The organism is Mesorhizobium sp. PL10 (genome assembly GCF_053714315.1).
In genome coordinates, this window is record NZ_JBSKBR010000014.1 from 1 (window position 1) to 54210 (window position 54210).

General features: G+C 61.4%; 59 protein-coding genes and 1 pseudogene (1 of these 60 only partly in view). 25 read left to right on the plus strand and 35 right to left on the minus strand.

The window, feature by feature from the left end:
- Nucleotides 1-223: 223 nt before the first annotated feature.
- The 5 genes from ACWGTO_RS21725 to ACWGTO_RS21745 all read left to right on the plus strand — a co-directional run bounded on the left by ACWGTO_RS21725 (nt 224) and on the right by ACWGTO_RS21745 (nt 4555).
- On the plus strand, nt 224-1228 hold the full coding sequence (locus tag ACWGTO_RS21725) for a LacI family DNA-binding transcriptional regulator (RefSeq protein WP_454577013.1): 1005 nt from the start codon (nt 224-226) through the stop codon (nt 1226-1228).
- Nucleotides 1229-1303: 75 nt separating this feature from the next.
- Nucleotides 1304-2095, plus strand: a complete 792-nt coding sequence (locus ACWGTO_RS21730) for a 3-methyl-2-oxobutanoate hydroxymethyltransferase (protein ID WP_454576861.1) — start codon at nt 1304-1306, stop codon at nt 2093-2095.
- An 8-nt stretch (nt 2096-2103) separates the two neighbouring features.
- A complete protein-coding gene (locus tag ACWGTO_RS21735) occupies nt 2104-3108 on the plus strand; it encodes a sterol desaturase family protein (RefSeq protein WP_454576862.1) in 1005 nt (334 codons plus the stop codon).
- Between the two features lie 109 nt (nt 3109-3217).
- Nucleotides 3218-4165 carry a substrate-binding domain-containing protein gene (locus ACWGTO_RS21740; RefSeq protein ID WP_454576863.1) on the plus strand — a complete coding sequence of 316 codons (948 nt, stop codon included), beginning with the start codon at nt 3218-3220 and terminating at the stop codon, nt 4163-4165.
- Nucleotides 4166-4237: 72 nt separating this feature from the next.
- Entirely contained in the window at nt 4238-4555 is a 318-nt protein-coding gene (locus tag ACWGTO_RS21745) for a MocE family 2Fe-2S type ferredoxin (protein ID WP_454576864.1), read from the plus strand.
- 32 nt (nt 4556-4587) lie between these two features.
- Here ACWGTO_RS21745 and ACWGTO_RS21750 read toward each other — a convergent pair whose 3' ends face one another.
- Complete coding sequence (locus ACWGTO_RS21750; RefSeq protein ID WP_454577014.1) at nt 4588-5016, minus strand: MarR family winged helix-turn-helix transcriptional regulator; 429 nt, start codon at nt 5014-5016, stop codon at nt 4588-4590.
- Between the two features lie 151 nt (nt 5017-5167).
- Here ACWGTO_RS21750 and ACWGTO_RS21755 point away from each other — a divergent pair, with 151 nt between their 5' ends.
- On the plus strand, nt 5168-6010 hold the full coding sequence (locus ACWGTO_RS21755) for an alpha/beta fold hydrolase (protein ID WP_454576865.1): 843 nt from the start codon (nt 5168-5170) through the stop codon (nt 6008-6010).
- Between the two features lie 83 nt (nt 6011-6093).
- On the opposite strand, the gene ACWGTO_RS21760 is transcribed toward ACWGTO_RS21755, so the two are convergent.
- Together ACWGTO_RS21760 and ACWGTO_RS21765 are read right to left on the minus strand one after the other, a co-directional pair.
- Complete coding sequence (locus ACWGTO_RS21760; protein ID WP_454576866.1) at nt 6094-7008, minus strand: alpha/beta fold hydrolase; 915 nt, start codon at nt 7006-7008, stop codon at nt 6094-6096.
- A 144-nt stretch (nt 7009-7152) separates the two neighbouring features.
- Nucleotides 7153-8394, minus strand: coding sequence for an MFS transporter (locus ACWGTO_RS21765; protein WP_454576867.1), 1242 nt, complete (start codon nt 8392-8394; stop codon nt 7153-7155).
- Nucleotides 8395-8572: 178 nt separating this feature from the next.
- Here ACWGTO_RS21765 and ACWGTO_RS21770 point away from each other — a divergent pair, with 178 nt between their 5' ends.
- The gene (locus ACWGTO_RS21770; RefSeq protein WP_454576868.1) at nt 8573-9490 is read left to right on the plus strand and encodes an AraC family transcriptional regulator; all 918 of its coding nucleotides are present in this window, start codon (nt 8573-8575) and stop codon (nt 9488-9490) included.
- Here the strand turns inward: ACWGTO_RS21770 and ACWGTO_RS21775 are convergent.
- From ACWGTO_RS21775 to pgeF, 5 genes are all read right to left on the minus strand, one after another.
- Nucleotides 9478-10449 carry a Bug family tripartite tricarboxylate transporter substrate binding protein gene (locus tag ACWGTO_RS21775; RefSeq protein WP_454576869.1) on the minus strand — a complete coding sequence of 324 codons (972 nt, stop codon included), beginning with the start codon at nt 10447-10449 and terminating at the stop codon, nt 9478-9480. The two genes, ACWGTO_RS21770 and ACWGTO_RS21775, sit on opposite strands and share 13 nt — an antisense overlap.
- Before the next feature lie 110 nt (nt 10450-10559).
- Nucleotides 10560-11495 (minus strand): ribose-phosphate pyrophosphokinase, encoded by a 936-nt coding sequence (locus tag ACWGTO_RS21780; protein ID WP_023686119.1) that lies wholly within the window; start codon nt 11493-11495, stop codon nt 10560-10562.
- 158 nt (nt 11496-11653) lie between these two features.
- Nucleotides 11654-12250 (minus strand): hypothetical protein, encoded by a 597-nt coding sequence (locus ACWGTO_RS21785; protein ID WP_454576870.1) that lies wholly within the window; start codon nt 12248-12250, stop codon nt 11654-11656.
- A 109-nt stretch (nt 12251-12359) separates the two neighbouring features.
- A complete protein-coding gene (locus ACWGTO_RS21790) occupies nt 12360-13511 on the minus strand; it encodes a M24 family metallopeptidase (protein WP_454576871.1) in 1152 nt (383 codons plus the stop codon).
- On the minus strand, nt 13511-14305 hold the full coding sequence (gene pgeF, locus ACWGTO_RS21795; protein ID WP_454576872.1) for a peptidoglycan editing factor PgeF: 795 nt from the start codon (nt 14303-14305) through the stop codon (nt 13511-13513). The genes ACWGTO_RS21790 and pgeF overlap by 1 nt, the downstream gene beginning before the upstream one ends.
- A gap of 150 nt (nt 14306-14455) precedes the next feature.
- On the opposite strand from pgeF, the gene ACWGTO_RS21800 reads away from it, so the two are divergent.
- A complete protein-coding gene (locus ACWGTO_RS21800) occupies nt 14456-15355 on the plus strand; it encodes a hypothetical protein (RefSeq protein WP_454576873.1) in 900 nt (299 codons plus the stop codon).
- A gap of 3 nt (nt 15356-15358) precedes the next feature.
- Here ACWGTO_RS21800 and ACWGTO_RS21805 read toward each other — a convergent pair whose 3' ends face one another.
- The 3 genes from ACWGTO_RS21805 to ACWGTO_RS21815 form a co-directional block, all read right to left on the minus strand.
- On the minus strand, nt 15359-16423 hold the full coding sequence (locus ACWGTO_RS21805) for a class I SAM-dependent methyltransferase (RefSeq protein ID WP_454576874.1): 1065 nt from the start codon (nt 16421-16423) through the stop codon (nt 15359-15361).
- A complete protein-coding gene (lgt, locus tag ACWGTO_RS21810; protein ID WP_454576875.1) occupies nt 16420-17304 on the minus strand; it encodes a prolipoprotein diacylglyceryl transferase in 885 nt (294 codons plus the stop codon). Before lgt ends, ACWGTO_RS21805 begins: the two co-directional genes overlap by 4 nt.
- Nucleotides 17305-17407: 103 nt before the next feature.
- Nucleotides 17408-17647, minus strand: a complete 240-nt coding sequence (locus ACWGTO_RS21815; protein WP_454576876.1) for a BrnA antitoxin family protein — start codon at nt 17645-17647, stop codon at nt 17408-17410.
- A 154-nt stretch (nt 17648-17801) separates the two neighbouring features.
- Between ACWGTO_RS21815 and ACWGTO_RS21820 the strand changes: the two genes are divergently transcribed.
- From ACWGTO_RS21820 to ACWGTO_RS21830, 3 genes are all read left to right on the plus strand, one after another.
- Entirely contained in the window at nt 17802-18104 is a 303-nt protein-coding gene (locus ACWGTO_RS21820; RefSeq protein ID WP_023711152.1) for an accessory factor UbiK family protein, read from the plus strand.
- Between the two features lie 316 nt (nt 18105-18420).
- On the plus strand, nt 18421-18921 hold the full coding sequence (locus ACWGTO_RS21825) for a type III secretion system chaperone family protein (RefSeq protein WP_006202532.1): 501 nt from the start codon (nt 18421-18423) through the stop codon (nt 18919-18921).
- A 19-nt stretch (nt 18922-18940) separates the two neighbouring features.
- Nucleotides 18941-19300 (plus strand): tRNA-binding protein, encoded by a 360-nt coding sequence (locus ACWGTO_RS21830; RefSeq protein ID WP_454576877.1) that lies wholly within the window; start codon nt 18941-18943, stop codon nt 19298-19300.
- 10 nt (nt 19301-19310) lie between these two features.
- Here the strand turns inward: ACWGTO_RS21830 and ACWGTO_RS21835 are convergent, their stop codons facing one another.
- Both ACWGTO_RS21835 and ACWGTO_RS21840 read right to left on the minus strand, forming a co-directional pair.
- Nucleotides 19311-20333 (minus strand): glycosyltransferase family 4 protein, encoded by a 1023-nt coding sequence (locus ACWGTO_RS21835; protein WP_454576878.1) that lies wholly within the window; start codon nt 20331-20333, stop codon nt 19311-19313.
- A 227-nt stretch (nt 20334-20560) separates the two neighbouring features.
- Nucleotides 20561-21970: an ATP-binding protein gene (locus ACWGTO_RS21840; RefSeq protein ID WP_454576879.1), complete on the minus strand. Its 1410-nt coding sequence runs from the start codon at nt 21968-21970 to the stop codon at nt 20561-20563.
- A gap of 209 nt (nt 21971-22179) precedes the next feature.
- Here ACWGTO_RS21840 and ACWGTO_RS21845 point away from each other — a divergent pair, with 209 nt between their 5' ends.
- A complete protein-coding gene (locus ACWGTO_RS21845) occupies nt 22180-22416 on the plus strand; it encodes a hypothetical protein (protein WP_454576880.1) in 237 nt (78 codons plus the stop codon).
- A gap of 131 nt (nt 22417-22547) precedes the next feature.
- On the plus strand, nt 22548-23087 hold the full coding sequence (locus ACWGTO_RS21850) for a hypothetical protein (protein ID WP_454576881.1): 540 nt from the start codon (nt 22548-22550) through the stop codon (nt 23085-23087).
- Nucleotides 23088-23108: 21 nt separating this feature from the next.
- Here the strand turns inward: ACWGTO_RS21850 and ACWGTO_RS21855 are convergent, their stop codons facing one another.
- The 10 genes from ACWGTO_RS21855 to ACWGTO_RS21900 form a co-directional block, all read right to left on the minus strand.
- Complete coding sequence (locus ACWGTO_RS21855; protein WP_454576882.1) at nt 23109-23702, minus strand: hypothetical protein; 594 nt, start codon at nt 23700-23702, stop codon at nt 23109-23111.
- Nucleotides 23699-24298, minus strand: a complete 600-nt coding sequence (locus ACWGTO_RS21860) for a L,D-transpeptidase (protein WP_454576883.1) — start codon at nt 24296-24298, stop codon at nt 23699-23701. Before ACWGTO_RS21860 ends, ACWGTO_RS21855 begins: the two co-directional genes overlap by 4 nt.
- The gene (locus ACWGTO_RS21865; protein ID WP_454576884.1) at nt 24282-25445 is read right to left on the minus strand and encodes an AAA family ATPase; all 1164 of its coding nucleotides are present in this window, start codon (nt 25443-25445) and stop codon (nt 24282-24284) included. Before ACWGTO_RS21865 ends, ACWGTO_RS21860 begins: the two co-directional genes overlap by 17 nt.
- Complete coding sequence (locus ACWGTO_RS21870) at nt 25442-26077, minus strand: TadE/TadG family type IV pilus assembly protein (protein ID WP_454576885.1); 636 nt, start codon at nt 26075-26077, stop codon at nt 25442-25444. Before ACWGTO_RS21870 ends, ACWGTO_RS21865 begins: the two co-directional genes overlap by 4 nt.
- Nucleotides 26071-26562 (minus strand): TadE/TadG family type IV pilus assembly protein, encoded by a 492-nt coding sequence (locus ACWGTO_RS21875; RefSeq protein ID WP_454576886.1) that lies wholly within the window; start codon nt 26560-26562, stop codon nt 26071-26073. Before ACWGTO_RS21875 ends, ACWGTO_RS21870 begins: the two co-directional genes overlap by 7 nt.
- Before the next feature lie 6 nt (nt 26563-26568).
- On the minus strand, nt 26569-28104 hold the full coding sequence (locus ACWGTO_RS21880) for a TadE/TadG family type IV pilus assembly protein (protein ID WP_454576887.1): 1536 nt from the start codon (nt 28102-28104) through the stop codon (nt 26569-26571).
- Nucleotides 28105-28175: 71 nt separating this feature from the next.
- Nucleotides 28176-28469 carry a hypothetical protein gene (locus ACWGTO_RS21885; RefSeq protein WP_454576888.1) on the minus strand — a complete coding sequence of 98 codons (294 nt, stop codon included), beginning with the start codon at nt 28467-28469 and terminating at the stop codon, nt 28176-28178.
- Entirely contained in the window at nt 28456-29901 is a 1446-nt protein-coding gene (locus ACWGTO_RS21890) for a type II and III secretion system protein family protein (protein WP_454576889.1), read from the minus strand. The genes ACWGTO_RS21885 and ACWGTO_RS21890 overlap by 14 nt, the downstream gene beginning before the upstream one ends.
- 44 nt (nt 29902-29945) lie before the next feature.
- Nucleotides 29946-30986, minus strand: coding sequence for a Flp pilus assembly protein CpaB (gene cpaB / locus ACWGTO_RS21895; protein ID WP_454576890.1), 1041 nt, complete (start codon nt 30984-30986; stop codon nt 29946-29948).
- Between the two features lie 96 nt (nt 30987-31082).
- Nucleotides 31083-31304, minus strand: a complete 222-nt coding sequence (locus ACWGTO_RS21900) for a Flp family type IVb pilin (protein ID WP_454576891.1) — start codon at nt 31302-31304, stop codon at nt 31083-31085.
- 794 nt (nt 31305-32098) lie between these two features.
- On the opposite strand from ACWGTO_RS21900, the gene ACWGTO_RS21905 reads away from it, so the two are divergent.
- From ACWGTO_RS21905 to ACWGTO_RS21930, 6 genes are all read left to right on the plus strand, one after another.
- Nucleotides 32099-32959: a phosphatase PAP2 family protein gene (locus ACWGTO_RS21905; protein ID WP_454576892.1), complete on the plus strand. Its 861-nt coding sequence runs from the start codon at nt 32099-32101 to the stop codon at nt 32957-32959.
- Between the two features lie 94 nt (nt 32960-33053).
- Nucleotides 33054-34436, plus strand: coding sequence for a CpaF family protein (locus tag ACWGTO_RS21910; RefSeq protein ID WP_454576893.1), 1383 nt, complete (start codon nt 33054-33056; stop codon nt 34434-34436).
- Between the two features lie 470 nt (nt 34437-34906).
- A complete protein-coding gene (locus tag ACWGTO_RS21915) occupies nt 34907-35407 on the plus strand; it encodes a type II secretion system F family protein (protein ID WP_454576894.1) in 501 nt (166 codons plus the stop codon).
- A 16-nt stretch (nt 35408-35423) separates the two neighbouring features.
- Entirely contained in the window at nt 35424-36374 is a 951-nt protein-coding gene (locus ACWGTO_RS21920; RefSeq protein WP_454577015.1) for a type II secretion system F family protein, read from the plus strand.
- 56 nt (nt 36375-36430) lie between these two features.
- Complete coding sequence (locus ACWGTO_RS21925; protein WP_454576895.1) at nt 36431-36970, plus strand: tetratricopeptide repeat protein; 540 nt, start codon at nt 36431-36433, stop codon at nt 36968-36970.
- Nucleotide 36971: 1 nt separating this feature from the next.
- Nucleotides 36972-37511, plus strand: coding sequence for a prepilin peptidase (locus tag ACWGTO_RS21930; protein WP_454576896.1), 540 nt, complete (start codon nt 36972-36974; stop codon nt 37509-37511).
- 390 nt (nt 37512-37901) lie between these two features.
- Here the strand turns inward: ACWGTO_RS21930 and ACWGTO_RS21935 are convergent, their stop codons facing one another.
- A complete protein-coding gene (locus tag ACWGTO_RS21935) occupies nt 37902-38621 on the minus strand; it encodes a response regulator (protein WP_454576897.1) in 720 nt (239 codons plus the stop codon).
- Nucleotides 38608-39141: a MarR family winged helix-turn-helix transcriptional regulator gene (locus ACWGTO_RS21940; RefSeq protein ID WP_112561176.1), complete on the minus strand. Its 534-nt coding sequence runs from the start codon at nt 39139-39141 to the stop codon at nt 38608-38610. The genes ACWGTO_RS21935 and ACWGTO_RS21940 overlap by 14 nt, the downstream gene beginning before the upstream one ends.
- A gap of 252 nt (nt 39142-39393) precedes the next feature.
- On the opposite strand from ACWGTO_RS21940, the gene ACWGTO_RS21945 reads away from it, so the two are divergent.
- The 3 genes from ACWGTO_RS21945 to ACWGTO_RS21955 all read left to right on the plus strand — a co-directional run bounded on the left by ACWGTO_RS21945 (nt 39394) and on the right by ACWGTO_RS21955 (nt 41499).
- The gene (locus ACWGTO_RS21945) at nt 39394-40287 is read left to right on the plus strand and encodes a branched-chain amino acid aminotransferase (RefSeq protein ID WP_112561042.1); all 894 of its coding nucleotides are present in this window, start codon (nt 39394-39396) and stop codon (nt 40285-40287) included.
- Between the two features lie 145 nt (nt 40288-40432).
- Nucleotides 40433-40741, plus strand: coding sequence for a hypothetical protein (locus tag ACWGTO_RS21950; RefSeq protein ID WP_454576898.1), 309 nt, complete (start codon nt 40433-40435; stop codon nt 40739-40741).
- Nucleotides 40742-40860: 119 nt separating this feature from the next.
- Nucleotides 40861-41499 carry an MBL fold metallo-hydrolase gene (locus ACWGTO_RS21955; RefSeq protein WP_454576899.1) on the plus strand — a complete coding sequence of 213 codons (639 nt, stop codon included), beginning with the start codon at nt 40861-40863 and terminating at the stop codon, nt 41497-41499.
- Nucleotides 41500-41568: 69 nt separating this feature from the next.
- Here ACWGTO_RS21955 and ACWGTO_RS21960 read toward each other — a convergent pair whose 3' ends face one another.
- The 3 genes from ACWGTO_RS21960 to ACWGTO_RS21970 all read right to left on the minus strand — a co-directional run bounded on the left by ACWGTO_RS21960 (nt 41569) and on the right by ACWGTO_RS21970 (nt 42963).
- Entirely contained in the window at nt 41569-41988 is a 420-nt protein-coding gene (locus ACWGTO_RS21960) for a BA14K family protein (RefSeq protein ID WP_454576900.1), read from the minus strand.
- A 195-nt stretch (nt 41989-42183) separates the two neighbouring features.
- Nucleotides 42184-42396, minus strand: a complete 213-nt coding sequence (locus ACWGTO_RS21965; RefSeq protein WP_112561038.1) for a cold-shock protein — start codon at nt 42394-42396, stop codon at nt 42184-42186.
- Between the two features lie 354 nt (nt 42397-42750).
- Nucleotides 42751-42963 carry a cold-shock protein gene (locus ACWGTO_RS21970; RefSeq protein WP_006202520.1) on the minus strand — a complete coding sequence of 71 codons (213 nt, stop codon included), beginning with the start codon at nt 42961-42963 and terminating at the stop codon, nt 42751-42753.
- A gap of 484 nt (nt 42964-43447) precedes the next feature.
- Between ACWGTO_RS21970 and ACWGTO_RS21975 the strand changes: the two genes are divergently transcribed.
- Nucleotides 43448-43858 (plus strand): Kazal-type serine protease inhibitor domain-containing protein, encoded by a 411-nt coding sequence (locus tag ACWGTO_RS21975; RefSeq protein WP_454576901.1) that lies wholly within the window; start codon nt 43448-43450, stop codon nt 43856-43858.
- 31 nt (nt 43859-43889) lie between these two features.
- On the opposite strand, the pseudogene ACWGTO_RS21980 reads toward ACWGTO_RS21975, so the two are convergent.
- Nucleotides 43890-44483 (minus strand): annotated as a pseudogene (locus tag ACWGTO_RS21980) (flavodoxin family protein).
- A gap of 212 nt (nt 44484-44695) precedes the next feature.
- On the opposite strand from ACWGTO_RS21980, the gene ACWGTO_RS21985 reads away from it, so the two are divergent.
- On the plus strand, nt 44696-46330 hold the full coding sequence (locus ACWGTO_RS21985; RefSeq protein ID WP_454576902.1) for a tetratricopeptide repeat-containing sulfotransferase family protein: 1635 nt from the start codon (nt 44696-44698) through the stop codon (nt 46328-46330).
- 8 nt (nt 46331-46338) lie between these two features.
- Here the strand turns inward: ACWGTO_RS21985 and ACWGTO_RS21990 are convergent, their stop codons facing one another.
- Both ACWGTO_RS21990 and ACWGTO_RS21995 read right to left on the minus strand, forming a co-directional pair.
- A complete protein-coding gene (locus ACWGTO_RS21990) occupies nt 46339-46689 on the minus strand; it encodes a DUF1428 domain-containing protein (RefSeq protein ID WP_454576903.1) in 351 nt (116 codons plus the stop codon).
- A gap of 94 nt (nt 46690-46783) precedes the next feature.
- Entirely contained in the window at nt 46784-47212 is a 429-nt protein-coding gene (locus ACWGTO_RS21995) for a VOC family protein (protein ID WP_454576904.1), read from the minus strand.
- A gap of 202 nt (nt 47213-47414) precedes the next feature.
- On the opposite strand from ACWGTO_RS21995, the gene ACWGTO_RS22000 reads away from it, so the two are divergent.
- A complete protein-coding gene (locus ACWGTO_RS22000; protein ID WP_454576905.1) occupies nt 47415-48029 on the plus strand; it encodes a glutathione S-transferase family protein in 615 nt (204 codons plus the stop codon).
- A gap of 49 nt (nt 48030-48078) precedes the next feature.
- Here the strand turns inward: ACWGTO_RS22000 and ACWGTO_RS22005 are convergent, their stop codons facing one another.
- From ACWGTO_RS22005 to uvrB, 4 genes are all read right to left on the minus strand, one after another.
- A complete protein-coding gene (locus ACWGTO_RS22005; RefSeq protein WP_454576906.1) occupies nt 48079-48252 on the minus strand; it encodes a hypothetical protein in 174 nt (57 codons plus the stop codon).
- Nucleotides 48253-48345: 93 nt separating this feature from the next.
- Entirely contained in the window at nt 48346-48732 is a 387-nt protein-coding gene (locus tag ACWGTO_RS22010; RefSeq protein ID WP_454576907.1) for a nuclear transport factor 2 family protein, read from the minus strand.
- Between the two features lie 135 nt (nt 48733-48867).
- Nucleotides 48868-50394 (minus strand): ABC-F family ATP-binding cassette domain-containing protein, encoded by a 1527-nt coding sequence (locus ACWGTO_RS22015; RefSeq protein ID WP_454576908.1) that lies wholly within the window; start codon nt 50392-50394, stop codon nt 48868-48870.
- An 815-nt stretch (nt 50395-51209) separates the two neighbouring features.
- Nucleotides 51210-54210 carry the 3' portion of an excinuclease ABC subunit UvrB gene (gene uvrB / locus ACWGTO_RS22020; protein ID WP_454576909.1) on the minus strand. 173 nt of this gene lie beyond the right edge of the window, so the window shows 3001 of its 3174 coding nt (coding positions 174-3174); the start codon falls outside the window, past its right edge; it ends in the stop codon at nt 51210-51212.

Consider the following 54210-nt stretch of genomic DNA (forward strand, 5'->3'; position numbering starts at 1 on the left):
CCATGACCAACAAACGATTGAAGGCCGGATGGAACGAGGACTTTCTCGTCAGCCTCATCTCGTGAAAATTAACTCACCCGATTCCCCTGGGCAAGGCCGGCCATGGCTTCCCGTTAGCACCGCTCGCCGTCGCCTTCGGTGATATAGTGGGGGATATCCAGCCCGTCTTGCAAAGAATGGATGCGACTGGCAGGTTCCGGTCTCGCGACTGCGAGGAACCAGTATTACGAAACCCACCTTCCTTGAGATCGCCCGCCGCGCCGGGGTTGGCACGGCGACGGTCGAGCGCGTGCTGAACGGCAGGGGCGGGGTGCGGCCGGCAACCGTCGAGAAGGTGGTGGCGGCGGCACGCTCGCTCGATTATCCGCGCCGGCTGCCCGAGCCGCATCGCGGCGTCATCCGCATTGAAGTGATCATGATGCGGCCGGACGCGACCTTCTTTGCCAGACTGTCCAGCGCCTTTGAGCGCATCGCTGCCAGCCTCGACCGCGCCATTGCCGTTCACCGCACCTTCCTCGACGAGGCCAACCCCGCGCAGATCGCCAAGCGTATCCTCGAGCCGGAGCTTCGCCGCGCCGCGCTCATTCTCACCGCGCCCGATCATCCGCTGGTCAGCGCGGCGCTGGCCAAGCTTGAGGCGCAAAAAATACCGACGGTGCAGATCGTGACCCAGATTGCGGGCACCACAGGCGCCTATGTCGGTATCGACAATTACGCCGCCGGCCGCATGGCCGGGCTGCTCATGGCGCGCATGCAGAAGCGTCCCGGCAAGGTGGTGGCGATCTCGCACAGCCAGATCTACCAGGGTCATCGCGATCGCGTGCGCGGCTTCTTCGACTACCTCATCGGGCAGACCGGCGACCTTGAGCCGGTCGCCGTCCTGTTCGGCCATGACGATGGCGACCGCAATGCCGAGCAATTGCACGAAGCCTTGAAGCGCTGGCCTGACCTTGTGGGCCTCTACAATGCCGGCGGCGCCAACACGGCGCTGAACGACGTGCTGCGCCGCCATTCGGGTGGCCGCGATATCTTCTTCGTCGGCCATGAGCTCACCGAGCGCAGCGCGCGCGCCTTGCGCGACGGCACCATGGATGTCGTGCTCGACCAGGCGCCGGAGGCGCAGGCGCGACGCGCCATCGATCTGGCGCTCGCCGCGCTCAACCTGCACGATTTGCCGGTCGAGAACCCGCCGATCCGATTCATCACCTTCACCGCCGAGAACCTTTGATCTGATTTGATCAAGGAACAAGCGGCGCCCCGCCTGACTCGATGTTATCTCCTCGCAAAACGGGGAGGATCATCGGTGACGAAACGGCTGACGGCCTATGATTTGCAGAGCGCCAAGGGCAGCAAGAAATGGCTGCAGCTGCATGTCGACACCCCGGCCGAGGCGGCCGCGGCGGTTGCCTGCGACATCGTCATCCTGTCCTGCGAGCCGGACCACAATCTGGAATTGATCCGGCAGGCGGCACCCTTCGCCTTCCTCGCCGTCGGCATGCCGCATGGCGCCGTCGCTTCGCCCGAAGAGGCGGTGCGGCTGGGCTTCGCCATCATGACGCGGGGCGCCGATGCGGTCTACTCGTCGCATTCGCCGCGCTTCATTGAGGCGATGGCGGCAGAAGGCGTCCCCGTCACCGGCCATGTCGGCCTGGTGCCCAACCGCGCCACCTGGACCAATTTCCGCGCCATCGGCAAGACCGCCGAGGAGGCGATCAAGGTGCTGCGCGCGGTGAAGGATCTGGAGAACGCCGGCGCCGCCTGCATCGAGGTCGAGGTGGTGCCGGTGCGGCTCGCAGACCACATCACGCGCTCCTCACAGCTGGTCACCATGGGTATGGGCTGCGGTTCGGCCTGCGATACGCAATATCTGTTTTCCAGCGATGTGCTGGGCACCCATGCCGGCCATTATCCGCGCCACGCCAAGCGCTATGCCGATTTCGTCACGCTGGAGGCGGAGATGCAGGAAAAGCGCATCGCCGCCTTCAGTGCTTTCGGCCGCGACGTCGCCGGCGGAACTTACCCGGAAGCCAGGCACCAGGTCGATATGGACGATGTGGCCTACGACCGCTTCCTCACCCTTTCCCAAGCTCTGTGAGACCAGCCATGGACGATCTGCAATTCGGCAAGCGCAACAAACGCGGCGACTGGGCTCCCAACGAGCCGGCCGGCACCGCGCCGCTCTTCGTCTTTCCGCCGCGCCCACTGGCGCTGCTGAAATGGCTGCCGAGTTATTTCCTGCCCTACAACATCCTCTTCGCGCTTTCGGCGGTCGCGTGGTGGCATTTCGTTCTGCCCGATGTCGAGACGATGAAGACGCTGGCCGTTGGCTGGATTCTCAAGCTGTTCATCGTCAACTGTGCGGCGCTGTTGCTGTTTTTTGGCGCCTTCGAAATCAGACTTTACATTTTGAAAGCCCAGGGCAACCGCTTCAAATACAACGGCAAATGGCCTTCGGAGCAGAAGAGCAAGGCGTTCTACTTCGAGAGCCAGAACCTCGACAACATATTGCGCACCTTCGGCACCGGCATGCCGATCTGGACGGCGATCGAGGTGGCTATCCTGTACGCCTATGCCAATGGCTATGTGCCGTGGCTGACTGTCGCCGAACATCCCGTCTATCTGTTCCTGCTGGCACTGGTGGTGCCGATCATCCACGAGACGCATTTCTTCCTGCTGCACCGGGCGATCCATTGGGGGCCGCTCTACAGATGGGTGCATTCGGTACACCACAATTCGGTCAACCCGTCGCCTTGGTCGTCGCTTTCGATGCACCCGGTCGAGCAGCTCGGCTATCTCGGCGTCGCCTTCTGGCACCTGATCATTCCGTCGAACCCGCTGCTGGCGCTCTACCAGCTCCATTATGCCGGCTTCGGTGCCATTCCTGGCCATGTCGGTTTCGACAAGGTGGAACTGACGCGGGACAAGGCCGTCGATAGCCACGCCTACATCCACTACCTGCACCACCGCTATTTCGAGGTGAATTACGGCGACGGGCTTATCCCGTTCGACCGATGGTTCGGCACGTTCCATGACGGCAGCAAGGAAGGCGAGGCGCGCATGGAGGCCCGCCACGAGAAGAAGCGGGCGCACGCCAACGCCTCGAAGTGACCGCCCGACAGACAGCCAAGGGAGTGGCATCGGCCGCTCACCCAGCCATCCCGCAAGGGCCGGTCAAGACAGGAGTGAGCCGGCACTCCAATCCAGAGGGAGGAACCTCGTGAAGAAACGGCTCATTTCCACTGCACTTGCCGCTTTGATAGCAATGCCCGCCAGTGCCTTTGCCGCCAAGATCGGCGTCTCGATCGTCAATTTCGACAATAATTTTCAGACGCTGCTGATCCATGGCATGCAGGATCGCGCCAAGGAGAAGGGCGCCGACATCCAGGTCGAGGACGCCCAGAACGACGTCGCCAAACAGCTCGATCAGGTGAAGAATTTTATCGCGAGCGGGGTCGATGCCATCATCGTCACGCTGGTCGACACCAATGCTTCCAAGACCCTCAGCGAGGAAGCAGCCAAGGCCGGCATTCCGCTAGTGTTCGTCAACCTCGAGCCATCCGAGATGAAGAACCTGCCGGCAAGCCAAGTCTATGTCGGCTCCAACGAGACCGAGTCCGGCACGCTGGAAGCGTTCGAGGTGTGCAAGATGCTGCGCGCCAAGGGAAAATCAGCGGGCGCTACCGCTTACATCGTCATGGGCAGCCTCGTGCACCAGGCCGCGCTCCAGCGCACCAAGGATGTCGAGCAGGTCTTCTCGACCGACATGTGCAGCTTCATCAGAGTCACCGATATGCAGTCGTCTGAATGGTCGCGCGACAACGAGCAGAACCTGATGACCAACTGGCTGACGGCGGGGCCGGCGCCGGATGCCGTCATCGCCAACAATGATGAATCCGCCATCGGCGCGATCCTGGCGCTGAAGGCCAACGGCATCGATATGAAAAATGTCGTCGTCGGCGGCATTGACGCCACTCAGGATGGCCTGCAGTCGATGAAGGCGGGCGACTTGGCAGTGACGGTGTTCCAGAATGCCAAGGGCCAGGGCGGCGGCGGTGTCGACGCGGCATTGGCGCTGGCCAAGGGCGAGAAGGTCGACCGCGTCGTCTACGTGCCGTTCGAGCTGGTTACGCCGGCGAACGCCGCCGACTATCTCGACAAGAACTGATTTCGCAATCGGCACGGGGCGGCTTCAAGCCGTCCCGGAGGCCCGCCGCGACGCAATTCACCCGGTGGAACAATGACAGACTGGATCAGGGCCTGCGGCCTCGACGATATCGAACAGGAAGGCGCACGACGCTTCGACCATGCGGGTCGCACCTACGGCATCTTCCGCTCGCCCGACGATGAGGTGTTTTGCACCGATGGGCTGTGCACGCATGAAGCGGTCCACCTCGCCGATGGGCTGGTGATGGATTATGAGGTCGAGTGCCCGAAGCACTCTGGCGCCTTCGACTACCGCTCTGGCGCCGCGAAGCGCCTGCCGCCCTGCATCAATCTCAGGACATATCCGGCAAAGGTCGAAGCCGGCTCGGTGTTTATCGCGATAAGCCAATAAGGCCGCGACGCTGCTCGCATGCGCGACCGGGTCTACCTGTCGCTGCTCAGCGCATCGCACAGCGTCTGGATCTGCCGGTTGAGGGCGTCGAGCGCAGCCAGCGTCATGCCCGAGCGCTCGACCAAGGTTTCGTTCAAACAATTGCATTGAACCAGCAGCGCGCGGCCGGTCGCCGTCAAATCGACCTGCACCTGACGCTCGTCGGTCTGGCTGCGTTGGCGGGTGACCAGGCCTGCCTGTTCCATGCGCTTCACCAGCGGCGTGATAGTGCTCGATTCCAGAGCGAGCCTGTGCGCAATGCTACCGACCGACATGCCGTCGGCTTCGGCAAGGGCGTTCAGCACGAGGTACTGCGGATAGGTGATGCCCATTTCGTCCAGCATCGGCTTGTAAGTGCGGTTGATCGCCATGCTGGTGGCGTAGAGCGTAAAACAGAGCTGATTGTCCAAGGGGAGAGGCACGGCCATTCCTTTGCCGACTGAGCATTCTCGGATATGTACCACGAAAAATGATATCGCGATATACATTTCTTGTGGACAAGGGTTTCGATCAGCGCTAGTCATATTTTTATCGCGATATTGATTATCGCGAAAACGATCAACGGAGATTGAGATGACCAAGCCCGGCAGCAGCACGATCACCACCAAGGACGGCACCGAGATTTTCTACAAGGATTGGGGAACCGGCCAGCCCATCGTATTCCATCACGGCTGGCCGCTGAGCAGCGACGACTGGGACGCCCAGATGCTGTTCTTCCTGTCCAAGGGCTACCGCGTCATTGCCCATGATCGGCGCGGCCATGGCCGCTCGACACAGACGGATACCGGCAACGAGATGGACACTTACGCCGCCGATGTCGCGGAACTTGTGGCACACCTCGACCTTAAGGGCGCCTTCCATGTCGGCCATTCGACCGGGGGCGGTGAAGTGGCCCGCTATGTCGCGAAGTATGGCTCAGGCGGCCGTGTCGCCAAGGCTGTCCTGATCGGCGCCGTGCCGCCAATCATGCTGAAGACGGCGGCCAATCCAGGCGGCCTGCCGATCGAGGTGTTCGATGGTTTCCGCGCCGCCCAGGCCGCCAACCGCGCCCAGTTCTTCCACGATGTTGCAGCCGGTCCGTTCTACGGCTTCAACCGTCCCGGCGCCCAGGTATCGCAGGCTGTCGTCGAAAATTGGTGGCGCCAGGGCATGATGGGCGGCACCAAGGCGCATTACGATTGCATCAAGGCGTTCTCGGAAACCGACTTCACGGAAGACCTTAAGGCAATAGACGTGCCCGTGCTTGTCCTGCATGGCGACGACGATCAGATCGTTCCAATCGCCGACTCGGCGTTGCTGTCGGTCAAGCTGCTCAAGAAGGGCGAGATCAAGGTCCACAAGGGTCTTCCGCATGGCATGGCGACGACCCATGCCGATGTCATCAACGCCGACCTCCTGGCCTTCTTCAAGGCCTAGAAAGCTGCGACTTGGATAAACAAAGGCACCCGCCGTCAGGCGGGTGCCTTCGTGCTGCTATCGAAATGTCCGCGGGGCAGCGCCTATTTGGCGAGAAAACCTGTGATCAGCTTGACGGTGGCGTCGGGGTTTTCTTCCATGATCCAGTGGCCGGAGTCGGGCACGATGCCGCCCGTGACATCGGTGGCAACAAGCCGCAAGATATCGGCCTGCGTGGTGCCGGCGGATTTTTCCCCACCAACAGCCAGCACCGGCATGGTCAGTTTGCCGCCGGCGGCGAGCATCGCCTGGTTGTCGATCGCGTCCTGGTCAAAGGCCTTGAATTGCTCGAAAGCGTCATGCATCGCATGCGGGCGGGCATAGAGTTTGGCGTAGTGCTTGCGCGTTGCCTCGTCGATCTTCTTGGGGTCGGCCGACAGTTCGTTGTAGAAACGATCGAGATAGATGCGCTCGCGCCCCGCGACCAGCCGCTCCATATCTGGGCCGCGAAAGTTGAAGTGCCAAAGCAGCGGGCTTTGCTTGATCTTTTCCCAGTCGCCTATGCCGGGCAGCGGCGCATCGATGATGACCCATTTGGTGATGCGTTTTGGATATTGCGCGGCAAGCGCATAGCCGACCATGTTGCCAATGTCGTGCGTGACCAGGTCGGCCTTGTCGATCTTCAGGGCATCCAACACGCCGGCAATGTCGACGGCTTGGTTCTTCTTGGTGTAGCCCGCGTCCGGGTGGGCCGACAGACCCATGCCGCGCAGGTCCGGCACGATGACGGTATGGTCCTTCGCAAGTGCCGCCGCCGCGGCACCCCACATGTCTCCGGTATCGGCAAAGCCGTGCAGCAGGACGACGGCGGGGCCCTTTCCGCCGACGCGCACATAGAGTTTGGTGCCGTTGGTTTCGACGGACTGCGTCTTGAAGCCCGGTGGAAAAGGAACGATGCGTGCTATCGCCGGCAAGGTAACAAGGAGCACACCCAACACGGCCAACACGATCTTGCGCATATCATTCTCCAGAGACGTCGGAGGCCCCAAGCCTTTGTTGATGACTATTTCCTAACAGGCTTTTTATCCGGCGTGTGCTGAAAGAAGCAACGAGGGCACGGCAGATGCCGCGCCTTCGTGTCAAATCCGTAAGATCGACCGGTTTTAGCCGGCGGCCTGCGCCTTCCTGGCTGCCTTCATGTTGGGCAGGAACACCGTCAGCAGGCCGAGCAGCGGCAGGTACGAGCAGACCTGGAAGACAAAATCGATGCCCTTCATGTCGGCGATAGCGCCGAGCACTGCGGCCGCAATGCCGCCCATGCCAAAGGCGAAGCCGAAGAAGATGCCGGCGATGGTGCCGACACGCCCTGGCACCAGTTCCTGCGCAAACACCACGATGTTGGAGAAGGCCGATGACAGGATCAGGCCGATCAACACCGTCAGCACCATCGTCCATTCGAAATTGGCGTAAGGCAGCGCCAGCGTGAACGGCAGCACGCCGACGATCGAGAACCAGATCATCGCCTTCTGGCCGTAGCGGTCGCCGAACGGACCGCCGAGCAGGATGCCGAGCGCCGAGGCGCCGAGGAACAGGAACAGCATCACCTGGCTCATCTGCACCGACACGCCGAACTTATGGATGGAATAGAAGGTGTAATAGCTGGAGAGCGAGGCGATGTAGGCGTTCTTGGTAAGCACCAGCAGCGTCAGCACCGCCAGCGCTCCCATGACCTTTTTGCGCGGGAAGGGCGAGACGAAGCTTGCCGCCTTGCGATTGCCTTGCGCGGCGCGCATCCGACTGTACCAGCTGCCGACCCGCGACAAAACGATGATGCCGATCAGCGAGCCGACGGCGAACCAGGAGATGCTGGTCTGGCCGAAGGGCACGACGATGAAGGCGGCGAGCAGCGGTCCCATCGACTGGCCGAAATTGCCGCCGACCTGGAACAGCGATTGCGCCAGACCAAAGCGACCGCCCGAGGCGAAGCGGGCAATACGCGAGGATTCCGGATGGAAGATCGCCGAGCCGATACCGATCAGCGAGGCGCCGACCAAAAGCAGAGCATAATGGCCGGCATAGGCGAGCACGATCAGGCCGATCAGCGAGGACGCCATGCCGTAGGGCAGGGAATAGGGCATTGGCCGCTTGTCGGTGATCATGCCGATGACCGGCTGCAACAATGACGCCGTGACCTGGAACGTGAAGGTCAAAAGACCGATCTGCCAGAAGTCGAGACCGTAATTTTCTTTCAGCAGCGGATAGATCGCCGGCAGCAGCGACTGCATGATGTCGTTGATGCCGTGGCAAAGGCTCACCGCCAAGATGACGGTAAAGGCGGTTGCCTGGACTGAGGGGAGGCTGGCGCTTGGCGGAGGCGCAATGCTGGTGGCTGTGGTATCGGTCAAGGCAGGCTCCGAGGTCTTTTTGGCGGGTGTTTGCCCGCGGGCAGGCTTGGCGGCCGCTTCTCGCGGACCGCTTAAGGACGCCCTTACGGAGCGCCTTGGGACGTTTGCCTTATAAGCCGCTTGCGGGGCGACTTCTTTCGTGGTTTGGTCCAATTGTTTCGCAAGTGGGCCAAAGCCGATGCCACATGGCAGGGACATCTTCCGCGCCGGCAATGCCGATCTCGGACGGTTGCACGAAAGCCGCTGGCAGTGGCTGGAGGAGGTTGCCGGCCCTGCAGTGGCTTTGCCGACCGAATACCCGGACGGCTACCACGTGCCGCAACACCGCCACAGCCGCAGCCAGCTGTTGCATGCGCTGGTCGGCGTCGTGCTGGTGACGACCAGGTACGGGCGCTGGATGGTGCCGCCCGATCACGCCATGTGGATCCCGGCTGGCACCGAGCATTCCGTCGAGATGCTGGGCGATGTCTCGATGCGCTCGGTCTATGTCATGCCGGGCGCGATCCCCGGCCTGCCGGAAGGCTTGCGCGTCGTCGGCGTCACCGAGCTGATGCATAGCTTGATCGTGGAGTCGGAAAAGCTGCCGCAAGGCGGCGAACTGGAAGGGCGCGGCGGGCTGATCATGAACCTGCTGCTGCACGAAATCCCGATCTTGCCGGAACGACCGCTCGGGCTGCCGTTCCCGACTGATCCGAGGCTGGCGGCGCTCTGCCGGCGCTTCGTCGCGGCACCGTCGCCGCGTGCCACGATCGACGAATGGGCCGATGCCGCCGGGATGAGCCGGCGCTCCTTCACTCGCGCCTTCCACCGCCAGACCGGACTGTCCTTGTCGACATGGCGCCAGCAGGCCTGCCTGTTCGCGGCACTTCCCAGGCTCGCCGACGGCGAGCCGATCACCAGGGTGGCGCTCGATCTCGGCTATGACAGCGTGCCGGCCTTCATCACCATGTTCAAGCGTATGCTGGGCGCCTCGCCGCGCGGCTATATGCGCGGCGCGCGCGACAATGGCGAAGCCATGCGGCGGGCGCCGCCTCGGCTTGAGGCCCGGCATCCTGAGAGGAAGCGCCGCGCGCTGTCCTTACCTCAGTCCATCTGAACGCCGCTTGCCTTGACGATCGGCTCCCATTTGGCGAGCTCAGCCTTCACATGTGCCCCCAGCTCTTCCGGGGTGGAGCCGACGATCGAGGCGCTGAACGTGCCCATGCGGGCAATCACATCGGGGTCCTTCAGGGATTCAACTGCTGCCTTCTGTAGCACGGCGACCACCTCCGGCGGAGTGCCCGCGGGCGCGAACAGTGCGTTCCAGCTGTAGGTCTCATAGCCGGGGATGGTTTCGGCAATGGCTGGCAAATCGGGGAAGGAGGGAACGCGCTCCTTGGTGGTAACGCCGAGCGCCCTCAGCGTGCCGCTTTTGATATGGCCCGATGAAGACGGCAAATTGTCGAACATCATCGGCACCTGATTGCCGATAACATCGTTCAGTGCCGGGCCGGCGCCCTTGTAGGGAATGTGCTGCATGTTTACACCGGCCATCGTCTTGAAAAGCTCGCCGGAGAGATGCAGCGGCGTGCCATTGCCCGAAGAGGCGTAGGCGTATTTGTCCGGGTCCTTCTTCAGCATCTCGATCAGTTCCTTGACGTCCTTGGCGGGGAACTGAGGGTTCACGACCAGGACGTTCGGCACCAGCACAAGCAGCGATATCGGAGCAAAATCCTTCTCCGCGTCGTAAGGCTTTGTCTTCAGGATCAGCGGATTGAGCGCGTGTGTCGCAACCGTGCCCATGAGGATCGTGTAGCCGTCCGGTTCGGCGCGGGCGACCTGGGCAGCACCAATGCTGCCGCCGGCGCCGCCGACATTTTCGACGACAATCTGCTGGCCGAGTTTTTCCGACATCTTGTTGGCGACAAGGCGCGCAACCAGATCAGTTGAGCCGCCGGCAGAAAAGGGGACAACCATTGTGATGGTCCGGTCCGGAAAATCGGCAGCCCAGGCCGCCGGCGCTGAAAAGACAGCCGCGATGGAAACCGCAAGCCCGAGCAAAGTCCTACGCCGCATCTTCTACTCCTCCATTGTTTGGAGGGGCAGTATGCCATGCCAAGCGCGTCAGGAGAAACGTCTGCCTCCCGCAACAATGCAGATTACGGGCCGCTAATATGGGCGTCCGCTTAGTCGAACAGGCTCGATACTGACTCTTCGGTCGCCGTGCGCGAGATCGCCTCGCCCATCAGATCTGCGATGGAGATGACACGGATGTTCGGCGCATCGAGCACGCCCTGCGTTGGCTGGATCGAATCGGTAATCACCAGTTCCTGCAGCTTCGAGCCGCTGATGCGGGCGACAGCGCCGCCCGACAGAACGCCATGGGTGATGTAGGCGGTGACACTGGTGGCGCCGTTGGCCAAGAGCGCGTCGGCGGCGTTGCACAGCGTACCGCCGGAATCGACGATGTCGTCGATCAGCAGGCAATCCTTGCCGGCGACCGCGCCGATGATGTTCATCACTTCGGATTCGCCAGGGCGTTCGCGGCGCTTGTCGACGATGGCCAGTTGCGCGTCGAAGCGCTTGGCCAGCGCGCGGGCGCGAACCACGCCGCCAATGTCGGGCGAGACGACGACGACATTGGCAAGCTGCTTGTATTTGGCCTTCACGTCGCGAGCCATCACCGGCACCGAGAACAGATTGTCGGTCGGAATGTCGAAAAAGCCCTGGATCTGGCCGGCATGGAGATCGAGCGTCAGAACGCGGTCGACGCCGGCGCGGGTGATCATGTTGGCGACCAGCTTGGCCGAGATCGGGGTGCGGCCCGAGGCGCGGCGATCCTGCCTGGCGTAGCCGAAATAGGGGATGACCGCGGTGATGCGCTTGGCCGAGGAGCGCATGAAGGCGTCGATCATGATGAGCAGTTCCATCAGATGATCGTTGGTCGGAAACGAGGTCGACTGCAGGATGAAGACATCCTCGCCGCGCACATTTTCCTGGATCTCGACGAAAATTTCCTGGTCGGCGAAGCGTCTGACGCTGGCCTTTCCCAGCGGGACGTTGAGATAGCGGGCGACCGCTTCGGCCAGCACCCGGTTGGAATTGCCCGCGAAAAGCTTCATGCACCGTTCCTGGCGAAGGATGGAGAGGCAGACAAACTCTCTTAGGCCTCTTAATCGGGCTTTTAGCGAGCCGTGCCGGTATTGCAAGCCTCGTTGACGGGAATCCGCCGGCTAATCTCAAAAACGTCAACGCACGACGGATGCCGGCAACAGGCGGATCAGCCGGCGCGGCCGCCGAGCCAAGCCGCGAACTGGTCGATCGTCTGGTCGGCGATCGCCTGCATGGTGGCTGGCGCGACCGCGGGCCAGCCTTCGGCGGCATTGACTGACGCCGCCTTCTGCTGGCCGTTGATGCGATGCAGCCGGTTGCCGGCGGGGTCATAGACGTCCCAGACATAGATGACGGTGGTGTCCTTGCCTTCCGTCATCGTCGAGAAGTAGCCCTTCAGCACATGCGTGGCGGCCTGATCGGAGCTGCCGGCAAGGGTGATGCCGCGCTGCCTGGCGCGCGTTTGCAGTTCGGCCGTCAACGGCGTTGCCGCTTCCACCGAAGCACCGACGATCGGAGCGATCTGCAGCCGCGTCTTCGCCAGGGCGGCGGCGCTCTGCGCAGGGTTGGCGGGTGTGGTGGCGCCGACGGCCGGCGACGATGGCGCCGGCGTGGCCGGCGCGGTGCCCGGGGCCGCCGATAGCGGCTGGGCCGAGGCTGCCGGCGGCGTGATGGCGGAGGGTTCGAGGACGTCCTTGGCGTTGGTGCAAGCGGCCAGCACGAGCGCTGCGAGCAATGACACGGTCGTCACATGCGATCGTCCCATCTGCCCGAAAACTCCCTATGTCTTTTACGCAATTCCGGACGGAAAGCCGACTACACTTTTCCTGGAGTTGCTCTCGTGAACGCCCCCGCGTGGACCAGTCATTATGGATTCACTGTACGATCAAGTCGAGATCATGGCGTGAAAGCGGCTTCGGCTGGGATTCGGTGGTCAGGTAGGTGCGGCCAAGCGTCATTGCCGTCTCGGTTTCGGAGTCCATGATGATCATGTGCGCGAACAGCGTCATGTTGGGCGCGATCGGCTCGGGATTGCCCTGGTAGAACATCGGCATGTCCATCCAGGAAGGGGTGAAGCGGGCGCCGACCGAGTAGCCGCAGGCGTTGAGCCGGTGCTTGGTCAGATTATGCGCTTCCAGCGTGCGGGCATGCGCGTCGAAGACGTCGCCGAAGCTGTTGCCGGGCGTCATCGCCTTCTCGACCGCGAGCAGGGCGGCGCGGGCGGCGTCGAACAGCTCCTGATGTCGCTTCGACACCTTGCCGGTCAGCACGGTGCGCATCATCGGTGCGTGATAGTGGTGGAAGACGCCGGCCCATTCGAGCGTCAGCTGGTCGTTCTTGGTCAGCTTGCGGCGTCCGGCCTTGTAGCGGCAGAGCAGCGCGTCGACACCCGAGCCAATGATGAATTCATTGGCCGGATAGTCGCCGCCGCCGGCAAAGACCGCGCCTTGCATGGCGGCAAGGATCAGCGCTTCGTCGCCGCCCTGTTTGATCAGCGGCAGCGCCGCGTCGAGCGCGTCGTCGGACAGATTGGCTGCTTTTTCGGCCTTGGCGATTTCGGCCGGGCTCTTGAACAGCCGCAGCCGGCCGACAATGCCGGAAGCATCGGCGATCTGACCGAAGGTCTGCAACTGTTCGTCGACGCGGCGGCCGTTGAAGGCGGTCAGGCCATGGGTGTCGTACTCGACGCCGATGCGGGCGCCGAGCAAATTGAGGTCGTTCAGCAGGTTGCGCAGGTCGATCGCCGGGTTGGCGCCGTCGCGATCGGTCCACAAGACAATATTGTCGATGATCGAGGTGTGACGCGCCTGGCGCAGGTCGGCCGAGCGGGTGAGCAGCACCATCGAGCCGTCGGCCTTCACCACCAGGCACTGGAAGAAGCAGAAGCCGAACGTGTCGTAGCCGGTCAGCCAGTACATGCTTTCCTGGGCGAAAAGCAGCACCGCGTCGAGCTTCTTCTCGGTCATCTCGATCATCAGCCGGTCACGCCGGGCGTCAAATTCCGATCGTTCGAAATGCAGCGCCATTATTCGTTCTCCAAAACAATTGCCGAAACCTGCCGACCGTAGTCCGGTTCCTTGCGATGCGTCGTGCGCCGGTAGGAAAAGAAGAGATCCTCCTCGGCATAGGTACACCGGCCAAGCCCCTCTGCGATCACGCCGGCCTTCTTCAGCCGGTCGATCGTATAGAGGTTGAGATCGAACATCGCATGCGCGGGATTTGCCGATGGCATGAAATAGCGGATGTTTTCGGCATCGGCTTCGAGAAAACGGGCGACGAATTCCGGCCCGACTTCGTAGTTTTCAGGGCCGATGGAAGGGCCGAGAACCGCAACGATGCGGTCGCGGCGGGCGCCCAGGCTTTCCATCGCCGCAATGGTGTTTTCAAGCACGCCGGTGAAAGCACCCTTCCAGCCGGCATGCACCGCGCCGATGACGCGCGCCTGTGCATCTGCAAACAGGACCGGGCCGCAATCGGCTGTCGAGGCGCCGATAGCGATGCCCGGGCGGTCGGTGACGATGGCATCGGCCTTGGGCCGCGGGCCGGGAAACGGCTCGCTCACGATGACGACGTCGGGCGAGTGGACCTGATGCGCGGTCAAGAGATGGCTGGCCGGCACGCCCATCCAGGCAGCGACCCGGCGGCGGTTCTCGGCGACCAGCAACTGGTCGTCATCCGAGCCGGTGCCGATGTTGAGTCCCTGGTAGATGCCGTTGGAGACACCGCCGATACGGGTGAAATAGCCATGGCGGATGCCTTGCGGCTTCGCCGCTTCCAGCAGTTGCGAGCGAACAGGATCCGGTTTGGTCTGATTCAGCATGGATGGGTTTGTTGTCCGCGCCAGCGCTTTCGTCAAGGCGAAGTTCGGTCAGTATTTGCGGCAGCCATCGCACATCGGCTCCGAGTTGGCGAAAAGCAGGCATTCGACTATAGCCAATGGCCAGACAATTTCTGGGGCGGGCGAAAGTGCATGGGCTGGAATCCAGTCAAAAGCCTGATCCGTCAGATCCATCGGAACCGGCAGGTGCGCAAGGCTAAGGACTTTCGCAACACGCTGGTGAAACGCTATTTCCGCTCACGCAATGCGGCGTCGGGGGCGGAATTTGCCGATAGCCTCAGGCAGACCGGTGCCCGGCATTTTTGCTTCTCCATCGCCTACAACACGCCCTGGGTTATCGATGCGCTGACTCAGGCGTGGTTGACTTATTCCACCGGGATGACGCTGGTGGTCATCGACAATTCGTCCAGGCCCGCAGCGCGGCAGGCGATCGAGGCCATCTGCCGACAGCGCGGCATCGCCTATTTCGGGTTGCCGCGAAATCCCGAATGGAATCCGAACCGATCGCATGGCATCTCGATGAACTGGGTCTTCCACAACATTGTGCGCCCGCTGCGGCCCTACCTGTTCGGCTTTCTCGACCATGACTGCTTTCCCGTGGTTGCCGTCGATATAGCCAGGCGCATGGAGGGCAAGGACGCCTACGGCACCAAATATCCGGCCAAAAGAGGCTATCAGGGATGGTACTTCTGGGCGGGGCTCTGCTTCTTTCGCTTTTCGGCCGTCGAGGATCTCGACCTCGATTTCACGCCCCGCTTCGACACCGGGTTCGATACTGGCGGCGGCAATTGGCCGATGCTGCGCGACAGGCTGGATGACGACAACATCGTCAATGCCGAGAAGACCACGGTCAGCTTGAAGCTCGGCGGCATCGAGGCCGATCATCGCATGCTGGATAACAGCTTCTTTCACGTCGGCGGCGCTTCGTATCGCGGGCTGATCAGCACGCGGCACTATCGCCGGCTGATGTGCGACCATGTATGGGAGACCTATCTTGGCGGTGTGGCGGGGCGGCTGGTTAACGATCTCTGACGGTCACCATGGCTGATGCGGCAGGATTTTCAGGACCTTGAACAGCGTGCCCATGGCGTCGGGCCCGGCCAGGCGCTCGACGGCGTCGGCAATGGTTTGGCGTGCCTCTTCGCTCGCCTGGCTGCCCAGCAGGCCGGCTCGCTCAAGCAGTCCCATGGAAAGCAGAAAGTCCCCCTGCGTCGTCAATTCCACATCGAGGCCAAGCGCCCGCACGACGGCGGCCAGTGCTGCGAAGTCGACATGCGCGGTGAGATCGGCTTCGCCGGGATTGGCCAGCACATCTTCGGGAGCGTGCCTGCGCACGGCCTGCAATGTATCGCCGAAGCCGGGCTGGAAATGGCCATAGTCAGGGAACAGGCCGGCGCCCCCGTCGCGGCTTATGCGCTCGGCAATGGCCGCCATCAGCGCGGCGCGGGCCGGCGCCACCTCGACAACAGCGCCTTGCGGCGCCTCGGTGGCATTGTCCGGCAGCAGCGTCGCCTCGACCGAACCGGCGCCAGCGAAGAAGCTCAATGCATCACTGTCATCGAGGCCGATCATCCGTTCTCGCCATCCGGCTCCGGAGCGAATGAACTGGCGGATCGGCACGGCGTCGAACAATTCGTTGCCGACGATCAGCAGCGGCGCCTGGGGCAGCGTGGCGATGGTTTCGTGCCAGCTGACCTCAGCTGAACTCTCGGCAAGCGTCTGTTTCTGAATTTCGGTCAGTCGCGGGCTGGTTTCGATCAAGGCGAAGGACGCACCGGCGGCGAGCGCAGGCTCGAGCCGTGACAGGGTGCGCAGCATGTCCTTCATCAGCGTGCCGCGTCCCGGACCGATCTCGGCGATGGTGACCGGCAGCGGCCGGCCGATTGCCAGCCAGGCTTGATACAGCCAGACGGTGACGAGTTCGCCGAACATCTGGCTGATCTCCGGCGCGGTGATGAAGTCGCCGGCGGCGCCGAACGGCTCACGCGTCGTGTAGTAGCCGTCGCTGGGGTCGAACAGGCAGAGCGCCATATACTCGTTGACGGGTAGGGGGCCCAGCGCACCGATCAGGTCGACGATGCGGGCCTTCAGCCGTGTCATGCCGGCTGTGGCTGCGGCGCCGGTTTGGCGGTGGCCATCGCCCAGATGCCGGCCAGCACCATCGGCAGCGACAGAACCATGCCCATTGTGAGCCAGCCACCAAGGAGGTAGCCGAGTTGTTGGTCGGGCTCGCGGAAGAATTCGACGAAGATACGCGACAGCCCGTAGCCGCAGATGAAGGCGCCGCCGACGAAACGCGGCGTCTTCAGCTTCAGCCGCGAATGGGTGAGGAACCGCAGGATCAGGAATAGCACCACGCCCTCAAGCAAGGCCTCGTAGAGCTGGCTCGGGTGACGGGGTTCCAGGCCAGCGACACAACCCGCCGCCGACTGAAGGAGACGCTCGTTGCAGAAGACGACGCCCCAGGACACGTCGGTGACGCGGCCCCAGAGTTCGGCATTGACGAAGTTGGCGACACGGACGAGGCCGAGTCCTACCGGCACGCCGGCCGCCACGACGTCGAACAGCGACCAGGTGCGGATGCCGCGTTTGATGGAAAACAGCGTCATGGCCAGGATGACGCCGAGTAGCCCGCCATGGAACGACATGCCGCCCTGCCAGATGGCGAAGATGTCGAGCGGGTGGTCGATATAGCGCTTCAGATCGTAAAACAGCACATAGCCGGTGCGTCCGCCAAGCACGACGCCGGCGGCGGCCCAGACGATGAAATCGTCGAGATCGATCGGCTTCATCGGCAAGATGGCGTCAGGCCATAGGCTGGTGTTGGTGACAAGCCGCTTGGCATACCACCAGGCGAACAGGATACCGACGATGTAGCCGATGCCGTACCAGTGCACCGCCAGCGGCCCGATCTGGACCAGGATCGGGTCGATGTTGGGGAAGGGCAGCGAAGCCATCGGCAGCAGGAAATAGTCGTTCAACAGGGTCTCCGGAAAGGGCTCGCGTTCGGGCGCGGACCATGCGGGAGGGTTTTGGCGGGGTCAAGGCAAGGTGACGGCTGCCTTGACGTCGCAGATGGAGGGCTCAACCCTTCGGCTTGCCGGCGACCAATTGCCTGAGCGCGTCGTTGATCCTGTCCTGCCAGCCGGGGCCGTCTTCCTGGAAATGATCGAGCACGGCTCGATCGATCCTGATCGAAACGAGCTCCCTGACGTTCGGTGCCGCCGAGGCTTCGCGAATTGGTGGCGCCGGCTTTTTGACCGGCTTGAAGGCAGCCTCTGCGGCTTGCATCGGATTTGTCGGTCGGCGCGGAGGCGTTGCCATTGGTTGATCCTGAGTGAGAGGAAGCACAATAATAGGCGATGTAGCGCCATTCCGTACAGGCTGGCCGTTGAGGTGCGATGCCGCACCAGGCTTCAACCTTCTTGCATTCCGCGCCCAGCGCCACTACGTCAATTCGAGCAAGCGAGGATTTGCCATGTCGACCGGACCGAACCGCATTCTCGATGAGTTCGCCAAGCTGATGACCGATGCCGCCGGCGCCGCGCAAGGCGTGCGCCGCGAGGTCGAGACTGCCTTCAAGGGGCAGGCCGAACGCATCCTCAACACCATGGACGTGGTGCAGCGCGAAGAGTTCGAGGCTGCCCGCGATATGGCCGCCAAGGCCCGGGAAGAGAACACCAGGCTGGCTGCCCGCATCGACGCGCTCGAAGCCAGGCTTGCCGAATTGACCGGGCAGGCCGCACCGGCGGCGGCGGCAAAGCCCAAAGCAAAAAAATAATCTTTAAACTTTTCCACAAAGCGCAATCCGAAAAAGTGCTTTGCCGTGAATCGTTTACCGGCAATGCATGAATCTTTGTGACAGCGCCTTTCCACATGCGGATGACGCAGTGCGAAAAATTAGGCTGTTCACGCGACTCCCGATCAATAGACTGAATTTGTTGCATGATTCGGAGCAGGGTCATGCGGCCGGGCGGTGGGGTCCGGTCCGGGGTCTTTGTGTCGTGAAGTCCTGGCCGTCCGAGTTCTAGACAAGATTGTTCGTCGTGTGTGCCCCGCGGAGCGTGTGGCGCTCCCCTGAACACAGGAAGCATTCCATGGAACTTCTCGAACTCGAATTCTCCCGTGAAATCCATCCGGTGGATGTCATCGAGCAGGTGGCCCATAACAATGACTGGTCCTTTGAGCGGGCCGGCGATGACGAAATCTCGATCTCGGTTGCCGGCAGCTGGACCGACTATCACGTTTCCTTCTCGTGGATGGAGGATTTCGAGGCGCTGCATCTGGCCTGCGCGTTCGACATCAAGGTGCCGGAAGCCCGTGCGCTGGAAGTGATGCGGCTTCTGTCGCTGATCAACGAGCAGATGCTGTTTGGCCATTTCGATCTGTGGGAGCAGGAGGGCGCAATCATGTTTCGCCAGTCGCTGCTGCTCGCCGGCGGGGTCGAACCGTCGAGCCAGCAGGTCGAGGTGCTTTTGTCGTCGGCACTGGAAGCCTGCGAATGCTATTTCCAGGCCTTTCAGTTCGTCGTCTGGTCAGGGACCTCGGCCAAGGATGCGCTGGCCGGCGTGCTGTTCGAGACCTATGGCAACGCCTGATCGTCGCTAAGAAAAGAAAATGAGTTCGAGCAGCGCGCGCAAGCCCGAGATCAGCTTTGCCGATTTCGATCGTGTCGACATCCGCGCCGGCACCATTGTCGAGGCCGAGCCGTTCCCCGAGGCGCGCAAGCCCGCGTTCAAGCTGAAGATCGACTTCGGCCCCGATATTGGCGTGAAGAAATCCTCGGCGCAGATCACCAAATATTATGCGCCGGAAACGCTGATCGGCCTGCAGGTGTTTGCGGTGGTCAATTTTCCGCCACGCCAGATCGGCCCGTTCATGTCCGAAGTGCTGACGCTCGGCTTTCCCGACGAAGAGGGCGCCGTGGTGCTCGGCGCCATCGAGCGCAAGGTGCCGGACGGCGGGCGACTGTTCTAGGAAAGTAGCGTCAGGCCGCCAGCTTGCGCGACGTTCCCAGCGCCTCTTCGACCGTGTCCATGAACATCTCAGCACACGCCTTCCAGCTGTAGCGCATGGCGCGTTCGCGCGCCTGGGCGCGGTCAACGTTTAGCGCGGCGAGCGAGGCCTCGCGCAGATCGGTCGACACCGCCCCGCCGATGCCGTCGCCGACAATGTCGATCGGCCCGGTGACCGGATAGGCGGCAACGGGCGTGCCGCTGGCCAGCGCCTCGATGATGACGTTGCCGAAGGTGTCGGTGCGGCTGGGGAAGACGAAGACGTCAGCCGAGGCGTAGATTTCGGCCAGTTCGTCGTTCGGACGGTGGCCAAGGAAGTGCGCCTGCGGATATTTCACCTTGAGCTTGGCCAGTTCCGGTCCTTCGCCGACGATCACCTTGCTGCCGGGCAGGTCGAGATCGAGGAAGGCGCTCAGGTTCTTTTCGATGGCGACGCGGCCGACGCACAGGAACACCGGGCCGGGAAAGCCGAGGTCCTTCTTCTTGTCCGGGCGGAAATGATCGGTGTCGACGCCACGCGTCCATGGCCGCAGCTTGTTGAAACCGCGCGCGGCGAGATCGTCGGCCAGCGACTGGGTGGCCACCAGCGTGCCTTGTCCCGAATTGTGGAAATCGCGCAGCCAGCGATAGGCCCAGCTCTCGGGCACCGGCAGGCGGGCGCTGAGATATTCGGGGAAGCGGGTATGATAGCTGGTGGTGAAGGGACGGCCGGCGTTGCGGCAATAGCGCCGCGCCATGATGCCGAGCGGTCCCTCGGTGACGATGTGGATGTGGTCGGCCTTGCGCGCCTCGATCAGCCGCGCGACCTTGCCGGGCGTGGTCAGCGCCAGCCTGATGTCGGGATAAGTCGGCAAAGGCAAAGTGCGAAAAATGTTCGGGGTCAGGAAGTCGACCTCGACGTCGAAGGACTTCAGCGTTTCGGTGAGCCGCTCCAGCGTGTGGACGACACCGTTGACTTGGGGGCGCCAGGCGTCGGTAACCATCAGGATGCGCATGGCGGCCCTTTGCTCGGATCGTCGGTTGCCTTGATGCGACGGCGGAACGGCACCCACGCGGCTGCCCTCGCTTCGCTCCAGCGTACCCGGGCAGGCACGAGGTCGAAGTGAGGCGGCTGAGCCGAATCAACTGAGGTCGCGCGCTTCATGCGCGCTCTTGACCATGATTTCATGACGGGCGGATGAAGGCGGTTTTGGCCAGGCCCGCCTTCGGGATCATGCTCTGATCAGGCAGGCACCTTGATCACGGCCCGCAGGCCGCCGAGAGGGCTGTCATCCAGCATGATGTCGCCGCCATGGCTGCGGGCAATGTCACGGGCGATGGAGAGCCCAAGGCCGGTGCCGCTGGCGTCGAGGTTGCGCGCCTCGTCGAGCCGCACGAACGGCTTGAACACGTCCTCGCGCTTTTCCAGCGGAATGCCCGGACCGTCATCATCGATGGTGACAACGAGCGAGCCGCGGCCGTGATCGGCGCTGATCTCCACCGTCTTGGCATAGCGCAAGGCATTGCCGGCGACGTTGGACAACAGCCGGGCGAAAGCGTGCGGGCGCACATGCACGTCCGGGTCGCCGGCGAGCGTGGTCGACAGCTTGCGCTTGTGCAGCGACGCCTCCTCGCCGAGCTTCTGGAAATAGGCCTCAAGATCGAAATGGCCGGCGTCTTCCGACGCTTCGCCGCGGGCAAAGGCGATATAGCCCTCCAGCATTGACTGCATGTCGTCAATGTCCTGGTTGAGCGCCGCCTTGGTCTCGGGCTTGCCGCCGGCCAGCGCCAGCTGCAGCTTGAAGCGCGTGAGGATGGTTCTGAGATCGTGGCTGACGCCGGTCAGCATGGCGGTGCGTTGTTCGAGCTGGCGTTCGATGCGCTCGCGCATCTGGATGAAGGCAAAGCCGGCGCGGCGAACCTCCTCGGCGCCGCGCGGGCGGAAGTCACGCGGCATCGGACGGCCCTTGCCGAAGCTTTCGGCGGCCTCGGCCAGAGACAGGATCGGCCGGATCTGGTTGCGCAGGAAGGGAATGGCGATGGTCAGCAGCACCAGCGAGGTGCCGACCATCCAGATCAGGAAGATGTGGGTGTTGGAAGCGTAGGCCTGGCTGCGGCGGACGAAGACGCGCAGCACCTTGCCCTCGAGCTGGATGCGGACCTCGACGATGTTGGAATTGCCGACGGTGTCGATCCAGAACGGGCGGTTGATCTGGCGCGTGATCTCGCTCGAGAGGACGTCGTCCAGGATCGAGAAGAAGGGCTTCGGACCGGGCGCCGGCAGCGGGTCGGGCGGAAGCAAGTCGACCTTCAGCTGCATGCGGTCCTGCGCGATGCGGATGATGTTGGCGTAGTCGCCATCGTGCGGATAGGTCTCGATCATGTCGATGATGGCGGCAATGTCGCGCACGGTGGCTTGCGACAGGCGCTGCGTCACGGTTGCCCAGTGGCGTTCCATGAAGTCAAAGGCGACGACCGACTGCAGAAGGATCATTGGCGCGATGACGATGATCAGCGAGCGGGCATAGAGCCGCTTTGGCATATAGAGCGCGACCAGCCGCCAGAACCGGTTCCAGGCGCGCGGCATGGCTTTCAGCGCGCGCGATAAGCGCGCGCCAAAGCCGTTCGGCCGTTCCAGTTGCGTGGTCGCCATGTGTCCTTCCGCTGGTCGCTCGTCGATGGCACTCGTCTATGGCCAAACGGCGACCGTCGCAGGCATTCTATTCCACGCTGAGCGGTTCTGGAACAGCCGTGGCATGGCGGCGGATGACCGGAGGGCGCAGAAGCGCAAGAATCGTGATCAAGCGTACACCCGCGCGTCGCGACGTTGGAACCACTTCGCGGATTGGGCGTTGCGAGCGGATGATCAGACGATTCGCCTACGCCCTTATCTTCGTCCAGGTGTCCATGGCGACCGCGCTGGCTACACAGGTCTTCCTGTCGACCACCGAGCAAGACCTTAAGTCGGAACGCTGGCTCGCACTGGCGTCGGGCGGAAACGAGGGATGCGCCAAGGCGACGTGGCCCAATATTCCGGAACGATGTCTGCAACGAGTCGAGCCGAAAGTGGTGACGCTCGTGCTCAGCCAAAACAACTGATGGCGAATGGCTCTTTCGACTTGCAGGCCGCAATTTCGCGGCTGGCCGCGCTGCCGCGGGACCAGCAACGCTCCGTTAAGCCTCGCGTAATCTCTGCGCTCTATCTTGAATGCCAGATTGTCGAGGGTGACATGAAGCGCAAGTCGATAATGCTCTTTGCCTTCCCAGCTCTGATCCTGCTGATCCTGGCTGGGGAACGTATGGCGGCCTTGTTGCTGGGAGCCTATCCGGCCAGTCCCACAATGTGGCGGATCTGGCTGGAACTAAGGCCGCTGTCGACGATGTTCTGGCAACAGATCGATCTCTTTCTGGGGGCGTCGATGGTTCTCGATGCCTCCATCCTGGCCGCCCTGTCGATCGTTTGCTGGATGGCGTGCCGCACAAGAAAGTCGGCTGCCTTCTTCTTCATTGCAAATCACGTCGCCCTGCTTTTTGCCGGTTTGATGATCGCCGTCGCCAGCCATTCCGAAACAGCAAGCACGATCGCTTCGTTCACGGTATCCGGGGGTCTTCCATTCTCACTGATGGTCGATTTCACCTTGAAGAACAGCCTTGTGCTGTTTCTGGGTGTAATAGCATGCGCCTATTGTCATGTTGCCTTCCTCAGCGAAAGCCGACAGCGCTCAGAAGCGCTGGCCGTGAGGCTTGTTGCTCTGCAGCGGGATCTCTAGGGCCGCGCCACGTTTCAAGCGCTAGTTGATCTTTCTGTAGTAAACCTTGCCGTCGGCCTGTTGTATGCGCTGGTAGTTGGGGCTTGGGGCAGGCGCTGCAGCCGCGATCCTGTTTTTCGGCGGGCGCGGCGCATCGACAACGCTGGGCTCGGTCGGACCTTCACCGTCGAGAACGGCGGGTGCCTCCGCCATGCTGCTGGTCGTGTCGACGGAGGGTTCCTCTGCGCTCGACATGACGTCGTCACGCGCAAGAGGCTGGCTCTGTTCCAGCCGGGCTATGCTCCTGTTGATTTCACCAAAGCTGCTCTGCAGTTGACTGTCGAGTTTTTCAAATCGGCTCTGAAAACCGTTGTTGACCGTGTCCAGCCGGCTCCCGATTCGTTGTTCGAACGTCCCGAGTTGTTGCAGGCGCCCTTCCAGAACGCGCATATCGCTGATGCCGCGGTAGAGATAAACCGCGGCTATTATGTTCACCAGGGTGAGCAGGGACGTGCCGATGATGACCGCGCCGATAATGCTTTTGTCGTTCGGTTTCCCAACGACAGCCTGCTCTTCAATGCGGGCTGCTGTCCCAATCTCGATTGCCGGCATGTCCGGTTCGCTGATCATCGTCATTGAACCACCACCTTTGCGCCGATCGCGACGCGCTTGAAGAGATCGATCACATCGGTGTTGGTAAGGCGAAAACACCCCGATGTTCCGTCGAAGCCAACCCCCGAGGGATCGTTGGTACCGTGTATCCGATAGAGCGTGTCACGCCCGTCCCGAAGCAGATAGAGCGCCCTGGCGCCGAGTGGATTGTAGGGGCCGGCAGGCACCATTTGCGGCAGCTCCGGCTGGCGGGCGCGCATTTCGCGGGGCGGGCGCCATTCCGGCCATTCGGTCTTGGCCCCCACCTTGACGACCCCGGTCCAGCCAAATCCGTCCCGTCCGACGCTGATCTGATAGCGAAGCGCCTGGCCTTGTCGGGTCACCAGATAAAGCGCTTTCTCGCCCTTGCGGATAACGATCGTTCCGGGCTGTTCCGTGGTCTCGAAGGCGACAGTCTTGCGCAGGCTGGGGCCCATTGCCGGCAGCGGCGGCCGATCTGAAAGTGCCGATCGCGCGCTGGCGAAGCCCTGGACGGACATTGCCAGCGCCATGCCCATGACGCAGGCCAATCCCGGGCCAATCCGATACCCACTTGGCCGATACCTATTTGGCAGCGTCATCAAGCCGCTCTTTGAACATCCGCTTCAGGTCCTTGTTGAAGCGCGCACGCCCATCCACCTCGGCAGGCAGGATAGCACGGTTCAACGCATCGGCCAGAAGCGCATTGTCCAGCGCGACCGATTTGATGTGCGGCGCCTTGAAAATCTTTTCCAGCTCGCTGCGCGAAAAGTGGTTCCCGAACCATTTGCGCTTGTGCTTGTTGGCGACCAGCGTGATGCTTACTGCATTGCCACGCAATTCACGGATCTTCTTGTAGAGCCGCTTGCCTTGCCGCAGCGAGGCGACGTTGAGTTCGAAGACGATGAAGATCTCATCGCTCGTCGACAGCACGGAATTGTGCCAGCGCGTTTCGATGTTCGGCAGGTCGATGACGATGTCGTCGAACCGGTAGGCGACGAGGTCAAGCAGCCGAAACACGAAATCGGCGCCCTGCGGCTCGAAAGGCAATTGCGGCCTCTCGAAGGAATAGAGCGTCAGCCCGGACGGACGCGACAGCTTGATGACATCCATCAGCTCGACGTCGAGCCTCTCCGGCTGGCCGATGATGCCGCCGAGGTCGAACTGGTTGAACTGGTTGAGATAGGCGCCGCAATTGGCACTCTGGAAATCGAGGTCGACCAGGCAGGTGGAAGCCCCGCGTTCTGTCGATTTCGACGCCAGATGCTCTGCCGCCGACAAAGCGAGCGTCGTCGCGCCGGCGCCGCCGCTGGCGCTGATGAAGGTGATGATGCGGCTTTTCGTTCCCTGGTTGCCGGTGTCGTGGAAAGTCACCGCGTTCAGCAGTTCCTTGCCGTCGAGCGGCTTGTGCAGCCAGTCCGAAGCGTTCATGCGCACCAGCACGCGCGTCTGCTCCGACGACAGCTCGTCGGAGACCGCGATCAGCGGCACGGTCGCCCAGAGGGCGCGCGCTTCGACGATGTCCGGCCGGCCGAGCAACCCGCCATTGCCAAGGTCGAGGATGACGATGCCGGGGCGCGTGTCGGCCGGCGGACCCCTAAGGAAGTCGCCGGTCTCGGAAACCCTGACGTCGTAGATTGCCAGCGCATCGAGCCGCGTCGCCACATCGCGCTTGAAATTCGGATCCGACGAGAACAGCGCCACCTGCTTTCGCTTGGTCGGTGTCACCTTGGTGTTGATGGCATTCATGGCCAGGTGCTCTTCATGTCTTCGCCCGTAACCGTGCTCAGCATGGAGGGCATGGTGATGTTTCCGAATCCGAGCAGTCCGGCCAGGAAGAAAAACTGAAAGGGATGGTTGGTGATGCTGACCGTGATGGTCGGCACCGGCCCGCTGGGACGCGTCCAATAGCCGAGGCCGGAAGCCTGATATTGTATCTGTACCTCTGACTTCATTAAGGTTGGCAGGAACTTCTGCATTCCGGCCCGATTGCCGTTGCCGCTGAAAATGAAATCAAATGTGGCCTGGCTCACATTCAGGTTCTGGCACGTAGCGCCTGCACCACAAGTGCAAGACACGGTTCCAGCGGCATTGGCCGTGCAGATATAGTTGTAGGTGTTTGCAGGCACTGCGGTGCCGACCTTGGTGACATCGCTCTGCGTCAACGTCTCAAGTACAAGCCCGCTGGCAACAGGGGCAGAAATCTGCGCCAGTCTTGCGCCGGCCTGCACGGCTTTGTTCCCGGCGTTCCACTGGAAAAAGGCGTAGCCGAAGTCGACGAAACCGAGCAGGAGCGTCAGCAGCAATGGCAGAGCGATGGCCATTTCGACCATTGTAGCGCCCGACTGCTCGGCGCAGAACCTTCGGTTTTGCATCACCATCCGAAGACACGCTCCTGATGCGATACGTTGATGTTGAGGGTTCCAAGGCCCAGATAATCCCAGAACACGATGCCGTTGTATGGCAACTCGGTGCTGACCTGCACGACAACAACGGTGCCGGTGCTACTCAAGTAGAGTTCGGTGCCACTGCCATCGACCGCAGCGGTGGAAATAGCCTTGGTGATCGAGACTTTATCCGGGGTCCATCCCGGAACTCTTGCGCTGCCGTTTGTAACGGCACCATTCGCCGCAAGGTTTTGTGCCCGGCCCTGGCAAGTAGCCCAGTCGCTGCTGCAGCGCGCCATATAGCGGGCTGCGTCTTCGACGCCCGCTTCAAGGAGCAGGCGCGTGTTCAGAACGTTGGAGAACTCGAACACGCCGGCCGACAACAGCAATACGAGTGGTATGGTGATCGCGACTTCCACCAAGGCGGCGCCATTTTCGTCGCCTTTGAACCGCCGGATGATTTTGCCGAACCTAGTCATGTCGCCCTACCGATACAACTGGGCTTCATTGCGGAATGCTTTGTCTACAAGCGTGTTGTTTGCAAACCCGCCATCGACATCGACGATCTCCAGGCTGATTGCCTTCTCTTTACCAGTACCCTCAGGGTCGTCCTCATCCTTGGGGTCATCCTTTTGGATGGGGCTTATCAGGAAAACACTCGCATAGCCGTCCGGTTTGACTTGGGTATGCCCGTTGAGCTTAGCCTGGTTCGCTTTGCAATCGATGATGGCCATGTTCATCAGACGCCGGCTCGGGTCTGCCTTGGTCAGGTCGCCTTTGAAGCACGAAGGCGTTCCCTTTTCCTTGGACGGGGCCGGCGATTGGTCTTTGACCTTATCGTTGGCAATTTCGTAGTTGTAGACATCGTATCGCGATGCCGGCTTGGTCATATCTCCGGTCGGGTTCGTCAAGCTTTTGACCGCCGAGCCGGGATAGGCCGTGCCGTGGTTTATGCTCCAGTAGGAATTCCAGAAGGTGTTCGAGCTGATGGGGGAACTCATGCCTTTGGAATTGTCGAAAGGAGTTCCCGGCGGCAGCGCCATCGCGGACGGCGGCGGACCATCGGTCGCGACATCGTATTTGTTGCAATTGCTGGTCTTGCTGGCACCCTTGCGCACGTTGCTCGCTGGGCGATAGCCGAGGTCTTTGTTGTTCTTCAAGGATCCCTGGTAGAGATCGAACCGCACATTGATCCCGGTGTTGACCTGGCCGAAGGTGACGCCAGTTTTGGACGTGAGCGCGGTGCGGCTGTAGCAGGTGCCAGCTGTCCCTCTAGCCATGCCCTCCTGTACCGAAGTCAGGCCGTTGTCGAGAAGACCGAAATTGCCGGGGCCAGGATTGCTGTCGACCTTGAGGATGCGAAACTCGCGGCTGTAGGTATCGCCCGATGCAAAGGCTTGCTGGATGGTCTTGCTGGTCAACGGATCGGCAGTCTCGAACGGGTTGCACATGAAGATCGGCACGGTTTCGCAGATCGACTGAACGAACCCGGCCACTGCCTGTGGCTGGATGTCCATGGTGTTGGCGCTGCCAAGCATGCTTGCCGGAAAGATCGTCGCAAATGCGCCGGCACCATCCGCCAAACCGGACGCATTCACCGTCACTAAGGAGAACTGCACCGCTTTCGGGTCGGTGCTTGACCAATCATGGCCAGTGGAGTCGACGCCATCAGCAGTCAAAGTGATGTCGTCGCTGGCGGGTATTCCGGTCAGATATTTAACGGTCACATCAGCCGTGGAGAGTGTGTGATCGTCGGCGGTTGAAAACTTGGTTTTGTTGGCGAGAAGCGTTGTCTTCGCCAACTCGGCTCGGGTGATGGAGTCCGATCTGCCGTCCAGCTCCGCCGCAGTGGCAAGCGCTAGCGCATCAATGCCCTTTTGCAGGTCGTTGTGGAGCCCGTTGAGCCGGGCCATATCGATCGCCAGCACGGAAAAACCGATCAGAACCGGAAACATTATCGCCACGAAGATCATCGCTACGCCGCGTTGATCATTCCAGAACGCACGAATGGCCCCCAACATGACCTTACTCTCTCTCACCTTGCGCCAGGCCCCCTCGCATGCCCGGCGCCCTCCGCATCCTTCCGTTCAGTTCACTGCGCTGTCACACCCGAGTTGCCGACATTGACCGTTATAGGCGGCGGCGCCGGCGGCGGAGGTGGATGTTTGTAGTTCTCGGCAACATTGGCGGCGCGCGTGCCGTCACCTTCGATCTTCGTGTTCTTTGAAGCCGGGTTGAGCGGGTCGACCGTCTGCAGCAGCGAATTGAACTTTTGCGTGTCGCCGGCGGCCAAGGTCACCGAATCGTAGTTGTTCAGATAGTCCGCGGCGCAGCCCGACAGCGCAGCGGCGCTCAGGATGAGGATCAGGGCGCTATTTCTTGACATAGAGCATCTTGTCCTTCGATTTGAAGTCGAGCATGTGGCCGTAGGGGCCGGTGACGCCGTCGCCCGTTTCATATTTTCGGATCATATCCTTGTTCACCTCGAGCTGCCCGAGGATAAAGAACTCCGGGTCGTTGGCAGGCCGCGTCTTGTCGAACGGTGTCGCCAGTTGCTCGCCGGGCTTAACCGGCCGCACGACATGCGGCGTGACGATGACCACCAGTTCGGTTTCTTCCTTCTGGTTGCTCGAATTGCGAAACAGCGTCCCGATAATCGGCACCTGGCCGAGCCACGGCACCTGGTTCTGAAGCTTGGTGGTTTTGCTCGACAGAAGCCCGCCGACGGCGAAGCTCTGGCCGTCGCGCAACTCGACCACTGTCGCCAGCTTGCGGTTGGTGAAGATCGGGTCGCCGGCAGTGGTGAAACCGGTGAGGTCACTCACTTCCGGCGCCAGCTTCATATGGATCTTGCCGTCGTCGAGCACGATCGGCGTGAACGTAAGGTTGACGCCGAATTGCTTGAAATCGATCTGGACTAGGCCATCCGTGCCGATGCTGCGGATAGGCACTTCGCCGCCGGCGTTGAAGCTGGCCGGCTCGCCGGACAAGGTGGTGAGATTGGGTTCAGCCAGCGTGCGCACGACGCCCTTGGCCTCGAGCGCTTCGATGATCAGGTCGACCTTGATGTTGCTGTCGATGACGCGGGTGATCAGCGCCGCGAAGGGATTGGTGTTCGAAAGCAGGCCGGTGAGCAGGTTCCCCGGTCCCAGCACCACACCATCTTCGTCGACGGCCGCATCGCCCGTGCCTGTACGGGTAGTACCGCTGCCATTTGTGCTCTTGATAGAAACGCCGAGATCGCGCCCAGCATTGCGCTTGGCCTCAAGCACGCGGACTTCAAGATTCACCTGCTGGCTGTCGTCGACGATAACGGAATTGATGATCGCGTCGGGGCCATACTGCTGTACCACTTCCAGGATCGACGCCAGCGTGGCGCCATCCTTGACATGACCGCCGAGCCTGACCTTGCCGTTGATCGAACCGATTTCGATGCGCGCCCTGGGCGCGACCTGACGGATCGCCTGCGCCATGTCGCTGACGTCGACGCCGACTTCGATTTGGATGACGCCTAGCGAGCGCTTCTCAGGCGAGAATAGATTGACCGTGGTGGTACCGGCGCTCTTGCCGATGACATAGAGCGTGCGATCGGTCATCGGCTGGGCATCGGCGATCTTCTCGTCGCCGACGACAATATCGCCGAGATTGGCGCTTACCTGGAGCGTCACCGACTGTGACATCGGCAGGAAGACGCGATGGACGCTCGGGTTCGACACGTCGATGAAGCGGTCGGCTGCTCCAGCCCCAAGGCTCGACGTCAGCAGCGCAGCCAAACAACACAGCGCGGCCGCTGCAACCCTCATCCGAAACCCCTGCATCCCCATCTCCCCAACTGCTGCCGCCGACGCTTCGCCGCGCCCCCTTATGGTTGTCGCGGCACGTCATAGGATTCGAGCTTCACGCCCCGAAACACGCCCACTGTAACATTCTTCGGCGGCGCCGGCTCCAAATACTTGACAACTTCCTTGACGACTTCTTTCGATGCGGGTGCCGTCACCACGGCCGGAATCGGCTTGACCTTGCTCAACTCGTCGAGCTGATTTCCCACCCTGTCCACGGCCTTTTCCAATCCGGCGATCTTGTCATCCGCGCGCTGGCGTTCGGCGGCGGCTGCAGCGTCGGCCGCGGCCTGTTTATCCAGTTCGGCCTGCCTCCTTGCGACATCGTCCGGCGTCTCGCCATTCAGGTCGGAAAGCGTGACGCGTTCGGTCGTTTCACCCTTGTTGGCGGCAGCCTGGCGTAGTGCGAGAGACAGTTGCCCCGCGCCGGCGGCCAGCGTCAGTTTCTGAGCGTCCTTTGTGCTCGCTTCGAGCGTCACCGACTTAACCACCGTCGGGTTGTCCTTGCTCACGTCAGCGACCTGGTCGACGGCGAGTACCTTCATGCTCTGCAGCAGAACGTCGACAAAACTCTTGTCGACACCGTCATCGCCGCGCACCGAGCGCGTCAACAACACATCAACCCGGTCGCCCGGGAAGACGAAGCCGGCGACTCCCAGCACGTCGTTGACGCGGATGGATACGGCTTTCATCCCTTCCCCGAGCACCGCCGAAAGCGTGGCACGCTGGCCAGGGCCGGTGATCTTGCTGGCCAGAACGGGTTCGTTTGCGCTGATCGCCTGCAGCGCCTGCCTTGTGCCTTCGCCGGCCAGGGCATCCTTGGTCGTCTTGAACGCGCCTGCGGGTATTGCGCCCGCCGGCCAGGGAATTTCGCGCAGCTTATCTGCGCTGAGTGTATCGCCGAACTTCAACGGCACTGCCGCTACCACGACCGTATCGCGCTGGATACCATTCGACTGTGCCATCGCATTGCGCTGGCCGGCCAGCCAGATGTTCGCAAGCACGACCGCCAGCACGCCGAACACGCCGGCGAGAATAATCATGATGAGTGTATTGGCGCGCATCTTCCCACCCCAAATCGCCCCCCAAGGGCGATGCTAGTTTTCGTGATGCAGAAAGCCTGGGTCGGGACCGAGCGGTCCCGACCCAAGAGTTTATGGTTACGGTGTGCAATCGCCGCCGGCGCCGCCAGCCGCCGTGACACCCTTGGTGTTAAGGTTGGCGCACAGGCCGGTGAACTGATCGCCAACCCAACCGCCGATAGCCAGGATTGCCAGCAGCGACGCCGCAGCGATGATGCCGACAAGGATGGAATATTCAACCATGGCAGCGCCGTTTTCGTCGTCGCGGAACTGCCGGGTCATCGTCATGAGCTTCTTCATGATAATTTCTCCCTTTGGAGGTTTGAACCCGACGAGACAGAGCCAAGGATGAAATCCATACCCAAGCATCCCCCGTCATCTCAATCCTAGGTCCCGCTAAAAAGCAGAGTCAAACGGATTAACAGTTCCTTAACCTTCCAATACCTGGCTCAAGGCCGAGATGATTTTTACAACAGCTTGATTCGATTAATTTTTTCAAGCTCCTTAACCATTCGTTCACAATTTGGCCACACATCCGAATTCGGTATCGCATAATTAGTTATTATGCATAATCCTTTATATATAAGGGCTTACCGAGGGGGCATCGACCCGGCCTAGTGCATTACAACCGTTCATGTTCCGTGAGCGACCGGTCGATTGCCGGGTCGTGGCGTGTCGCCAAATAAAAACGATTTTTTTGCGCTTTTTGTTAACTATGCCGTAAGTAATGGCTGCTCGCGGCCTGGCTCGGCGCTTGTGCCATGCGTGGTTAACAGTTAGTTTCCGTGTCACGAATTAGCGGGGGCTAAGACATCGTGGTGGGCCGGTCGGCAATGGGTGGGGAGCAGGTGGTCATGCAGGTGTCGCATCATGGATGCGACGTGACTGCTGATCTGCCTCACGCTAGGTCCACGGGAAGTTCGGAGGATAAATCAACTCAAGGCAGAGCGGCCAGTTTTCGGGGCCGTCAGCTCACTGCGTTTGTTTTGGCCTTGCTCGCAGGGCTCGCTGCTGCAGTTTTGATCTGGTACCCGTTTTCGACCGTAAGCGTAGAGCCGGTTCTTTGGCGTCGGACTGCGATCTCGGCAATGCCTATGGTCCTGCTGTGGGTTGCGCTTGGCGCGATGCGTTACCAACTTCGCAAAACTCCCTTTCGCTATCGCGACATGTTGAGCGATGTCGCAAGCAGGCTCCAGAATCTGATCGTGACATTGAGCGTAATCACTCTCTTCTCGATCGAAATTTTGTTGTTGTCCTATTTGGCAACCGCAACCAGCCGTCCTTTGATGGACGTATATTTGGCGGCGGGCGACGCTGCCCTGGGCTTCGATTGGGTGGCATATGTCGGGCGGCTGAATGAACATCCTTGGATCGTGCCGGTACTTTCGTCCGCCTATTTCAGCCTGAAGGTTCAGTTTCTGCTGTTGCCAGCCATCCTTGCCTTGACCGCCCGCTCGGGCCGGCTAAAGGAATTCGCCGCGCATTTTGGGCTGGCCGGTTGTTTGACCTGCTTGATCATGATGGTGGTGCCGGCGGCGGGGACTTTCGATTTCTACCATCCTTCGCCGGATCTTTTGAGTTCTTTTGGTTCCGATGCCTCACCGCGGCACCTTGAACAGCTCCACGCACTTCGGATGTTGAAGCCGTTTCTGATCCGGTATCCGGAGGGTCTTGTGACCTTCCCGTCGTTCCACTCTGTACTGGCTGCGATATTTGCCTATTCCGTGCGAGGCATTCGTTACGTGGCGCCCCCGGTCTATCTGTTGAACGCCATCCTGATACTCGCCGCGCTGCCAGAGGGCGGTCACTACCTTGTCGATATTCTTGCGGGATTCGCGGTCGCCGCCGTCTCGATTCAAGCGGTCCATTTGATTGCCAAACTCGAGACTCTGCAACAAACGGGTTACGAAGATGCGCAATCATCGGAGCAGCAGCCGGAGGCCAGACAGGCGTGATCACGACCTTACTTACCTATGGAATGAACCGCTTTGCGAACTCCTTGTGGCCAGTGAATAGTATCAGTTCAGCGGCATTGGGGACTTACGGAAGATGTTAGGTCGTTTCATAAAGGGACCGAGTGAGACGCGGGCGCCGCAGGAGCCGGCGCCCGTAGCGGTGATGCCCAGCGTTCCGTCTCCAGCGACGGTGGTCGCCGAGGGCGCGGACGCTTTCCTGACGCTCAAGGTCGAGCTTCATCGCCACCTGATCGATCGGTTCAATCTGACCGCTCTTGAAAGCGCTTCCAAGGACGAGATCCTGAATGAGATCCGGCCGATCGTTCGCGAGTTCGTTCGCCTTAGAAACGTGCCGCTGAATGCCCGCGAACTCGATCAACTGACCAGCGACACGGCTGACGAGATGCTAGGGCTCGGGCCGATCGAGCCGTTGCTCAAGGACGATTCCATTACCGATATCCTGATCAACACCCACAAGCGCGTCTTTATCGAACGGCGTGGCTTGGTTGAAGAGACGGCAATCCGGTTTCGTGACGAGGCGCATCTGCTGCGCATCATCAACAAGATCGTCTCCGCCATCGGCCGCCGCGTCGATGAATCGTCGCCGATGGTCGACGCGCGGCTGGAGGATGGCTCGCGCGTCAACATCGCCGTGCGGCCTATCTCGGTTGACGGCCCATTGGTGTCGATCCGCAAATTCTCGAAGAATCCTTATTCGCTTGAACGCCTGATGGCGCTCAACTCGATCAAGCAGCCGATGATCGACCTGTTGCAGATCGCCGTGCAGGCGCGCAAATCGATCCTGGTGTCAGGCGGCACCGGCAGCGGCAAGACGACCTTGCTCAATGCGCTGTCGAGCTACATCCCGTCCAGGGAGCGCCTGATCACCATCGAGGATGCGGCGGAACTGCAACTGCAGCAGCCGCATGTCGGCCGGCTGGAGACACGCCCGCCCAGTGTCGAGGGGAAAGGCGAGGTTCGCCAGCGCGAGCTGGTCAAGAACGCTCTGCGCATGCGCCCCGATCGCATCATCGTCGGCGAGGTGCGCGGCGAGGAAGCCTTCGACATGCTGCAGGCGATGAACACCGGCCATGAAGGCTCGATGACCACCATCCATGCCAACACACCGCGCGATGGGATCTCGCGCTTGGAGCAGATGGTTGGCATGGCCGGAATGCCGATGACGCACGAGTCCATCCGGGCGCAAATTGCTTCGGCCATCGACATCATCGTGCAGACACAGAGACTGTCGGACGGCGGCAGGCGCGTGACATCAATCTCGGAAATCACTGGGATGGAGGGCAATGTCGTGCAACTGCAGGAAATCTATCATTTCATCCGGCGCGATGTCGCTGCCGACGGTACGATCATCGGCGAATTTAGGGCCACCGGTGTTAGGCCCCGATTTGCGGCGGAAGCGGCAACGCTAGGGCATTATTTCAGCAAGGACGCCTTCAATCCGCAGGTTGCGCTCTGATGCCGTCCGGCCAGACATTGCTCTATTTTATATACGTCCTTGCGGCGGCGTCGGTCATCCTTGCCGGCGAGGCCCTGTATCTTTCCTTTTCCGGTCGCCGTGCCGCGGTCGGCGCCATCAATCGTCGGTTGAGGCTATTGTCTGACAAAGTTCCGGCGGAACGGACTTTGCAAAACCTGCTGCGCGAGCGGGGGCTGACGGAATCGGGTGACTTTCTTTTTGGGCTGGTCGCACTGAACAGGCTCTATACTCAATCCGGCATCACCGGAAACCCGATGACATTCGCCGGTATATTTATCTGTGCCGGCTTGGCATTAGCGCTGCTGCTGTCGTTCCTCTTCCAATTGTCGGCAATAATGGCACTCATTGTATTCATGATTGTCGGGTTTGCGTTGCCCGTATTCATGCTTCGCCGCGCACGCAGAAAGCGAATCCTGAAGTTCGCGACGCAACTCCCGAATGCTCTCGACATGATCGTGCGCTCGCTGCGCGCCGGACATCCGGCCTCGGTGGCCATTGGCCTTGTGTCGCGCGAGATGCCTGATCCCCTGGGGACCGAATTCGGCATCGTCTCCGACGAGATCACCTTCGGTCTAAGCATTGAACAGGCCGTTCGGAAACTGTCTCAGCGGGTCGGATTCGAGGGCCTTCACCTGCTTTCGATATCGCTCTCCATCCAGTCCAAGACCGGCGGCAATCTTACCGAAATCCTGGCTAATCTTTCCACGGTTCTGCGTGAGCGGCAGAAGTTGCGAATGAAGATCAGAGCGCTTTCGTCCGAGGGTCGGGTCTCGGCCTGGATCATCTCGCTGTTTCCAATCGTGATGTTCTTGATCCTTCAGGTCCTTGCTCCGTCGTACTATGGCAAGGTGTGGCACGATCCGCTGATTTTGCCCGTGTTTTTGGGCTTTGGCACATGGGCTCTGCTGGGCGACTACATCATGTATAGAATGGTCAACTTCGACTTTTGAGGAGCGTGCGATCAACCTGCTTTCCAACATCAACGACCTGAGCTTTCTGGTCTCCGTCGCTGTTTTCGTGGCTGCGGTGGCCCTTTTCCTGTTTGGCGCGCTTGTCTTCTTGCCGGCCCTGCAGACGCGAAAGCTCGTTGCGAAAAGCCTCATGGGCGAAGGTGCGGTTGATCCTCGCTCGCTCGCCGGTCAGGAACAGTTGGCCAAGATCGCGGCGCAACGGCCGGTCGACGCATACTTTCGAACGATGGAGAAGGAGCGCCAGGAGCCGAGTGCGCTTGAAGCAAAGCTCTTCCGCGCCGGCTTCTATCAAGCGAGCGCTCCATTGATTTATACGCTGTCGCGACTCGGCGTCGTGTGTGTCGGATTTTTGGTTGCCTACGCACTTCTGCCGCGCGTGTTGCCACCACATCTGCCCGGGTACTTCGCCATTGCCGGCTCAGCCCTGCTGGGATTGGGGTGCATAGTGATACCAGCCATTCTGCTCGATCGTTTCGAGAATGCCCAAAAGGAAACCTACCGTCGCGGGTTCCCGGATTTCATGGACATGATGATCACCTGCGCCGACGCCGGGATGAGCCTGGAGGCAGCGGTCGAGCGAGTTGGCTCGGAGTTGGCCGGCACCCATAAATGGTTGGGCATCCAGCTTGCGATCATGAATCTCCAATTGCGGGCGGGAAAGCCCTTGCGCGAGGCGCTGCGTGAACTCGCGGACCGTATTGGGCTTGAAGAAGCAAGGTCGCTGGCCGTGCTGTTCCGGCAATCGGAAGAACTGGGCACCAGCCTGACGGACGCACTGCGCGTCTACAGCGAAGAGATGCGAGACCAGAGGATTCTGAGCGCGGAGGAGAAAGCCAACTCACTGCCCGTGAAAATGATGATTCCGTTGGGGCTGTGCATCTTTCCGGTCGTGCTGATGGTAATCATGTTGCCGGTCATCATCCGGATGAAGGGCCTTTTCTTCTAGTTACGTCCATGCTTTGGTCCTAATGTGAGTCGGGGACGACCCTCGAGGGGAACTATATGAAACGGGTTATCGCTGTCACAGCCTGCCTGTTGACGGTAGTGCTTGCCGGCTGCCAGACGGACGCCACCGACGGTGTCGTCCGCACCAACGAGCCGTCGAAGGGCGACGTAACGTCCTTCGGCGATGCTTTCGACGGGCTGAAGACGGTCAGCGATGTCGAATATCACGCCTCGGACCAGGCCGTGGCCGAAGCCAAGAATCAGTTCCGAGCGGAAAATTACGGCAATGCCGGCGCCTTGTTCTTCAAGGCGACGCAACTGTCGCCCAATGACGGCAACGCGTGGATGGGATTGGCTGCCTGCAGCGATCGGATCCACCGCTTCGATCTAGCCGACCGGGCCTATGCCCGAGCCCTCAAGCTGGTTGGCCCGACGGCGGAATATTACAACAATGTCGGTTATTCCTACCTGCTGCGCGGCAAGCTGCAGGACGCACGCAGCAATTTCCTCAAGGCTTATGAACTGGCGCCTAACGATCCAACTGTCGCCAACAATCTGAAGCTGCTGTCATCCAGCGTGCAGAATATCGAGCGCTAGCATGTTGCTAGTCGAATCGCTGCTGCTGCAAGCGCTCGCGATCCCGCTGCTGGCAAGGATTGCCTGGCTCGACTTCACCACCCGGAAGATCTCTAACCGCGACGTGCTGCTGCTGCTTTGCCTGGGAGCGGGAAGCCTGCTGCTGCTGTCGCTCCAATCCGGATCGTGGTTTGAGATGGGGCTGAGCGCAATGGCCGGACTGGTGTTGTTCGTCGCGCTACTCCCGTTCTGGGTGCTACGCAAGATCGGCGCCGGTGACGTCAAATTAATGGCTGTCGTGCCCTTCCTGATCGGCGGCCGCGATTTCATTGTGTTTTCAGTGCTGCTCCTGGTTTTCGCCATCGCCACCGCGGCGATTGTGAAAAGACCCTTCATGCTGCCTGAGAGCGCCTTTCGGCTCGTTGTCCAGCATTTGGACCGCAAGGGCGTGGTGCCATTCGGAGTGCCGATCGCGATAGCCGCGATCTGTACGATAGCATTTCTGATCTACAAAAGTGTGGTGCTGGCGACCAGCTCGGGAATCCTGGATCAGCTTAATTGAACCTCGGTAGTCCGCTCCGATTTACGAAGGGCGGGCCGACGTAATCTTTGCTTAATGCCGAACTGGCATTCTATCTGCCTATTCAGGGTGGGCTATGATGCAGGATTACCGGTCGACAGTTGCCTGGTTGGCGGCTGGATTGATTGTTGGCGCCGTGGCGTTCCCCCTTGCGGCTGTTGTAAACAAACCGGCGTCACCAACAATTATCAGCGCCGAACCGCCACCGCTCCCAATCATCAAGAAGGCGTTCGTCCGAAAATGGCGCCGCACATAGCGATCAGTGCGGTGCTCGGAGTGCCAGATCGATGGCTAGGTGATGTCCGTGGTGGGGAAACAGCTTGGGTTTGAGGGCAGCCAGCAAGCAACTGAAAACGCCCGGCCGAGGCGCGGCTATTCCACGCTGAGCCGGTACCCAATGCCGCGCACCGTCTGCAGCCAGACCGGATTGGACGGATCGCGCTCGATCTTGCGGCGCAGGCGGTTGATCTGGACGTCGATGGTGCGCTCGCCGACTTCCGAATCGTCGCCGACCAGTTCATGGCGCGGTATGGTTTCGCCGGCGCGTGCGGCGAAGATCGCCAGGATCTCCTGCTCGCGGTCGGTCAGCTTCAACGCCTCGCCGCCACGCTTCAGCTCGCGCCTGGCGATCTGGAAGGTGTAGGGGCCGAAGACCAGCTGCTCGACCTTGGGCGTGGTCGCCGGGCCGCCGCGGCGCAGGATGTTGTTGATGCGCAGGATCAGCTCGCGCGGGTCGAAGGGCTTGGGCAGATAATCGTCGGCGCCGGCCTCCAGCCCGGTGATGCGGCTGTCGGTCTCCGACAGCGCGGTGAGCATCAGGATCGGTACGTTCTTCTCCTCACGCAGCGCCTTGGTGAGGTCGACGCCGGTTTCACCCGGCATCATGACGTCGAGGACGAGGAGGTCGAAGTCGAGCCCGGCGAGCTTGCGCCTGGCCTCGCCGGCATTTCCGGCGACAGTGACGCGAAAACCGTTTTCGGTCAGATACTGCTTGAGCAAATTGCGGATGCGGGTGTCGTCGTCGACCACAAGCAGATGCGGCGCGTCATCGTCCGGCGCCGCCGGCTGGTCCACCCTGTCAATGGTCTCCATGGCTTTTCCCTGACATGTTTGCAGGCACAATGTCGATCTGCGCCCTTAGTTCCGGATTGACCATGGCTTCCAGGAATCTTTCGATCAAGGGGCGCTCGCTGGCTCCGGAATCTTCCAATGCAGCACGGATGCGGCGTGACTGTGGCCGCGCCAGGGCCAGCGCCAGGGCGCGGCCCTTGGCCGTCGGATAGAGTTCACGCTGGCGGCGGTCGCGCGGGCCCTGCAACTGCACGATATGGTCGGTGTCGATCAGCTGCTTCAGCACCCGGGCCAGGCTCTGCTTGGTGATCTTGAGCACGTCGAGCAGTTCGGCGACCGTCAGCCCCGGCCGGCGGTTGACGAAATGCAGCACCCGGTGATGGGCGCGGCCAAAGCCGTAATCGGCCAGGATCTGGTCGGGATCGGACGTGAAATCGCGGTAGGCAAAGAAGAACAGTTCGATGATGGCGAAGTCGATGCCGTCCTCGTCGGTGATCGCCGTCTTGATCGGTTTTCCGGCAGCTGGGCTTCGATCCGTCATCATTTCTCCGTCCATAGAGGGAAATTATGTCAGTACTATTGACGTAATTTCCCCGCAATGGTAATTTTTGACAAGCTTTTGGGCGGATTGCGAACGAAAAGGCAAGGGAGCGCGGTTTTTCCGGAACTTCCTGAGTTTGCCAGAGTTCGATTATCCGCTTAGGCTTCAAGATACCCGGCCGCCCTGACGCGGCTGTCGCGAAACAAACAAGAACACCAATGATGTGCGGGCCGCCGCCCGCGGGAGGTTTCCATGGCATCCGTTCCCTTCGACCAGCTTGAAGGCTTCATCTGGATGAACGGCGAGTTCGTCAAATGGGCCGACGCCAAGATCCACGTGCTGACCCACGGCCTGCACTATGCCAGCGCCGTCTTCGAGGGCGAGCGCGCCTATGGCGGCGCGATTTTCAAGCTGAACGAGCATACCGAGCGCCTGCATGAATCGGCGCGCCTGCTCGGCTTCAAGATTCCCTATTCGGTGGCCGAGCTCAACGACGCCTCGACCACGCTGTTGAAGAAGCAGGGTTTCCAGGATGCCTATGTCAGGCCGATCGCCTGGCGCGGCAGCGAACAGATGGGCGTTTCGGCGCAGAACAGCCGCATCAACTGCGCCATCGCCATCTGGCAATGGCCGAGCTATTTCGATCCGGCGCAGAAGCTCAAGGGCATCCGCCTCGATCTGGCGGAATGGCGCCGGCCCGATCCGCGCACGGCGCCGTCGAAGTCGAAGGCCGCCGGCCTCTACATGATCTGCACCATGTCCAAGCATGCCGCCGAGGCCAAGGGCTATGCCGACGCCATGATGCTCGACTGGCGCGGCCAGGTCGCCGAAGCCACCGGCGCCAACATCTTCTTCGTCAAGGACGGCAAGATCCATACGCCCAAGCCCGATTGCTTCCTCGACGGCATCACCCGCCGCACCGTCATTGGCCTCGCCAAGGACCGTGGCCTCGAGGTGATCGAGCGCGCCATCATGCCTGAGGAGCTCGAAGGTTTCGAGCAGTGCTTCCTCACCGGGACGGCGGCGGAAGTGACGCCGGTTTCCGAGATCGGTCCCTACCGATTCGAGGTCGGCGAGATCGCCAAGACTTTGATGAACGACTATTCTGCCGCAGTGCAGCCTAAGCATGCGATAGCCGCAGAATAACGAAAATCACAGCTTTTTTCGCAAGCAGGGGCGGTTTTAGGGCCGCCCCTTTTATTTCAGCATTTACGCATTTGACTTTCGTCTAATTCGGCGTCTCATGATGGCGTCGGCCCGGGAGGCTGGCAGCTATGGAGGGACTAGGTACATGGATACGAACACGCTCATTGCGATCGTTGTGCAGGTAATAGCGGGTGTTGTCGGTGGCCAGGCGATTGGTGTCGCGCTGAAGAATGCGGCGATGGGCCAGTTGACCAAAATCCTGGGCGGCGCCATTGGCGGCGTCGGCGGCGCGGCGATCCTCGGCAGCCTGCTCGGCGGCGGCACGGTCGACCCGGCAGCGGCCGCGACGGCAGCAGGCAGCGCGTTTAACGTAGACAATCTCGTCGGCGGCGCAGGCGGCGGCGCGATCCTCACCGGCATCATCGGTGCGGTCATGGGCGCGATGAAGAAATAAGCCTCGAAATCTCGGGCTTCGTCAAATGGGCGGCCGTTGGGCCGCCCATTTCGTTTGAGCCGGGATTGCCGCTGGGCTGTGGCGCCTCTACATCGGGAGGAAACTCAGAAAGGACAATCATGGGTCAGCTCAATGCCGGCATCGTGCCGGTCACGCCCTTCCAGCAGAACTGCACCATCCTGTTCGACATGGATGACAAGCATGGCGTCGTCGTCGATCCGGGCGGCGACATCGACAAGGTGCTGGCGGTGCTGAAGGACAACGCGATCCCGGCCGGCGCGATCTGGATCACCCATGGCCATATCGACCATGCCGGCGGCGCCATGGAGCTGAAGGAAGCACTCGGCGTCGAGATCATCGGTCCGCATGAAGCCGACAAGCTACTGCTCGATAATCTCGAGAAGCAGGGACAGCGCTACGGCATTGCCGGGGTCCGCAACTGCGTTCCCGACAGGTTCCTCAGCGAGGGTGACACGGTGTCGTTTGGCTCGCATGTATTCGAGGTGCTGCATTGCCCCGGCCATGCGCCGGGTCATGTCGTGTACTATAACCGGGCGGCCAAGTTCGCCCATGTCGGCGATGTGCTGTTTCGCGGCTCGGTGGGGCGCACCGACCTGCCGGGCGGCGACCATGCGACGCTGATCGCCTCGATCAAGAACAAGCTTTTGCCGCTCGGCGACGACATCGGCTTCATCTGCGGCCATGGCCCCGGGGGCCGTTTTGGCGAGGAGCGGCGGACCAATCCGTTTCTTACTTAGCGATGTCTTTTTGCCAACAAAAAAAGCGCCGGCCTTGCGATCAGCGCTTTTTGTTGGGGCAGGGAAGCCTCAGTTGGCGGTGCAGAAATGCTGCTCACCGTCATTGCCGGTGAACGTGCCGCTGCGGGCATTGAAGCTCCGGTAGCGGTCCGAGCAGTACTCGTACCAGTCGCGGGTCCACGGCTCGGCATAACGGTCGGCATAGACGACGCGCGGCTCAGCGTAGTAACGGCGGACCGGCCGCACTTCGCGGTACTCGTAGTCGTCGTCGTAAGCGCTGTTGTAGCGCGGCTGCGGGTTGCTCAGCGCGCCGGCAATCAGGGCGCCTGCCGCGAGGCCGACGACACCTGCGGCGAGAGCGTCGCCATTATGGTGGCGGCCATGATGATGGCGCCAGCCCCAGTCATCGGCATTGGCTGCCGAAAAGGTGGTGAGCGTGGTCGCGGCGAGCGCGGCGCCCAGGATGGCGGTCTTGAAAATGCGGTTCATTTTGGTCTCCTTCGTGCCAGTCCGGGTAGTTCTTTCGGGGATGCGGTCCGGCCTTGGGGACGATTAATAGGAGACCGTGGCTGAACGGGGGCTGAACGGAATTTGCACCTTTAATTCAGGTCATGCGGCAAAAACCACACGCTTGCGGAAGGCGCTCCGCCTCATCAATCTCCGTCCAGGCTGTCTTGAGCCGGCTTAGCCGACCGACAGATTGACGGCCTTCGGACCCTTGCCGCGCTTGTCCGGCTCGGTGTCGAATGTCACTTTCTGCCCATCCTCCAGACCGGGAAGACCCGACGCCTGCACGGCGGAAATGTGGACGAAGACATCCTTCTGCCCGTCGTCCGGCGTGATGAAGCCGAAACCTTTGGCATGATTGAAGAATTTGACGGTGCCGGTCTGCGGCATGGGAAGCTCCCTTTGATCCCATAAAGTCCAGTTTTCGGGCCGGCAAATGCCCGAAGGGAAATTTGTCCTTTATTTTAGCGCCATCGGCAAGAGAAAGTTTTGGCGAACTCGGCAACGATCAAGGAGGCTCAAATAGATCGTTGCACCGAAGGCAATTCTCGTCAGACGATCGCTCCGGCGAGCAGCCATCCCATGAACGGGTCGAGCGTCCTTTGTCACGGCGACGGCGGACATGAAAAAGGCGCGACGGGAAACGTCGCGCCTTCGAATATCTGGGACGGCTGACAAAGCCGGTTCAAGCACGCTCAAAGTGCTTTTTTCGCGCGCCCTGGCGGGCGCGCCGGCAACGCCGGTTCAGGCCGCGCGGAGATTGACCGCCTTCGGACCCTTGCCCATGCGATCGGGTTCAACGTCGAACGTGACCTTCTGGCCGTCGACGAGGGTACGCAGGCCCGAAGCCTCGATCGCAGAAATGTGGACGAACACATCCTTGGCGCCGCCGTCGGGCGTGATGAAGCCGAAGCCTTTGGTCGCGTTGAAGAATTTAACGGTGCCGGTCTGGGCCATTGGGGAAACTCCTTCACCCGTGTCAGTCTTGTGGTTTGCCCGCCGCCTGGCATCGTGGGCAAGTCCCGGTGGTTGCTTCGGCAGTCCTGCATTTGCGCATGGTAAAACCCCCCGCCGAAAACGGGGCCGTCAGAGATTCACAGTATCGGGGAAAGGTCGTCCAAAACGTTCCGCTCTCCGGGTCGCAAATGCCCGAACACAAAATTTATCGCACGGAAACGTGATAGTTGCAAGATAGCGCCGCGGGCCGCGGCCATCGACGCTTCCCAACGCAGGCGCTTCGATAGACCCGGCCCCGTTGGCGGTCATCAGCCAGAGCCCGGCCACGCATGGTCCAGCGGGCTGGTCCAGGCCGGAACAATGCGGGGGCGAGGGCATCGGATGGCTCCGGTGCGCCGCAAACGGGGGTTGCATTTGGCAAGGGAATGGCGAGGATCGACCGGCGCGTTTTGCGCCGGGACGGGGGTCTCGACGAGGCATATTCATGAAATTTCTTGCGACGATCTTCTCGCGCCAGGGTTTTACCATTCTCTTCCTGTCGGGTCTTCTTGCGGCCTGCACCGTCGTCGTCGATGAGGGGCCGGGACCGCGTCCGCGCCCGCCACGGCCCGAACCGGAATTCTGCACCAGGGAATACGAGCCGGTCTGCGCACGGCGCGGTGGCGACCGCCAGACCTTCGCCAATGCCTGCCTCGCGGAGCGCTCGGGCTACCGCATCGTGCGCGACGGCCCTTGCCGTGATGGCGGTGGTGGCGGCGGTGGCGAGGAGCCGACGTTCTGCACCCGCGAATACGCGCCCGTCTGCGCCCGCCGGCACGGCGAACTGCGCACCTTCCCCAACGCCTGCGAGGCTCGTGCCGCCGACTACCGCGTCGTCGACAACGGTCCCTGCTGAGACTTTTCCCTTCTCTCCGAGGGAGACCTACTTATTTGTTCACGCCAGTATAAGTCTTGGCTTTCAACAGCCCAGCCAGATGCGCGGCGTTGGAGGCAGCCATCTCGATCATGCCGGCGACCTTGTCAGGGGTTTTCGGCAGGTCGACATAGTTGACGTCGCCCATGGCCTCGCCAACCTAGTAGACGCCGCCATTGGCGGGAATGGTGAAGCCGACATCGTTGAGTGACTGGGCGCCGTCCTCATTGCCGACGATCGCTACCAACGCCACCTTGCCGGCGGCCGGCATGCGGCCCTTGTCGTCGGTTTCCTCAAGAAACGCGTCCATCCGTTCCATGACCCGCTTGGCGACGTTCGACGGCTGACCCATCCAGATCGGCAGGCCGAGGATGAAGATGTCGGCGGCGACGATTTTTGCGCGCAGCTTCGGCCAGTCATCGCCCTTGCCCATGTCGGACAGCACGCCGGGCTTGATGTCATGGTCGAGCGCGCGCACGACCTCGCCCTTGACGCCATGCGGTTTCAACGCCGCAAACAGGTCAGCAATGATCTTGTCGGTGGAGGATTTTTCCCTGTCGCTGGAGGCTTTCAGTGAGCAATTGATGGCGAAGGCTGCGAGGGACATAGTGGCTCCTGCGATGGTATGTAGGCTCAACGTCGCGGGGCGCTGGTGGTTGCGGTCCGAGCCAGCTGCAAAGCCGCGCCCTTGAATCTGTCTCTTCCATGCCTTAGGTCCGGCAAGCGGACAAACACGGCAGGTTTCCCATCAACAGAGATCAGAGAAGAGCGGCGGGTGCTGGAACTGGCGGACAGCCGCCACTAGGCCTCGACCAATATGTGCAGCAGGCGCTGCAGCTGCATCAGGCCGGGCGCCGGCAGGAGGCCGAGGCGCTCTACCGGCAGGTGCTGGCGCGCAAGGCCAATCATGCGGCGGCGGCGCACTTCCTGGGCCTGCTGCTGCACCAGACCGGGCGTAGCGCCGAAGGACTGGAGCTGATCGAGCAGTCGGTGCATCTGCAGCCGAAGAATCCCGATTTCCTCAACAATCTCGGCACGGTGATGCGCGATCTCGGTCGCGTTGCAGCGGCCGCCGATTTCTTCCGCGGCGCGGTCGATCTCAAGCCCGACCAGCTTGCGGCACGCGATAATCTGGGTTCGGCGTTGAAACAGCTCGGCCAGTTCGAGGAGGCCGAAGCGATCTATCGCGGCACAGTCGGGCGCAATCCCTTCCATGTCCGTGCCCGCATCGGGCTTGCCGAAACGCTGCAGGAGGCCGCGCGTCTGGACGAGGCGCTGGCGACCTTCCGCGAGGCGCTGACCATCCGGCCCAAGGATGCCGACCTGTTGCATGGGCTCGGCGTCGGGCTGATGGAAAAAGGCAAGCTCGACGAAGCGGCCGATCTGTTCCGGCAGGCGCTGGCGATCACGCCGGGCATGGCCAAAGCCTGGCTGATGCTGACGCAGGTCAAGCGCCAGAAGGAGCGCGACGCCGAACTCGCCGGCATGGAGGCACAGCATGCGAAGGCGCCCGCCGACAGCCTGGCGCGCATGCAGCTCTCCTTCGGCCTCGGCAAGGCCAATGACGATTTGAAGGATTACAGCAGGGCCTTCGACTATTTCGCCGAAGGCAATGCCATTCGTCGCAAGGGCATCGACTACGATTCCGTCAGGACACGCGCCGAATTCGATGCGATGAAGACGGTGTTCGACGCCGGCTTTTTCGAAAAGCACAAGCCAGCCGCGATATCGGACGACACGCCGATCTTTGTCGTCGGCATGCCGCGCTCCGGCACCACGCTGGTCGAGCAGATCATCGCCAGCCATCCGCAGGTCTACGGTGCGGGCGAGCTCAGCATTTTGAAGACCGCAGTCGGCAAGCAGTTCCCGACAAATATGCCCGGCGGCTTCCCTTGGGGACTGGTTGATGTATCCGACACGGAGTTCGCCGAGGCAGGCCGAGCCTATCTCGACATGTTGCATGCCCGCTATCCCAACTTCAGGCATGTCACCGACAAGATGCCCGGCAACTTCCTGCTCATCGGCTTCATCCACATGATGCTGCCGAACGCCAAAATCATCCATTGCGCACGCGATGCGGCGGCGACCTGCCTTTCGATCTACAAGGTGCATTTCCGCGGCGACAGTCACCGCTACGGCTATGATCTCGGCGAACTCGCCGACTTCCACAATCTCTACTCCGACATCATGGCGCATTGGCGCAGCGTGCTGCCCGGCGTCGTCCACGATGTGCGCTACGAGGATTTCGTTGCCGACCAGGTGGGGCAGACGCGGGCGCTGATAGCGCATCTCGGCCTGCCCTGGGATGACAAGGTGCTGTCTTTCCACGAGACCGATCGTCCGGTGCGCACGGCTTCGGCGGCGCAAGTGCGCCAGCCGATGTACCAAGGCTCGATCGATCTGTGGAAGCGGTATGGCGACAGGCTGAAGCCGCTGCTGGACAAGTTGGACTGAGGTGGCGGCTACAGTTCCACGAAGGGCTGGAAGCCGCCGAAGATCATGCGCTTCATATCGAAGGGCATAGGTCGATCGGGTGTAAAACGCGGGTCGGCCATCACCTTGGCCATAACGGCATCGCGGCTCGCGCGCGATTGATAGGTGGCCCAGGCAAAGATGACCACTTCGTCGTCCTTGGCCTGCACGGCACGCGGAAACGAGGTGACTTCGCCATAAGGCACATCGTCACCGATGCATTCGACATAGGACAGCGCGCCGTGCTCTATCCAGATCGGCCCAGCCAGATTGGCCAGCTTCTTGTAGTCATCAAGCTTCGCCTTCGGCACTGCGAGTACAAAACCATCGACATAGGACATTGCGGGTTCCTTTCGTGAAATCGGGCGCCGGGTCGGCAGGGGTGCAACCCGGCGCGTGAGGCGCATCACAGAGGACGATGCGCTCCTGGAGGTACTAGGTCTTCTTCACCGGCGCGTTCATCGCCCATTCGACGCCGAAGGGGTCGCGCATGCTTCCCCACTGGTCGCCCCAGAACATGACCTGCAGCGGCACGGCGACTTCGCAGCCAGCCTCGATGGCGCGCTTCCACCAGGCTTCGATGTCGTCGGCGCCGAGATGGAGCTGCATGGTGTAGCCCTGCGGCTTGACGGCGGGCATGCCGTTTTCGGGATAGAAATCCGAGAGCATCAAGGTCGAGCCGTTGATGTGGAGGTGGATGTGCATGGTGCGGCCCTGGTCGTCCGGCGGATAGAAGAACACCTGCTCGGCGCCGAAGGCCTTCTTGTAGAATTCGGCAGCCTTGAAGGCGCCGTCCAGTTGCAGATAGGGGGTCAATCCACCGAGAACTTTTGCGGCCGGCTGAACGGGGGTCTGATCGGTCATGTCTTGCTCCTCTTTGCGTTTGGTCTGGGCGCTTGATCTCGTCTTGCGAACCCCAGGACGAACGAGGCGGCGGCAATCCTACATGGCCGCTGCGATTTTTTTGGCGTGAAATGAACTTGCGTCGGAGCCGCCCAATCAGAGCGCAATCCTCTCAGCCCGCAGGCTAGAACAGGCGACTGCTTCTTCAATCCCCGAGACGACCATGATCCTTTACTACCAGACCCACTCGCCCTTCGCGCGCAAGGCACTGGTCTTCGCCCATGAGGTCGGCCTCGCCGACCGGCTCGAGGTCATTCATCACGAGACCAGCCCGACCTTGCGCAACGCCCGTGTCTATGCCGAAAACCCGCTCGGCAAGGTGCCGGTGCTGCTGCGGCCAGATGCGTCGCCGCTCTTCAATTCCGATGTCATTTGCGCCTATCTCGACACGCTGCATGATGGCCGCAAATTGCTGCCGCCGGATGGCGAGGCGCGCTGGCATGCCTTGCGGCTGCAGGCGGTGGCGCAGGGTCTGGCGCAGACGGGCATAGCTTTGCGCTGGGAGACGGAAAGGCGTCCCGAACAGCTGCGCTATGCCACGCTCGCCGAAGGATGCCGGGAAAAAATCGAGGCGAGCTATGACTGGATCGACAGCACGCTGGACGACGAGGCGCCGCTGCATGTCGGCCACATAGCGCTCGCCACCACGCTGTCCTGGATGGCGTTCCGCCAGCTTCCGTCGTTTCGCGCCAGGACACGTCTGACACGCTGGTTCGACGCGTTCGAAAAGCGCGGATCGATGCAGGCGACGCCGCTGTCGGGCGACACGCATGACTGAGCAACGGTCGCCCCGCGGCGGCCTGCATCGATATTTTCCGACCGCATGGTCAGGATGCCCTGCAGATCCGCGGGCCGTTTTGCGCGTCGATGACGATTTCCGGCCAGCCAATATCCTTGCGCAGTTCGATCGGCAGGGACAGCAGCTCGCGTTCGCTGCGATAGCGGGCGCGGTTCTGCGCATAACGGGCGGCGACGCGGCCTATGGATGACAAAATGGACATGATGCTTTCTCCTCAGATGAAGCCGGCATCATCGTGTCGGCATCCCAAGGACGCAGCAGATTCAGGCGATCCGACAGGTGGTCGAAAATATTTCTACAGGACCGACGCGGCAAGGGCGGTGTCGTAATACTCCACCATCTCGATGACCTTGCCGTCGCGTACCGTCCAGAAATCGGCGGTGCGCATGACAAGCTCCTGGCCGTTGGTTCTGCGCGTCAGATGGATTTCGACCTGGGCTGCAATTCTGTCGCCGCTATGGATGATATCAACCGGACGGAAGCTCCGGTATTCGAAATCATTGTCCAGCGACATCAGACGGGCGAGGAACTCCTCCTTGCCGCTGCCTGCACTGATATACGGGGCCCCCGGTTCGGCGACCCAGCGGAAGACAACATCGTCGGCGCAGTGGTCCAGCGCACCTTTGATGTCGCGTTTTGCATAGGCATCATAAAGGCTCTTGACGACGTCCACCCCACCCATGACCGTTTCCTCCCTCGGTTCGCGGAAGCTTCAGAATGCGCCTTTTCCGACCGATGGGGAAGTATGGCCATGTCGCTAATACTTTCGACGGGCCGGCACTACTTCCAGATGCCGGCCCGGACTATGTAGTCACCCTCAATCGTGTGTCTCGGCCACCGAACGGAAGAACTCCTCCGGGTCCTCGACTTCCGTCAGCCGCCGTTTGTCGATCAGCCAGAAGCGGTTGCCGATGGCGCGGATGAAGGAACGGTCGTGCGAGGCGAGCACGCAGCTTGCCTGGTGCTTGAGCAATTCCTCCTCCAGCGCTTCCTGGCCATCGATGTCGAGATGGTTGGTCGGCTCGTCCAGCAGATAGAAGTTGGGATTGGCGAGCCTGAGCGCCAGCATCATCAGCCGCGCCTTCTGGCCGCCCGACAGCACGCCGATCTTTTTCTCCTGCATCTCGATGACCACGCCGGCGCCGGCCAGCAGCGAACGGGCGCGCTGCTGGCCGACATCGTAGCGGCGCGAGACCATGGCCAACGGCGTGTCGTCGCTGCTGATGCCGGCCAGGGCCTGGTCGCTGTAGCCAAGCACCGTTGACGGCGTCACCTTCACATTAGGCACCGTGTCCGGTTCGGCGATGGCGTTGCGGATCAGAGTGACGAAACGCGACTTGCCGACGCCGTTGCGGCCGAGCAGCACGATGCGGTCGCCCTGGCAGATGTGGCGCTTGCCGGTTTTGAACAGCAGCGCGCCGTCGGGCGTTTCCACCGCCTCGTCGTCGAGCGTGATCAGCACCTTGGCGTGGGTACCGCGGTTGGCCAGCCGGATCGCGCCGGCCGATTTCTCGCGATGCGCCGATACCGCGGCGTCTTCCAGCTTCTCCGCCCGCTCCCTGAGCTGCTTGGTTTTCACCGTCAAAAGGTCACTGCCGGAATTGATGCCGATGTTGTTGAGCTTGGCGGCCTGCTTGCGCAGCTGCTGGGCAACCTTCATGTCGCGTTCGAACCGGCGCGCCGTCGAAGCGTCGAGGTCGTCGAGGGCCTGTCTTGCCCGCGAATAGGGCAGCGCAAACACCGGCGATTCCTCCGGGCGCAGGAACAGCGTGCGGTTGGTGACGGCGTCGAGAAAGGCGCGGTCGTGGCTGGCGATCACCACCGGCACCTCACGCGGCAGCGCGTTCAGCCAGGTCTCCAGCTGGCTGATCTTGGCGAGGTCGAGATGGTTGGTCGGCTCGTCGAGCAAAAGCACATCTGGCTCGGTGACCCAGATGCGGGCGATCAGCGCCAGACGCTGCCAGCCGCCGCTCAGCGCCTGCATCGGCCGCTCGCGCATCGGCTCGGGCACGTCCAGCGAGTCGAGCACCACGTCGACCCGCCACATCTCGCTGTCGGCCTGCTCGGGCGGCAAGGCATCGGCCACCACCTGGTGGAAGGTGCGGCCGAGCAGGGCAGGAGGGACGGACTGCTCGACATGGCCGACGCGCAGGCCGCGGGTACGCGAAATGTCGCCGGAGGTCGGCTCCATCACGCCGGTCAGGCATTTGAGCAAGGTCGACTTGCCGCGACCGTTGGCGGCAACGATGCCCAGCCGGTCGCCGGTGCCGATGGTGAGGTCGAGGTTGGAAAACAGCGGCGCACTCATGGTGACGCCGAGGGATTTGAGGCTGATCAGGGCCATTGTGATTTCTCTGGTCTGGCCGGAAAGTCCGGCTGATGCACTTTGACGGTGCGCGTAGCGGCCATCAGGCTCGGCTTTGCGCACCACGAAGGGCAGACCAAAAAAATCGAAGCGGGAAAAACCCGGACCGTCCCTGGTCAGCCCTGCAAGCAAGCTCGCAGGGCAGAAATCGGGCCACGCTGACGATGGTGACGAAAAAACGTAAACACGTGAGCCCTCCTTTCGAGACGTTCGAGTATAGTGTCGGATTACACCAAGGGCGGTGATGATGGCAAGGCTACGCCTTCACCGGCGCGGATGGGAGAGAATTTGACGCGGATGGGAGCTCGAATAAGGTACAGCCTTTACAAATCATGCAAAGCCCGATGTATATGCCAACCCACGCTAACCATTTATGGGCGTTGAATCCTATTGAGAAGATCTGCAATGAATTACGAAATAAATCAGGGCGAATATATATCAATATTCGAAACTATCCGTAAATGTTCTACAAATAATATTCGATTCAGATATACGTGGATCACATTGGTATCAGCTTCGCCTTTGTATACGGAAAATATTCTTTCAAGGGTCAATGAAAATTCTATGGTAACCAAGGAGGAATTTCTTCTTCTGGAAGAATACGTCCTGCAAATTATTAGCCTCTGTGCGATAGCAGATGATGGCTCCGTCTTGGTTGATTTTGATCGAGAATAGACGGATTGGCCTAACCAACGTGCTGGCTGACCGTCTTTCCGAAACGGTGACATTGGCAGCTTGCAGGCTAAACCAACCACCGATGCTCTATCGATCTGGCTCCGTTTTTCGAAGGGTGGCTACTTTCCTGGCCGCCCGGTCTTGCCCGGCCGACGCTTTTCGCGGCGGGCGTCGCCTGGGTCTTCGTAGGAGCCGATGCCGGTGCGCTGGCGGACGAACGGTTTAGGGGAATCGTCGCGTTCCTTCGCGCCCCCCTCTGTCCTGCCGGACATCTCCCCCACAAGGGGGGAGATCGGCTGTGGCTTGGCCGGCACTTTTCCTTCGACGGGCTTTTCGGTGCGGCGCACGGTCATCTCGTCGAGCGAGTTCTTCTTGAACAGCGGCTTGGTGGCATCGCCCGGAATGCCGAAATCGGAGCCGTGCGCTTCGGATGCCGTCTGTTTCTTGAACAGCGAACGCGAGACGGCGCCGGCCGGTGTCGGCATGTCGGTGCCGGGCCCCATGTCGTCGATCGAGGGTTTGGCGAACATCGGCTTCTTCACCGGCACGGCGCCATCGGCGCCCATCTCGTCTAGATCGGGCTTGCGGAAGAGGTTGGACCGGGCAGCCTTGGCCGCCTCTTCGGCGGCGCGGGCTTCATCGAGTTTGCGGAAACGCTCCTGTTCTTCAGCTGTGCGATGCTTGGCCACGCCCTTGTTGTGCTTGCCCTTCTCGCGACCCGAAACCGGGCTTTCCATGTCGGCATATTTCGCCAGCGGGTCTTCCGAGATCGACAGCTCCATCTCGCGCAAGCGCTTGATCTCGTCGCGGATGCGGGCAGCCTTCTCGAAGTCGAGATTGGCGGCCGCGTCGCGCATCTGCTTTTCCATGGCGTCGAGATGGGCCTTGAGATTGTTGCCCATCATGGCGCCGGCGCTGTCGGTGAACTGCGAGATGTCGGCGCGGACGTGGTCCTTCTCGTAGACCGAATCCAGAATGTCGGAGATGCGCGACTTGACCGATTCCGGGGTGATGCCGTTGGCCGCATTCCACTCCATCTGCTTTTCGCGGCGGCGGTTGGTCTCGGCCATTGCCCGCTCCATCGAGCCGGTGATCTGGTCGGCATAGAGGATGACCTTGCCGTCAACGTTTCTGGCGGCGCGGCCTATGGTCTGGATCAGCGACGTCTCCGAACGCAGGAAGCCCTCCTTGTCGGCATCGAGAATGGCGACGAAGCCGCATTCGGGAATGTCGAGGCCTTCGCGCAGCAGGTTGATGCCGACCAGCACGTCGAAGGCGCCGAGGCGCAAATCCCTAAGGATCTCGATGCGCTCCAGCGTATCGATGTCGGAGTGCATGTAGCGGACGCGAATGCCTTGCTCATGCAGATATTCGGTCAGGTCCTCGGCCATGCGCTTGGTCAGCACCGTGACCAGCGTGCGGTAGCCGGCGGCGGTGGTGTCGCGGATCTCGCCGACGACATCGTCGACCTGACTCTTGGCCGGGCGGACCTCGACCGGCGGGTCGATCAGCCCGGTCGGGCGGATGACCTGCTCGGCAAAGACGCCGCCGGACTGCTCCATCTCCCAGCCGCCGGGCGTCGCCGAAACTGCGACCGAGAGCGGTCGCATGGCGTCCCATTCCTCGAAGCGCAGCGGACGGTTGTCCATGCAGGACGGCAGGCGGAATCCATACTCCGCCAGCGTCGCCTTGCGCCTGAAGTCGCCGCGATACATGCCGCCGATCTGCGGCACGGTGACGTGGCTTTCGTCGACGAAGACCAGGGCGTTGTCGGGGATGTATTCGAACAAGGTCGGCGGCGGATCGCCCGGCTGGCGCCCGGTGAGATAGCGCGAATAATTCTCGATGCCGGCGCAGGAGCCGGTCGCTTCCAGCATCTCCAGGTCGAAGCGGGTGCGCTGCTCAAGCCGCTGCGCCTCCAGCAGACGGCCAGCCTTTTCAAGCTCTTGCAGGCGCTGCTTGAGTTCTTCCTTGATCGACTTGATGGCTTGATTCAAGGTCGGGCGCGGCGTCACATAGTGCGAGTTGGCGTAGATCTTCACGCTCTTCAGCTCGCCGGTTTTCTGGCCGGTGAGCGGATCGAATTCGGTGATCGCCTCGATCTCGTCGCCAAACATCGAAATGCGCCAGGCGCGGTCCTCAAGGTGGGCCGGGAAGATCTCGATCGTATCGCCGCGGACGCGGAACGAGCCTCGGACGAAGTTGATGTCCTGGCGCTTGTATTGCTGGGCGACGAGGTCGGCGAGCAGCGCGCGCTGGTCGAGCCGGTCGCCGATCTGCATCTGGAAGGTCATCGCTGTATAGGTCTCGACCGAGCCGATACCGTAGATGCAGGACACCGAGGCGACGATGATGACGTCGTCGCGCTCGAGTAGCGAGCGGGTCGCCGAGTGGCGCATGCGATCGATCTGCTCGTTGATTGAAGATTCCTTCTCGATGAAGGTGTCGGTGCGCGGGACGTAGGCTTCCGGCTGGTAGTAGTCGTAATACGAGACAAAATACTCCACCGCATTGTCGGGGAAGAATTTCTTGAACTCGGAATAGAGTTGCGCGGCCAGCGTCTTGTTGGGCGCCAGGATCAAGGCAGGGCGCTGCGTTTCCTCGATCACCTTGGCCATGGTGAAGGTTTTGCCCGAGCCGGTGACTCCGAGCAGCACCTGGGTGCGGTCGTTGTTGTCGACGCCTTCGACGAGATCCTTGATCGCGGTCGGCTGGTCGCCGGCCGGCTCGAAATCCGATACCATCTTGATTGCGATGCCGCCTTCGGATTTTTCCGGGCGGGCAGGGCGGTGCGGCGTCCACAACACGCCGTCCTTGTGCAGCGGGTTGCCGGATTCGATCAGCGCCGACAGGGCGGCCACCGTAGCGGTGACGCCGCTCGAGGTCATGGTCTCGGCGTCTTCCAGCGAAATGTCGAGACCGGCGACCGGGTTGAGGCCGGCTGCCGTGCGTTCGCGCGCCGTGGCTGCGCCGCCCATCGAGGTGCCGCGCGCCGTGCGTCCGGGCGCGGCGGAGCGCTCGGGTATCTTTTTCGCTGCCTTTGGCGATTTGCCGTCCTTGCCGGAGAGGCGTCCTTCCTTCTCGGCCTCCTGCTCGATCTGCTCCGCCCAGCCGGCAATC

Bases quoted from the DNA above. Each gene is read 5' to 3' on its own strand.
- ACWGTO_RS21735 (WP_454576862.1), top strand. From the start codon at position 2,104: ATGGACGATCTGCAATTCGGCAAGCGCAACAAACGCGGCGACTGGGCT.
- ACWGTO_RS21745 (WP_454576864.1), top strand. From the start codon at position 4,238: ATGACAGACTGGATCAGGGCCTGCGGCCTCGACGATATCGAACAGGAA.
- ACWGTO_RS21755 (WP_454576865.1), top strand. From the start codon at position 5,168: ATGACCAAGCCCGGCAGCAGCACGATCACCACCAAGGACGGCACCGAG.
- ACWGTO_RS21760 (WP_454576866.1), bottom strand. From the start codon at position 7,008: ATGCGCAAGATCGTGTTGGCCGTGTTGGGTGTGCTCCTTGTTACCTTG.
- ACWGTO_RS21770 (WP_454576868.1), top strand. From the start codon at position 8,573: ATGCCACATGGCAGGGACATCTTCCGCGCCGGCAATGCCGATCTCGGA.
- ACWGTO_RS21775 (WP_454576869.1), bottom strand. From the start codon at position 10,449: ATGCGGCGTAGGACTTTGCTCGGGCTTGCGGTTTCCATCGCGGCTGTC.
- ACWGTO_RS21780 (WP_023686119.1), bottom strand. From the start codon at position 11,495: ATGAAGCTTTTCGCGGGCAATTCCAACCGGGTGCTGGCCGAAGCGGTC.
- ACWGTO_RS21785 (WP_454576870.1), bottom strand. From the start codon at position 12,250: ATGGGACGATCGCATGTGACGACCGTGTCATTGCTCGCAGCGCTCGTG.
- ACWGTO_RS21790 (WP_454576871.1), bottom strand. From the start codon at position 13,511: ATGGCGCTGCATTTCGAACGATCGGAATTTGACGCCCGGCGTGACCGG.
- pgeF (WP_454576872.1), bottom strand. From the start codon at position 14,305: ATGCTGAATCAGACCAAACCGGATCCTGTTCGCTCGCAACTGCTGGAA.
- ACWGTO_RS21800 (WP_454576873.1), top strand. From the start codon at position 14,456: ATGGGCTGGAATCCAGTCAAAAGCCTGATCCGTCAGATCCATCGGAAC.
- ACWGTO_RS21805 (WP_454576874.1), bottom strand. From the start codon at position 16,423: ATGACACGGCTGAAGGCCCGCATCGTCGACCTGATCGGTGCGCTGGGC.
- ACWGTO_RS21815 (WP_454576876.1), bottom strand. From the start codon at position 17,647: ATGGCAACGCCTCCGCGCCGACCGACAAATCCGATGCAAGCCGCAGAG.
- ACWGTO_RS21820 (WP_023711152.1), top strand. From the start codon at position 17,802: ATGTCGACCGGACCGAACCGCATTCTCGATGAGTTCGCCAAGCTGATG.
- ACWGTO_RS21825 (WP_006202532.1), top strand. From the start codon at position 18,421: ATGGAACTTCTCGAACTCGAATTCTCCCGTGAAATCCATCCGGTGGAT.
- ACWGTO_RS21830 (WP_454576877.1), top strand. From the start codon at position 18,941: ATGAGTTCGAGCAGCGCGCGCAAGCCCGAGATCAGCTTTGCCGATTTC.
- ACWGTO_RS21835 (WP_454576878.1), bottom strand. From the start codon at position 20,333: ATGCGCATCCTGATGGTTACCGACGCCTGGCGCCCCCAAGTCAACGGT.
- ACWGTO_RS21840 (WP_454576879.1), bottom strand. From the start codon at position 21,970: ATGGCGACCACGCAACTGGAACGGCCGAACGGCTTTGGCGCGCGCTTA.
- ACWGTO_RS21845 (WP_454576880.1), top strand. From the start codon at position 22,180: ATGATCAGACGATTCGCCTACGCCCTTATCTTCGTCCAGGTGTCCATG.
- ACWGTO_RS21850 (WP_454576881.1), top strand. From the start codon at position 22,548: ATGAAGCGCAAGTCGATAATGCTCTTTGCCTTCCCAGCTCTGATCCTG.
- ACWGTO_RS21855 (WP_454576882.1), bottom strand. From the start codon at position 23,702: ATGACGATGATCAGCGAACCGGACATGCCGGCAATCGAGATTGGGACA.
- ACWGTO_RS21860 (WP_454576883.1), bottom strand. From the start codon at position 24,298: ATGACGCTGCCAAATAGGTATCGGCCAAGTGGGTATCGGATTGGCCCG.
- ACWGTO_RS21865 (WP_454576884.1), bottom strand. From the start codon at position 25,445: ATGAATGCCATCAACACCAAGGTGACACCGACCAAGCGAAAGCAGGTG.
- ACWGTO_RS21870 (WP_454576885.1), bottom strand. From the start codon at position 26,077: ATGGTGATGCAAAACCGAAGGTTCTGCGCCGAGCAGTCGGGCGCTACA.
- ACWGTO_RS21875 (WP_454576886.1), bottom strand. From the start codon at position 26,562: ATGACTAGGTTCGGCAAAATCATCCGGCGGTTCAAAGGCGACGAAAAT.
- ACWGTO_RS21880 (WP_454576887.1), bottom strand. From the start codon at position 28,104: ATGTTGGGGGCCATTCGTGCGTTCTGGAATGATCAACGCGGCGTAGCG.
- ACWGTO_RS21885 (WP_454576888.1), bottom strand. From the start codon at position 28,469: ATGTCAAGAAATAGCGCCCTGATCCTCATCCTGAGCGCCGCTGCGCTG.
- ACWGTO_RS21890 (WP_454576889.1), bottom strand. From the start codon at position 29,901: ATGCAGGGGTTTCGGATGAGGGTTGCAGCGGCCGCGCTGTGTTGTTTG.
- cpaB (WP_454576890.1), bottom strand. From the start codon at position 30,986: ATGCGCGCCAATACACTCATCATGATTATTCTCGCCGGCGTGTTCGGC.
- ACWGTO_RS21900 (WP_454576891.1), bottom strand. From the start codon at position 31,304: ATGAAGAAGCTCATGACGATGACCCGGCAGTTCCGCGACGACGAAAAC.
- ACWGTO_RS21905 (WP_454576892.1), top strand. From the start codon at position 32,099: ATGGTCCTGCTGTGGGTTGCGCTTGGCGCGATGCGTTACCAACTTCGC.
- ACWGTO_RS21910 (WP_454576893.1), top strand. From the start codon at position 33,054: ATGTTAGGTCGTTTCATAAAGGGACCGAGTGAGACGCGGGCGCCGCAG.
- ACWGTO_RS21915 (WP_454576894.1), top strand. From the start codon at position 34,907: ATGATCGTGCGCTCGCTGCGCGCCGGACATCCGGCCTCGGTGGCCATT.
- ACWGTO_RS21925 (WP_454576895.1), top strand. From the start codon at position 36,431: ATGAAACGGGTTATCGCTGTCACAGCCTGCCTGTTGACGGTAGTGCTT.
- ACWGTO_RS21930 (WP_454576896.1), top strand. From the start codon at position 36,972: ATGTTGCTAGTCGAATCGCTGCTGCTGCAAGCGCTCGCGATCCCGCTG.
- ACWGTO_RS21935 (WP_454576897.1), bottom strand. From the start codon at position 38,621: ATGGAGACCATTGACAGGGTGGACCAGCCGGCGGCGCCGGACGATGAC.
- ACWGTO_RS21940 (WP_112561176.1), bottom strand. From the start codon at position 39,141: ATGACGGATCGAAGCCCAGCTGCCGGAAAACCGATCAAGACGGCGATC.
- ACWGTO_RS21945 (WP_112561042.1), top strand. From the start codon at position 39,394: ATGGCATCCGTTCCCTTCGACCAGCTTGAAGGCTTCATCTGGATGAAC.
- ACWGTO_RS21950 (WP_454576898.1), top strand. From the start codon at position 40,433: ATGGATACGAACACGCTCATTGCGATCGTTGTGCAGGTAATAGCGGGT.
- ACWGTO_RS21955 (WP_454576899.1), top strand. From the start codon at position 40,861: ATGGGTCAGCTCAATGCCGGCATCGTGCCGGTCACGCCCTTCCAGCAG.
- ACWGTO_RS21960 (WP_454576900.1), bottom strand. From the start codon at position 41,988: ATGAACCGCATTTTCAAGACCGCCATCCTGGGCGCCGCGCTCGCCGCG.
- ACWGTO_RS21965 (WP_112561038.1), bottom strand. From the start codon at position 42,396: ATGCCGCAGACCGGCACCGTCAAATTCTTCAATCATGCCAAAGGTTTC.
- ACWGTO_RS21970 (WP_006202520.1), bottom strand. From the start codon at position 42,963: ATGGCCCAGACCGGCACCGTTAAATTCTTCAACGCGACCAAAGGCTTC.
- ACWGTO_RS21975 (WP_454576901.1), top strand. From the start codon at position 43,448: ATGAAATTTCTTGCGACGATCTTCTCGCGCCAGGGTTTTACCATTCTC.
- ACWGTO_RS21990 (WP_454576903.1), bottom strand. From the start codon at position 46,689: ATGTCCTATGTCGATGGTTTTGTACTCGCAGTGCCGAAGGCGAAGCTT.
- ACWGTO_RS21995 (WP_454576904.1), bottom strand. From the start codon at position 47,212: ATGACCGATCAGACCCCCGTTCAGCCGGCCGCAAAAGTTCTCGGTGGA.
- ACWGTO_RS22000 (WP_454576905.1), top strand. From the start codon at position 47,415: ATGATCCTTTACTACCAGACCCACTCGCCCTTCGCGCGCAAGGCACTG.
- ACWGTO_RS22005 (WP_454576906.1), bottom strand. From the start codon at position 48,252: ATGTCCATTTTGTCATCCATAGGCCGCGTCGCCGCCCGTTATGCGCAG.
- ACWGTO_RS22010 (WP_454576907.1), bottom strand. From the start codon at position 48,732: ATGGGTGGGGTGGACGTCGTCAAGAGCCTTTATGATGCCTATGCAAAA.
- ACWGTO_RS22015 (WP_454576908.1), bottom strand. From the start codon at position 50,394: ATGGCCCTGATCAGCCTCAAATCCCTCGGCGTCACCATGAGTGCGCCG.